The sequence below is a fragment of the Phenylobacterium sp. genome (genome assembly GCF_019636135.1).
GTDB lineage: Bacteria > Pseudomonadota > Alphaproteobacteria > Caulobacterales > Caulobacteraceae > Phenylobacterium.
Genome location: NZ_JAHBYD010000011.1, coordinates 56,756 through 110,767, shown reverse-complemented (window position 1 = coordinate 110,767; position 54,012 = coordinate 56,756). Strand labels below are relative to the sequence as shown.

Below are 54,012 nucleotides of genomic sequence, written 5' to 3'. Positions count from 1 at the left end.
GAGCAGTCGCACGACAAGGTTCCGGATCCGAAGGCGTCGAAGGCCTACATGGTCAACGTCGCCAGCGCCCGGAACGGTGTGGGCTACGGCAAGTGGACCCACATCGACGGCTTCTACGAGGCCGTGCTGACCTACATCCGCGAGTCCGAAGGACTCGTGCCACAAGGCCAGGCATGACGGCTGAAGAGCTCCGTCGCGCGGCGATCCTTCTCTTCGGCGAGCGGGGCTGGATGTCCCGTCTCGCCGAAGGGTTGGACGTCGACCGCTCGACCGTCTCCAGATGGTTCGCGGGCCTGCCGATACCCGGCCCCGTCGCGGCGGCGATCCAAAGCTGGCTGCTCCTCTACAAGATCACCGGCCAGAGGCCCGATCACCTGAACGTCCAGGCCGTCCGCCGGCCCGAGCCCTGAAGCTCCGGCGTGGCCGCCCGGCCACAGGCCTTAACGAAGTCGAGGCGCCGCCAAGCTCGGCCTTGCGCCCGAACGCCGGTCCATGAGAGACGGCCGGCCTCTTCCACAGGGGCATCCGAATGCCGACGCAAAATCACACGCAGACGAAGGACCGCCAGCCGGCGTCCTCGCGCGTGCGCGTCGCCACGGAACCGGGCGCGCGCATCCCACGCCGCTAGCCTGCCGCGCTCCCGAGGGACTGCGGCGCATCCCTCTGGAGCTGACCATGCTCAAGCTGATCCCGGGCCTCGCCCTGGTCCCGGCGCGGACCGAGCCGAGCGCCCTCCTGAAGTTCGTGGCCGGCGAATTCGCCCACGCCGTGGCCAAGGTCTGGCCCGAACCGCACACCGCGTTTCTGACCGCGCCGACGGCGCGGCGCCATCTCGCGTGCCTGGCGCTTGCCACCGGGCGCGACCTCGCGATGGTCGCCGACGCGGTGCTGGCCGGTCGGCTGCGCAACGGCGTCCGGCTCGTGCTGGGCGGCAATCCGCCGGGCCTCGAGCGGGCGTTGGCGCGCCTGGGCGAAACGGCGTGCCCGGCGGTGGTCTACCGCCGACTGCTGGTCCTGCTGGGTGAGCCTGCCGCGGCGAAGACGCTGCGCCACGCCGAGACCATCGACGTGGCGGCCATCGCGCGGCTGGCGCTCCTGCCGCCGCAGATGGGCGCGGCGCTGGGGCTCGCGCAACGGCTGACCGACGACGGTGCGGCCGCCGTAGCCGAGGCGCAGGGCGCCATCGCCTGTCGCTCGGGCGCGGCGGTGGCCGACGCGGCGGCGCTCCGCTGGGCTCAGCTGGAGACCGAGGCGGCGCTGTTCGAAGCGGTGGTCGAGGACCTCTACCCCGAACCGCCGGCGCCGCCGTTCGCGGCGACCGAGCGTCTCAAGCCGCTGGCCACCAAGGCGGCGATGCGCGAGGCGGCCAGCCGCTACGGGAACTGCCTGGCCGGCCGTGTCTCGCACGCGGTAGCCGGCGGGGCGGCCTACTACGAGTGGATGGGCGCTGACGGCGCCGTCGTGGAGATCAGCCGCGACGCCATCTTCGGCTGGCGGCTGGAGGAGGCGAAGGGGCCGAAGAACGCGGCGCTCGACAAGGAGACCCGCGCCGAGCTGGTCGCAGACCTGACCGCCGTCGGCGTCTATGTCGGTCGCAGCGGCTGGCAACTGGAGCGCGCCCTGTCTTCGGACGTGGGACGATCCTGGCGGCTCCCTACCGTCGCCGAAGACCTCGCCGACGTGTTTGGCGACTGATCGGGCGCCGCCCCGCTGAAGCGAACGCCGTCGCACTTCGGTGCGGCGGCGTCTTGCTGCTGACAGGATGCTGTCACCAGCCCCCGCTAGAGTGTCCTCATCACCCCAGGAGGAACCCATGAGCGAAGTCCAGGACCGCCCCACCGTCGCCGATGTCGCCGCCGACCTGGTGGCCATGTGGAAGGCCGGCGAGTTCGACGCGTCCGGCGAGAAATACTGGGCCGCCGACGTGGTCAGCTACGAGAACGCCCCGCCCGGCGCCGACATGGCCGAGATCCGCGGCGTCGAGGGCGTCCGCGCCAAGGGCGAGTGGTGGAACGCCAACCACGAGGTCCACGGCGTCGAGGTCGAGGGGCCCTTCATCAACGGCGACCAGTTCGCCGTGCGCTTCAAGATGGACATCACGCCCAAGGGCGGCGAGCGGACGACGTTGGACGAGATCGCCGTCTACGCGATCCGCGACGGCAAGATCGCCGAGGAGCGGTTCTTCTACTGAGCCCGAGCTTGCAAGCGGGACCCTTGCCAAGCGGGGCCCCTTGCCAAGCGGGGAGTGGCCGCCAACATGGCGGCCATGTCCTCGCTGCGCATGCCGCAATCGCTCGTCGCCCGGCTCAAGGTCGAGACCGGCGAGGCGGTGCTGCGCTACGAGCTGCTGGAGGAGCAGGCTCATTCGCTGGGCCGCGCGGGCCGCAAGGTCGAGGCGGCGCTCGCCGCGCTGCGCGAGCATCCGGGCGGCGAGGGGCGGCAAGCCGTGCTGAAGGCCGCGGCCGATGCGGTCTGGGGCTTCCTGGTCCAGCGCGAGATCATGGGCCTGCGCGACCGCAGCGCGGTCGTCGCGCAGTACGGCATCCCCCGCGAGGTGCTGGCCCGCCTCGGCGCACGCTGAGGCTCGGCGCCCCTGCGGAAGGCCTGCTAGAACCGGCCCCACGAGGGGAGACAACGACCATGGCCATCACGCTCTACGACGCCTCCGTGCGTACGTTCCTGCAGATCCTGCCGGCGGTGGCCGGCTACCTGGAAAAGGCCCGCGCGCATGCGGTGGAGGCCGGCAGGAATCCGGAAGACCTGGTCGAGGCCCGCCTCTGCGACGACCAGTGGCCGCTGCGCAGCCAGGTGATCGCCACCGTCCATCACGCCCGGGGCGCGATCGCGGGCGTGAAGGCCGGCGTGTTCCGCCCGCCGCTGTGGGACGCCAAGCTCGACTACGCCGGCCTGCAGAAGGAGGTGGCCGACGCCATCGCCGAGCTTTCGGCGCTGACGCCCGACGAGGTGAACGCGCTGGAGGACAAGGACCTGGTCTTCGAGCTGGGCCCGCGCCAGATGCCGTTCCGCGGCGGCGACTTCCTGCTGTCGTTCTCGCTGCCCAACTTCTACTTCCACGCCACGACCGGGTACGACGTGCTCCGCGCGCAGGGCGCGCCGCTCGGCAAGCGCGACTTCATGGGCGCGCCGCGCATCAAGGCCTGAAGGCGCGGTTCAAATAAGCGGGAGCATTCGCCGCTTCGGCGCCACGGTGGTATGGTCGGCTCAGGTGATCATCGAGAGCCAAGGAGGCGGCATGTCCGCACTCAGACTGCCTCAGCACCTCGCCGAACCTGCCCATGTCGACAGCGGCGAGGCCCACCTGAAGTTCGACCTGCTGGAAGAGATCGACTGCGCCGTCGGCCACACCGAGCGTGACGTCGAGCAGAGCCTGCGGGCGCTGCGCGACTTCGACGTCCGCGGCGGCGCGCGCGCCGAGCGCCAGCCGCTCCTGGACGCCGCGGCGGAGGCCGTCTGGAGTCTCGTGGTGCAGCATGAGGCGTGCGACCTGACCGACCACCACACGCTGGTCGAGCGGTACCGCATCCCGGGCGAGGTGATGGCCCGCATCGGGTCGTCGCGCTAGGGCCAATCCACATTCAGCGCGTGCTCCAGCGGCCCTTCGCCCCGTGCGGAGGAAGGGCTTGCCCCGCTGGCGCGTCAGCGCCGCGAATTCGACACCAAGCCCACCAAGGTCACGAAGAGGTTGGCGTCGCCCTTGGCGCCCTTGGTGGCCTTGGTGGTTCGAAACGACAGCGCCTGCGGCGCGCAGAGAGCCGCCGGCTCAGGTGACGGCCGCGACCGTCGCGCCGAGCACGCGCACGAGATCGGCCGGCGCGAGCCGCGCCTGCAGGCCCCGCTGGCCGGCGTTCACGAACGCCTCGCGGAGCGCCGCGGCGTCGGCGTCGATCACCGTCGGGACCTGGCGCTTCTGGCCGAAGGGGCTGACGCCGCCGACGCGGTAGCCGGTCATGCGCTCGGCGTCGGCCGGCTTCATCATCTCGGCCGACTTGGCGTCCAGCGCGGCCGCCAGCTTCTTCATCGTCACCTCCCGGTCGGACGCCAGCACCACGCAGGCGGGCCTGCCGTCGGCGCGGACCATCAGGGTCTTCAGCACCTCGCCCGCCGGGACGCCCAGCGCCTCGGCCGCCTGCAGCCCCACGCGCTCGGCGCCCGGGTCATAGTCGTAGCTCGCCAAGGCGTAGGCGACGCCAGCGCGGTCGAGGGCGAGTGTGGCGGGCGTCGTTCGGCTCATCGGGAAATCGCGAAGCGTCGGTTGGACCCGAACGGCCTCTGTCGAGTATCGTACAGAGGCAGGGCTCGCGGGTCCCTATCCTACGGCCCGGGACGCCGCGATAAGATTCGAGATGATCAGCGACACGCACCGTCGCCTACGCGACGCGACCCATGCCCACCATGTCCGGCTGGAGACCCGGATCGACATCCTGAACCGGATCGCGACGGCTGAGGGCCGGCGCGAGTTGGTGGGCCGGTTCCACGCGCTGCACGCCGCGGCCGAACACGCCCTGGCGCCGTTCCTCGCGGGAATCGACGGCTTGGACTTCGACGCGCGCCGCCGCTCGGCGCGGCTGGCGGGCGACCTCGCCGACCTGGGAACCGCGCCGGGCGCGCCGTCGGCGCCGATCGTCGTGCGCGGCGTCGCCGAGGCGCTGGGCCTGATGTACGTGCTGGAGGGCTCGACCCTCGGCGGGCGGGTGATCCGGAAGCACGTGGAGAGCCGCGGCGGCGACATGCGGGGCCTGAGCTTCCTCGATCCGTACGGCGCGGACGCGGGCGAGCGCTGGCGCGCCTTCCTGGGCGTCCTCGACGCCGAGGCCGACGTCGAGGGCCTGGTGGCGGGCGCGGTCGCGGGCTTCGACCACAGCGAGCGGCATCTGTGCGGGGGCTCGGCCGCATGACCGACCTGACCGCCGTCGACCTCGACGCCTGCGCGCGCGAGCCGATCCGGATCCCGGGCTCGATCCAGCCCCACGGCGCGATGCTGGTCGCCGACCGCACGACGCAGGAGATCCGCCACGCCGCCGGCGACGTGGCGCGGCTGCTGCGGCGCGGCGCCTGGATCGGCCGCACGCTGGGCGAGGTGCTGGGCGACCCGCTGGCCGAGCGCGTGGCGCAGGCCACCAGCTCGGGCGTCGGCGGCGGCTATGCCGGCCGGCTGTCGGCGGGGCGCGAGGCGTTCGACGTCTCGGCCGGTGTCGACGGCGAGTGGCTGATCGTCGAGATCGAGCCGGCGCTGGCGACGCCGCTGCCGGCCGTGCTGCTCCTGGCCCAACTGGAGGCCGCGGCGGCGGCGTTCGAACGGGCGCCGAACGTGAAGGCGCTGCTGGACCGCGCGGCCGTCGAGTTCCGCCGGCTGACCGGCTTCGACCGGGTGATGATCTACCGCTTCCTCGACGACGACGCCGGGGCCGTGCTGGCCGAGGACCTCGCCGACGGCATGCCCGGCTTCATGAACCACCACTTCCCCGGCTCGGACATCCCCGCCCAGGCCCGCGCGCTCTACGTCCGCAACCTGGTGCGCGTGATCCCGGACGTGAGGTACACGCCCGCGCCCCTCCTGCCCGCGTGGACCGGCGCGCAGCCGCTGGACATGAGCGACTGCGCGCTGCGCTCGGTCTCGCCGGTCCACATGCAGTACCTGCGCAACATGGGCGTCGGCGCCTCGGCCTCGATGTCGGTGGTGAAGGACGGCGTGCTCTGGGGCCTGATCGCCTGCCATCACCGCACGCCGCGGCTGATGCCCTACGACATCCGCGCGGCGGCGCGCACGCTGGCCGGCGGCCTCGCGCGGCAGATCCGCGCCAAGGAGGACGCCGAGGCCTATCGCGAGCGGCTGCGCCTACGGGGCCTGGAGGACGAGCTCACCTCGCGGTTCGCGCGGGCCGGGGGCGTCGACGCCAATGTGGCCGCCGGGGTCGGCGAACTGCGCCGCATGCTGGACGCCGACGGCGTGGCGGCGATCCGCGGCGGCCAGTTGCACCAGGACGGCGCCTGCCCGCCGGCGGGCGAGATCCGGAAGCTGGCCGAATGGGTGCAGCGCCGCTCCGCCGACCCGGTCGCCACCGACCGCCTCTCCGAGCACTACGCCGCCGCCAAGCGGTTCACGGCCGAGGCCAGCGGGCTGCTGGGCCTGGTGGTCGCCGCCGACGAGCCGTTCCTGATCCTCTGGTTCCGCGCCGAGGAGCCCCAGGTGGTCAACTGGGCCGGCAATCCGCACAAGGCGGTGTCTCTTGCGCCGGGCGAGATGCTGACGCCGCGCGCCTCGTTCGAAGCCTGGCGCGAGGCGGTGCGCGGCCGCTCGCGCCGCTGGACGCTGGCCGAGATCGACGCGGCGGCCCGCCTGCGCGAGACGCTGCTGGAAGCCCGCGCCCACCGCCGGCAGATCGAGATGAACGCGCGGCTGACCGACGCCGTGGCCGAGAAGGACGGCCTGCTTCAGCAGAAGGAGATCCTGCTGAAGGAGGTGAACCACCGCATCCAGAACAGCCTGCAACTGGTCTCCAGCTTCCTGGGCCTGCAGTCGCGCGCCATGGGCGATCCGAAGCTGCACGAGGCGTTCGAGGAGGCGCGGCGGCGGCTCCAGGCCGTGGCGCTCGTGCATCGCCGCCTCTACCGGGCCGACCAGATCGAGGTGGTCGACATGGGCCGCTACCTCGAAGACCTGATCGGCGACATGAACTCGTCGATGGGCGCGGAGTGGGCCGGCAAGGTCAGCGTCGACGCCGCGCCCGTGCTGACGCCGACCGACCGCGCCGTCAGCCTGGGCCTCGTGGTCACCGAACTGGTCATCAACGCCAACAAGTACGCCTACGGCGGCGCGCCGGGGCCGATCGAGGTCGGCCTCGACGAGCACAACGACAGGCTCCGCGTGGTCGTCGCCGACCACGGCCGCGGCAAGCACGCGCCCGGCGAGGGCTTCGGCAGCCGGATGATGTCGGCCATGGTCCGCCAGCTCGGCGGCGAGCTCGCCTTCGCCGACAACCACCCGGGCCTGCGCGCCATCCTGACCTGCCCCGTGTCGATCCCGATGCGGCCGACGGAGTAGGCGAGCTCGGCCATTGCGCCTGCAACGCATTCGCATCTAGGCTGGCCGCGTCAGGAAGGGGACGCGTCATGGCCGCCCGCTTGCGCTTCTCGCACGTGCTGATCCGGGTCGACGACCTGAAGGCGGCGGTCGCCGACTACGCCGCGCTGGGGTTCACCTGCGTCTGGGGCAGCGCACCGGAGCGGGCGCACAACGCGCTGATCTACTTCGAGGACGGGCCGTTCCTGGAGCTGTTCAAGCCGCCGCCGGCCTCGGCCGCGGCCGAGCTCGCGCTCGCCGCCGTCATGGGCCGGCCGGCCGCGCGGCGCGTGCGGCGCTGGGGCGAAGCGCCCTGCGGCCTCGTCGAGTACGCCCTGGAGACCGACGACGCCGACCTGAAGGCCGTCCGCGCCGCCTCGAAGGCCGCCGGCGCCCCGCTGGGCCGCATCGTCGGCACGACCCGGACCCGGCCCGACGGGGTGAAGCTGGCCTGGCAGATGCTGACGCCCGCCGCCCTCGACCTGCCGTTCGCCATGGGCGCCTACACGCCGCCCGACACCCAGCCCGACGCCGTGCGCCGCCACGCCAACGGCGCGCGGCGTGTCGGCCGCATGGACCTCGCGCACCCCGATCCGGCCGATCTCGGACGGCGGCTGACCCTGCTGCTGGGCGAGGATCCCGCCGCGCAGGGCATCGCGATCGCGAAGGGCGCGGCCTACGCGATCGCGTCGCTGACGCTGGAAGGGCTCGCGGCCGACATCCCGCCCGCGGGCGCGCACGGGGCGGTGTTCCTGGCGGCTCAGTCCGGTGCTTCGCCGGAATAGGCCGGGCGGCCGTCTTCGATCGGGCACCATGCGGCTTTCGACGCCGCATGGATGTGGAATCCGACGGTGAGGCCTTCGCCGTCGCCGTCCAGCGTGCCGACCCGCAGCCGAACGGTCTGCGGCGCGGCGTCGCGCTGGCTGAAGATCGGGCTGCCGCAGGCGCCGCAGAATACGCGCCGCTTGCCGGGCGAGGCGCGGTGCTCCCGCAGGAGGTCCTCGCCCTGCAGCAGCCGGAAAGCCGCGCTGGCCACCGGCATGTTGGCCCCGAACGCCGAGCCCTGGGCCTTGCGGCACTCGCCGCAGTGGCAGAGCTGCACCGGCGCGAGCGGCCCCTCGACCTCGTAGCGCACGCCGCCGCAGAGACAGCCGCCGCTCCTGGGCATCAGACCAGCCGCTTGCCCGCGTCGTCGATGATGGCGCCCAGGTCGCGGGCCTCCTCGGCCATGATCATCTCGTTGTGCGCCTTGCCCGACGGGATCATGGGGAAGCAGTTCTCCTCCTTGGTCACGCGGCAGTCGAACAGCACCGGCTTCTTCACCGCGATCATCTCGCGGATCATGTCGTCCAGCTCGTCCGGATGCTCGGCGCGGAAGCCCACGCCGCCGTAGGCCTCGGCCATCTTCACGAAGTCGGGCATGGCCGCCGAGTACGAGTGCGAGTAGCGCTCGCCGTGCAGCAACTGCTGCCACTGGCGCACCATCCCCATCCACTCGTTGTTGAGGATGAAGATCTTGATGGGCAGGCCGTACTGCACGGCCGTCGACATCTCCTGCATGGTCATCTGCACCGAGGCGTCGCCGGCGATGTCGATGACCAGGCTGTCCGGGTGCGCCATCTGCACGCCCACGGCCGCGGGCAGGCCGTAGCCCATGGTGCCCAGGCCGCCCGAGGTCATCCAGCGGTTCGGCTGGTCGAAGTGGTAGAACTGGGCCGCCCACATCTGGTGCTGTCCGACCTCGGTGGTGATGTAGGTGTCGTGGTCCCGGGTGAGCGCGTAGAGGCGCTCGATCGCGTACTGCGGCTTGATCAGCTTCGAGTCGGGCCGATAGCGGAACGACTGGCGCGCCCGCCACGCCTCGATCTCGGTCCACCAGGCCTTCAGCGCCGGCTTGCTGGTTTCGAGGTTGCGGCTCTTCCAGGCGGCGATCATGTCCTCGAGCACGCTGGCCGCATCGCCCACGATGCCGACGTCGGCGCGGACGTTCTTGCCGATGGAGCTCGCGTCCACGTCGATGTGGATCTTCTTGGAGGTCGGCGCGAAGGCGTCCAGGCGGCCAGTGACGCGGTCGTCGAAGCGCGCGCCGATGGCCACCATCACGTCGCAGTCGTGCATGGCGTTGTTGGCCTCGAAGCTGCCGTGCATGCCCACCATGCCCAGCCACTGCGGGTTGGAGGCCGGGAAGGCGCCCAGGCCCATCAGCGTCGAGGTGACGGGCGCGCCCGTCAGTTCCGCCAGCTCGCGCAGCAGCAGCGAGGCTTTCGGGCCGGAATTGATGACGCCGCCGCCGGTATAGAGGATCGGCTTCTTCGCCCGGGCGATCAGGGCCACCGCCTCGGCGATCTTGCCGGCGTCGCCCTTCACGCGCGGGGCGTAGTTGTGGCTGTGCTTGACCTCGGTCGGGCCCTGGTAGGTCCCCTTGCCGAACTGCACGTCCTTCGGGATGTCGATGACCACGGGGCCGGGGCGGCCGGAGGTGGCGATGTGGAACGCCTCGTGGATGATCCGCGGCAGGTCGGCCACATCCTTCACCAGGTAGTTGTGCTTGGTGCAGGGCCGGGTGATCCCGATGGTGTCGCACTCCTGGAAGGCGTCGGTGCCGATCAGGTGGGTGGCGACCTGGCCGGTGATGACGACCATCGGGATCGAGTCCATCAGCGCGTCGACGATGCCCGTTACCGCATTCGTGGCGCCGGGGCCGGACGTCACCAGGACCACGCCCGGCTTGCCGGTCGAGCGGGCATAGCCCTCGGCGGCGTGGGTCGCGCCCTGCTCGTGGCGGACCAGCACGTGCTGCAGCCGCGGCTCGGCGAAGAGGGCGTCGTAGATCGGCAGCACCGCGCCGCCCGGATAGCCGAAGAGCACCTCGACGCCCTGATCGATGAGGGCGCGGACCACGATCTCGGCGCCCGAGAGGGTGGTGGCTTCAGCTTCGATCGTCGTCTGGTGGGCGGTCATGTGAGGGCCTGGGTCTTGGGTTCAGGGCAATAAAAAAGGCCCGCGAGGGGGCCTGGGCAAGCGACCGGTCGGTCCTGACGGCTACGTCAGTCCGCTACGGTCGCCCTACGAGTACGAGAATGGTGCGCACGAGATTTCCCGCGGTTGATCGGATCGGGCATGTCGCATGCCGCGCCCGGGGCGTCAAGGCGGGTTCAGCGCAAGAAACTGCCTCCATTGGTCGCGGGGATCGGACGCGGTGATGCGCGGCCAGTCGCCCATCTGCCCGCGCATCCAGGTCGCCTGGCGCTTGGCGTAGCGGCGAGTCTCCTGCTGGGCGGCGGCGACCGCGGCCTCCAGGGACGTCTCGCCGGCGAGGTGCGCGGCCAGTTCGCGGACGCCCACGGCCTTCATGGCGGGCAGGTTCGGGTCGAGGCTCCGGGCCATCAGCGCGCGCACCTCGTCCAGCGCGCCGGCGGCGATCATGGCGTGCAGGCGCGCGTCGCAGCGGGCGTAGAGGTCGGCGCGCGGCGGCTCCAGGGCAAGCGCGGTGAAGCTGCCGGGCGCGAGCGCGGGCCTGCCGGTGGCCTGCCAGTCGGTGAGCGGCGTGCCGGTGGCGGCGTAGACCTCCCAGGCGCGGATGAGCCGCTGCCGGTCGCCGGGCGCGATGCGCGCCGCCGCGGCGGGATCGGCCTTGGCGAGCCGCGCGCGGAAGGCGTCTTCACCCATCGCCTCGAACTCGGCCCCCGTTGCGCGGCGCAGGTCCGCCGCGATGGACGGCATCTCGGCCAGCCCCTGGGTCAGCGCCCGGAAGTAGAGGCCCGTGCCGCCCACCACGATCGCGTCGCGGCCGCGCGCGGCGATCCCGTCCAGCGCCTCGGTCGCCGCCCGCAGCCAGCGGCCCACCGACCAGCCGTCGGCGGGATCGACCGCGCCGAACAGGTGGTGCGGCGCCCGCGCGGCCTCTTCCGGCGACGGCCCGGCCGTCAGCACGCGCAGGCCGGCGTAGAGCTGCATGGAGTCGGCGCCCACGATCTCGCCGCCCGTCGCTTCGGCCAGCGTGAGCGCCAGGGCCGACTTGCCGCTTGCGGTGGGCCCAGCGATCAGCCAGATGCGGCCGGTCATGGAACTCGTCCTCACCCTCGTCAGCCCCGACGACGCCACCGCGCGCACCGCCGCCGAACGCGCGCGGCAAGCGCTCGCAGCCGCGGGCGCGGCCGTCAAGGCCGCGAAGCCGCTGGGCGAGGGCGCCTACGACCTGCCGCTGATCGGCGACCGCGAGGCGGCGCTCGCCGTGGTGGCTACCGAGCTCGACGGCCTGCCGGTCGACGCCTGCGTCCAGGCCGCCGCCGACCGGAAGAAGCGGCTGCTCATCGCCGACATGGACTCCACCATCATCAACGTCGAGTGCATCGACGAGCTGGCCGACTTCGCGGGGGTGAAGGATCGGGTCTCCGAAATCACGGAGCGCGCCATGCGCGGCGAGCTAGATTTTGAGGCCGCGCTTCGCGAACGCGTCGCCATGCTGAAGGGCTTGCCGGTGGCCGACCTCCAGCGAGCCTACGACGAGCGGGTGCGACTCAATCCTGGGGCCCGAACGCTTGTGCAGACCATGAGGAGCCATGCTCGCTGCCTTCTGGTCTCCGGCGGCTTTACCTTTTTCACGCAGCGAGCGGCCGCCGCGGCGGGCTTTCACGAGAACAGAGGAAACACTCTGGGTATCGTGGGCGACCGTCTCGATGGCACCGTGTGGGACACGATCATTGGCCGAGAGGCAAAGCTCGCTAGCCTGAACGCGGCGATGCGGGTCGGGGGCCTGCTTCCCCAAGACACTATGGCCGTCGGCGACGGCGCCAACGACCTCGCTATGATCCAGGCTGCGGGCCTCGGCGTCGCCTATCGCGCCAAGCCCATCGTGGCGGCCCAGGCGCACGCGAAGGTCGACCACGCCGACCTGACCGCGCTTCTCTACTTCCAGGGCTACACGGCCGAAGAGTTCGTGCGGGACTGACGAACTGTCCTCCTGTCATCCCGGTTTTGGCCGAAGGCCAAAGACCGGGACCCAACCGTCAGGTGATCGGATGTCTGGAGAGCGGCCCCACCGATCGGGGCCACGCCCATCCTCAGAGCACCGGAAGGTTGGGTCCCGGTCTTCGCCTGGCGGCGAAACCGGGATGACACTCGGGGGTAGGGCGGCGCCCGCGCGCGGGCAGGCCCGTACCCACGGCCCTCCGATTCAGCTACAGCGCGCCATGGCTCTCCCGCGCCCTGTCAAAGCCGTCGTGTTCGACATGGACGGCCTGCTCGTCGACACCGAGGTCGTGGTGTTCCGCGCCATGCAGCGGGCGGCGGAGCGTATCGGCGCGGAGATGCCGTTCGAGACCTTCAAGCGGATGGTGGGGCTGCAGCATGCCGCCAGCGACCTGATCCTGGTCGACCATTTCGGCGCGGGCTTCGATCTCGATGCCTGGTCCGCCGTCGTGAGCACGCACTTCCGGGAGGAGCTGGCGGCCGGGATCGCGCTCAAGGCCGGCGCGGTCGAGATCCTCGACGCCCTGGACGCCGTCGGCCTGCCGCGCGCCATCGCCACCTCGTCGAGCCTGGAGAGCGTGCAGGCGAGCCTCGGGCCGCACAGCCTGATCGACCGCTTCCACGCCCTGATCACCCGCGACGTCCAGACCAACGGAAAGCCGCATCCCGAGCCGTTCCTGAAGGCCGCCGCGGCGCTGGGCGTCGACCCCGCCGACTGCCTCGCCCTGGAGGACAGCCACAACGGCGTCCGCGCGGCGTCGGCCGCCGGCATGATGACGGTCATGGTGCCCGACATGCTGGACCCGACCGAAGAGATGGAAACCCTCTGCGTCCGCATCGCCCGCGACCTGCACGAGGTGCGCGGCTGGCTGGCGCTCTAGACCGCCTCGTTCAGGCGGGCCTTGGCGGCGGCGACGGCCTCGCGGCGGCACTTCCAGGCGCGGCCCTCGGCGCCCGGCAGCAGCGGCGTGCGGATCTGGGCGCACATCCCGCGGCTGGCGGCGTCGAGGCGCTTCAGCATCGCCTTGCCGCCCGCGTCGCTGCCGAGATCGAGGCCGGCGAGGGGCACGGGCGTCATGAGATAGCTGCGCGGCTGAGCGGCCGCGGGCGCGGCGACCAGAGCCGACCCGACCAGGGCCGACGCGGCGAGCATCCAGGGCAGGCGGCGCATCGGAAGTCCTCCCAGCCGACTACGCGCGTAAGACATCCCTGATTGTTGCGACTCCGCCATGGCCGTCAAGGGGCCATGGCGACGCTTCGGGGCCCGGGTCAGCGGCGCGCGGCCGCCCCGCCCGTCGGCCCGCGTTCGAAGTAGCGGAAGAAGGCGCTGTCGGGCGACAGGACCAGCGTCGTGTCGCCATTGGCCAGGCTCGCCTCGTAGGCCTGCATCGAGCGGAAGAAGGCCGCGAAGCTCGGGTCCTTGCCGAAGCTCTGCGCGAAGATGCGCGTCCGCTGGCTGTCGCCCTCGCCGGTGATCTGGCCGGACTGCTCGCGGGCGGTGGCCAGTGTGATCGCCACCTCCTTGTCGGCCTGGGCGATGATCTCGCGCTTGGCCTGTTCGCCCTCGGCGCGGAGCTGTGCGGCCACCTGCTGGCGCGAGGTGACCATGCGGCGGAAGATGCGGTCGCGGTTCTGGGTGGGCAGGTCGACGCGGCGGATCCGCAGGTCCACGACCTCGATCCCCATTTCCGAGAGCTTGGCGCGGTGGGCGACGTCGGCCTTGGCGATCTGCATCAACTGGGCGCGGCGGCCCGAGATGATGTCGGTGGTCGTGGCCGAGCCCAGGACCTGGCGCAGGGACGAGTTCACCAGGCGCTCGATCCGGTCGTTGGCCGTGCGCTCGTCGCGCAGGGTCTTGTAGAAGGCCAGCGGCTCGGCGATGCGGTAGCGGATGAAGGCGTCCACCACGAGCCGGTCCTGGCCGGCCGTGACGATCTCCTCCTGGTCCGACTCCAGCGCGATGTTGCGCCGGTCGAGCTTGATGACCTGCTGGATGAACGGGACCTTCACGTTCAGGCCCGCGCCGCCCTGGCGGGGCGCATGGACGACGCGCACGGGGTTGCCGTAGGCGACCACGATGGCCTGTTCGCGCTGGTCGACGATGAACAGCGTCTGCCAGAGCAGCACCAGGAAGACCCCGACGCCGAGCAGGATCATGAGGCTGCGCGTGCTCATTGGCCGCCCTTCTGCGCGGGCGCCGGCGCTGGCGCCGGTTCGGGCGCCTGTTGTGGCGCGACGGTCGGCGTCTTCGGGCGGAACACGTCGGGCGGCAGGATGATCGGGGCGCTGGCGCCCTTCGAGTCCACCACCACCTTGTTCGAGTTCTGGAGGATGCGCTGCATCGTCTCGATGTAGAGGCGATCGCGGGTCACGCCCGGCGCGCGGCGGTACTCGGTGTAGATCTGGTTGAAGCGCGCGGCCTCGCCGGCGGCCTCGCGCACCGCCTGCTCGCGGTAGGCCTGCGCGCGGTTGGTGATGCTGGCCGCGTCGCCCTTGGCCTCGTTGACCACCCGGTTGCGGTAGGTGTTGGCCTCGTTGACCGAGGAGTCCTTGTCCTGCTCGGCGCTCTGCACGTCGCGGAAGGCGTCGTTCACCTCGGCGGGCGGGCCCGCGCGGCTGATCTGCACTTCGACGACGGTGATGCCCGCGCCCCAGGCGTCCAGCGTCTTCTGCATCACGTCGCGGGTCTGCTGCTGCATCTGGCCGCGGCCGGTGGAGATGATCGGCTGCAGCGGCGTCTTCCCGACCACCTCGCGCATGGCGCTCTCGGCCACCGCGGTGACCGACTCGTTCGGGTCGCGGATCACGAAGAGGAAGGCGCGCGGGTCGGCGATGCGCCAGGTGACGGAGAAGTTCACGTCGACGACCTGCTCGTCGCCGGTGAGCATCAGGCCCGCGGCGCGGTCGTCGCCGTTGGCGCCGCCGACATCGGTGCGGTTGAGCGCCTGCACCGGCACCTTCTCGACCGCCTGGATCGGCGCGGGCAGGTGGTAGTTCAGCCCGGGGTCCGTCTGGCCGGAGTAGGCGCCGAACGTCGTGACCACCCCGACCTCGTTCGGGGCGACCTGATAGATGCCCGAGAGCGCCCACAGGCCGACCACCACGCCGACGATGGCGGGGACGACGCCGGGGCGCGGCCCGCCGGGGCCGCCCATCATGTCGCGCAGACGCCGGCCCAGGCGGTCGAAACTGGCGTTGAAGTCGGGGCCGCCCGGACGGCGCGGGCCGCCGCCGCCCTGCGGGCGCTTGGGCCCGTCGCGGCGGTCGTCGTTGTTGGGGCTACCCCAAGGGCCCGGGTTCGCGTTGTCGTTCCAGGGCATCAGCCGGTTCGCGTCGTGCTCAAGCGGGACCTTACTCTCACTGTTCCTTATAGCCCCTGACGGGCTTGTAAACCGGCGCTGTCAGCCGGATATGTGGCCCCCACCCACGCAGAAGCAAGACCATCTGGCAATGAGTGAAGCTGCGGGCCCCGACCGGACGGCGATCCTGAAGGCCCTCGACGAGGTGATCGATCCGAAGTCGGGCCAGGGGCTGATGGCGGCCGGCCTCGTGCGCGGCCTCGTGCTGCGCGAGGGCCGCGCCGCCTTCATGCTGGAGGTCGCGCCCGCCGACATCGACCTCTACCGCCGCGTCCGCGACCAGGCCGAAGCGGCCATGGCCGAGGTGGACGGCGTCGAGGTCAGCCAGGTCGTGCTGACGACGGAGGTGCAGGCCCCGACGCCGCCCTCCATGCCGCAGTTGCGCGTCAGCCCCCGTCGCGGCGGGCCGCCGCCGGCGGGCGATTCCGGGCGCGGCCGCGCGCGCGTCGCCGAGGACCCGCAGGCCCAGCTCCACCCGATGGTCGACGCCGTGAAGCCGCCGCACGTGAAGCGCGTGATCGCCGTGGCGTCCGGCAAGGGCGGGGTCGGCAAGTCCACCGTCTCGGTGAACCTCGCCGCGGCGCTCACGAAACTGGGCAAGCGCGTGGGCCTGCTGGATGCCGACATCTACGGCCCGTCGGCGCCCACCATGCTGGGCGTCGACGGCGACCCGACCTTCGATGCAGAGAAGCGGCTGAACCCGATGGAGGCGCATGGCGTCAAGGTCATGTCGATCGGCTTCATCGTCGAGCCCGGCACGGCCAACATCTGGCGCGGCCCGATGGCCTCGTCGGCGTTGCGCACGCTGCTCAACTCCAACTGGGGCAGCGAGGCCGAGCCGCTGGACGTGCTGGTCCTCGACCTGCCCCCGGGCACCGGCGACATCCAGCTCACCCTGGTCCAGAAGCTGAAGATGGACGGGGTGATCATCGTCTCGACGCCGCAGGAGATCGCGCTGATCGATGCGCGCCGGGCCGCCGCCATGTTCGAGCGGACCGGGGCGCCGATCCTGGGCGTGGTGGAGAACATGGCCTACTTCGCCGACAGCTCGGGCGCGAAGGTGCCGATCTTCGGGACCGGCGGGGCGCGGCGCGAGGCCGAGCGGCTGGGCGTGCCGCTGCTGGCCGAGATCCCCATCGAGGTGCCGCTGCGCGAAGCCTGCGACGCCGGCGTCCCGCTGCTCGCCCAGACCACCGAAAGCGCCGCGGCGAAGGCCTTCCTCGAACTCGCCGCGAAGGTCGCCTAGGAGGGCCGGCTCGCGGTGACCAGTTCGGTGTCGCCGGTGAGGCTTTCCAGGGCGCTCGCGCCGCCTTCGGTCAGCGCGTCGCGCTCGTCCAGCCGGCGGCGGATCTCGGCGTGCCGCTCGGGCGTCAGCTTGTAGCCGATGAAGCAGGCGCCCGCGATCATCACGAAGACGATCGGGCCCACGATGTAGACCAGTTCCAGGCTCTGGATCGCCTGGGGGGTGTTCACCGCGCCGGCCTTGGCTTGGTAGCCGATATAGGCCAGCAGTACGAAGGTCAGCGCCGACAGGCCCGACGCGATCTTCGTCGTGCCGATGGTCAGCGCATACATCAGGCCCATCCACTCGCGCCCGGTGTCGAGGCGGATCTCGTCGGCGATGTCGCCGGTCAGGGCGCGGATCATCACCCCGAAGCCTGCGGCCATCGCGCCCACCACGAACATGCCGGGCGCGAAGATCAGGAAGTTCCCCTTCGGCAGGAACGGTATGAGGACCAGCCCCAGCGAGTAGATGGTGGTCGTCACCATCAGGGCGCGGTGCTTGCCGATCTTGTTGGCCAGCCAGGCCGCGAAGGGCGCGCCCACGAAGCCGGCGGCGATGTAGATCATCAGGAGCAGGTTGGCCGCGGTCGTGTCGAAGCCCCGGCTGTCCTTGAAGTAGAAGAGGTAGAGCGCCGCCATCCAGCCGGGGCCCAGCGTCACGCAGAGGTCGGCGGCCAGCAGGCGCAGCACGTTGCCGCGCTTCAGCAAGGTCAGGTAGTCGACGGGCCGGAAGGCCTTGCCGGTCTCGGGCGTGATCTTCTCGCGGGTGGTCAGCAGCACCAGCAGCGTCGTCACCGGGATCGCCGCGATGATGAACCAGACCATGGCGCGCACGCCCTCGCCGTCGGTGTGGCCCATTTCGTTCATCACGATCGGGATGCCGAGCACGATGACCGCGCCCACCACGCCCAGTCCGATGATCGCACCGAACACCCTCGAGCGCTGCTCGTAGCTCGGCCCCAGCACCCCGCCCCAGGCGAGGTGCGACAGGTACATCATCGAATAGCCGATATAGAGGAACAGCAGGATGCCCGAGAGGCCGAGCTGGCTGGTGGTGTTGTTGGCCTGCAGCAGCAGCCACAGGCCGGCCATCAGCACCGGCGCGCCCAGCACCAGCCAGAGCCGGTAGCGGCCGAACCGCGTGCGGGTGCGGTCCATGGCCGTGCCCAGCATCACGTCGATCGGGATGTCGATGAGGCGGACCATGGCGAAGGCGGCGCCGACGGCGGCCAGTTCGAGCCCGACGTGGCTCGCGAAATAACGGGGCAGGTGGACGCTGATCGCCAGGACTAGCGCCTGGATCGGGATGCTCGCGCTGGCGAAGGCCAGGATCAGGGGCAGCGACAGGTTCTGCTGCGGCCCGCTGGAAGTGCCTTGTGACGCCAAGCTCGTTCCTCCGTCTCGCGTCGCTCCGAACGCTTTCCAGACGTTAGCCGCGAGGGCCGGGCCGCGGGCAAGCGTTATTGGATTACAAAAGCGAAAAGGGGCCATGCGTCGCCGCATGGCCCCCTTGCTGGAGAGGGACAGGTCGCTGTTGGCTCAGCCGCCCTGCAGCTTGCGGAAGAACTTGGCGCTCTGCTCGCCGCCGTTGACGTAGGCCTGCTGGCCGGCCGGGTCGGCGATCTTCGCCCAACTGTCGCGGACCTGCTCCACGGTCGCGTTCGGGCCGATGGCTACGCCCTCGGTCTCGACGATGCGGGAGACGGCGAAGGCGCCGGCGCCGGCGGTCAGGATCGTGCCGGTGGGCGCCTCCTCCGAACAGAGGAACACGACGCCCGGCGTCACCAGCTCGGGCTTCAGCATGCCCAGCACTTCGGGCGGCATGCCCAGGTTCTCGGTCATGCGCGTGGCCGCCACCGGGCTGATCGCGTTGACGTGGATGTTGTTCTTCTGGCCCTCGAGCTTCAGCGTGTTCATGAAGCCGATGATGCCGAGCTTGGCCGCGCCGTAGTTCGACTGGCCGAAGTTGCCGTAGAGGCCCGACGACGAGGTCGTCACCACGATGCGCCCGTAGTTCTGGGTGCGCATGATCTCCCAGACCGCCTTGGCCGGCTTCACCGTGCCCATCAGATGCACGTTCAGCACGATCTCGAAGTCGGGGATCTCCATCTTGGCGAAGGTCTTGTCGCGCAGGATGCCGGCGTTGGCGACCAGGATGTCGATCCGGCCCCAGGCGTCCATGGCGTCCTTGACCATCCGGGCGACGCCGGCGTCGTCGGTCACCGACGAGCCGTTGGCGATGGCCTCGCCGCCGGCGGCCTTGATCTCGTCGACGACCTTGTTGGCGGCGTCCGAGCCGCCGCCGGCGCCGTCCATCGAGCCGCCCAGGTCGTTAACCACCACCTTGGCGCCGCGCCGGGCGAGCTCCAGCGCGTGCTGCCGGCCGAGCCCGCCGCCCGCGCCCGTCACGATCGCCACTTTGCCGTCGAAGCGGATGTCCGCCATCAGGATCCCCTTTGGAACAGGTGTTCGGAATTGCGGCGCGCGTTGTGCGGGCCGGGGGCGACGGCGTCAAGCGGACCGGAGGGGAGCGCCGGGCTAGGGTCTGGACTCAAGTCCCTCTGAGCGAATTCAATATTTCCGCTCATCCCGGCGACTGCCGGGACCCAGATCCACGCTCGCGGAGGCGGATTGGAAGAGCTCGGAGCCCTGGAACCCTGCTCTTGCGCCATTCCATCTGGATCCCGGCGTTCGCCGGGATGAGCGGTATCGGGGGCGGACCCTAGGCGAGCGCCCTTCTCGAGCGCCGCAGGCCTGCGCCGGCCAGACCGAACCCGCAGATCATCAGGGCCCATGTCGCCGGCTCGGGAACGCCGCCGGGCCCGCCATCGGTTCCACCGCCGGTCCCGTCGCCGGTTCCGTCACCGATCGGGCCGGCCTGGAGCAGGCCCACGGACGCGCTGTCCGAATACGCCCGGTACCGGCTGCTGACGAACGCGCCCCGAGCCTCGAACGACGCGCCCTTCACGCCGATGGCCGGCAGGTTGACGACGGCGGGCAGGGCGCCGGCGACGACGTCGCCGTTGTTGTCGCCCAGGTTGAAGATCGCATAGATCGGCTGCGTCGTGCCGCCGCCGGCGGTGAACTTCTCGAAGACGAAGTTCAGGTAGGTGTAGGCGCCCGCCTGCTGGAAGATCGCATAGCGCGTGAAGTCGCTGAAGTCGGTGTTCGACCCGATCGACCCCGACACCAGATCGAAGGCGAAGCGGCCGTCCACGGCCACCGTGTCGCTGTCGTACTGGATGATGAAGTCGTAGGTGCTGCCCGGCGTCAGCCCCTGCCGGCGGTGGATGCCGCCCATGTAGGCGAGCTGCCCGGCGCTGTACGCCACGTCGGCGTCATTGCTCTGGAAGTAGCTGTTGAACTGGTCGATCTCGCCGGTGAACTGCAGGCGCACGAGCGCCGCATCGGCAGGGGTCGAGAGCGCGAGGCCGGCAAGGCCCGCGAGCAGGACGCGTTTGAACATCTGAAAGCACCACCCTGACTGCACAGGACTGCGAGCATGCAGCGGCGATCCGCGGGTGCCGCCCCCCGATCGGGGGTGTATGTCGCGAAAAGTCCTCCCCGGGGACGGCTTGCGGGGAGAGTCCGAAGGACCAGCCCCGGGGAGGCTAGGGCCCGCTCAGCTCTGCGGCGGAGTCGTGGCTTGCGGGGCTTGGGCCTGCTGCTGGCGGACGAACTTCACCAGCACGCGCTGGCCGATCAGGAAGGGCGCGCCGGTGGAGTCGACCACCACCTCGACGACGCGGTCGTCGGTCTTCTCGTTGGGATCGTCCGACTGCAGCTTGCGGGCGCCGAAGACGGCGGCGCGGCGCAGCACCTTGCCGGGAAAGGTCTTGGTGGGATCGGCTTCCGGCGACATCTGCACCGACTGGCCGATCGCGACGTAGGGCAGGGCGCCCTCCGCGATCTCGGCGCGCACGATGCGGCCGGCGCGAGGCTCCAGGTCGAACATGTTGGAGACGTTCAGCGTCGAGGCGCCGGCGCCGGGGTTGGCGTAGCGGCGCACGATGCGGCCGTCGGCCGGGGCGCGGATGATCGAGAGCTCCTGGTCGTAGCGCGCCTCGTTGTGGCGGGCCTCGGCGGTGGCCACCACCGCCTGCTGGGCCATGATCTTCGCCTCGGCCTCGCGGACGCCGTCACGCGCCTGGTCCAGCTTCTGGGCGGCCACGAAGTTGGACGGGGCGAGCCCTTCCATGCGGCGCAGCTCGCGCTGGGCGGCCGAGCGCTGGACGTCCAGCAGGGCGAGCGCCGCGCGGGCCTGGCGGACCTCGGCGGCGGCGCGCTCGGAGGCCAGGCGCGGCTCGTCATCCTCCAGGCGGGCCAAGACCTGGCCGGCGCGGACGTCGTCGCCCTCCTGCGCCAGCACCTCGCGGATCACGCCGGCGCGGCGCGCGGCCACCTGGATGATGCCGCCTTCCACGTCGGCCTTGCCGTTGGCGATGGCGGCGTAGGGGCTGGGCTTCACGTCGGCGGCCGCCTTGGCCTCCTCGGCCTTCCTGGCCTTGGTCTGGCCCTGCAGGAAAAGGCCGCCGCCGCCGGCGAGGGCGGCCAGGACCAGCGCGATCCAGACGAAACGGTTGCGGAAGAGGGCGGGCATGGTCTTCAGGCCTCGACGAGGGCGGGTTTGCGGATGCGCGGCGCGTGGCCGCCGAAGGACTCAGGGGGCGGGCCGGCGTGCTCGACGCGCTCGTCCGACAGGACGTGGCCGTCCTCCAGGTGGATGACGCGGTCGGCGAACGCCTCCAGGCGCACGTCGTGGGTCACGCAGATCACGGCCGCGCCGTGCTGCTTGGCGGCCCGCTGGAGCAGCTTGATCACGATCAGGCCGTTCTCGCCGTCGAGCGCGCTGGTGGGCTCGTCGGCGAACAGCAGGCGCGGGTTCTTGGCGAGCGCGCGGGCAATGGCGACGCGTTGCTTCTCGCCGCCGGAAAGCTCGGTCGGCCGCTGGCCCATCCGGGTCTCCAGGCCCACCTCCATCAGCGCGTTGGCGGCGCGCTCGCGGGCCTCGCGCCTGGGCACGCCCTGGTGCTTCAGGATGATCTCGACCTGCTGCAGGGCGGTCAGCGCCGAGAACAGGTTGAAGCCCTGGAAGATGAAGCCGCAGTGGTCGAGCCGGAACCGGTCGGCCTTGCCCGAGCGCAGGCCCCAGATGTCCTGGCCCAGCGACGTGACCTTGCCCTCGTCGGGCTTCAGGAGCCCCGAGAGCGCCGCCACCAGGGTCGACTTGCCCGAGCCCGACGGGCCCATGACCATCGTGACCTCGCCGTGGTCGGCGTCGAAGTCGACCCGCTTCAGCACCTCGATGTGGGTGCGGCCGGTCTTGAAGCGCTTGTAGACGCCGGTGGCGGCGATCGCCTGTTGCGAAGCACTCATCTCAGCAGGTCCGCGGGTTGGCTCTTCTTCAGCACGCCCAGGGCCAGGAGGCCCGAGGCGGCCGAGATGACGAGCAGGAGGATGGAGACGCCGACGATCCACGACATCGGGAAGCCCATCGGCACCCCGTTGTTGGTGGCCAGCAGGTAGACGCCGAAGGTGAAGAGCGCCGTGGCGCCCAGGCCCACCAGGCCCACCCACCACGAGAGCTCCATGACGATGATCCTGAGCGAGCCCATGCCGACGCCCAGCGCGCGCAGCGAGGCGAACTCCTTGATCGAGCTCAGGATCGCGCCGCGCAGGGTCTGGCTGGTGATGCCCACGCCGATCAGGAAGGCGAGGAAGACCGAGAAGCCCACGAACATGCCGATGATCTGCTCCTGCATGATCGCGCCCTCGTTGGCGTCGGCGAGCTCCTGACGGGTCCAGGCGCGGTAGGCGCCCTTGGCGGTCCTGTTGAGCTGGTCGCGGACGGCCACGGCGCGGGCCGGGTCCTGGATGCGCACCATCAGCGGGCCGGTCTTGCCGTTCTTGGTCAGCATGCCGAGCAGCCGCAGCGTGTCGCGGCTGACCGTGACCGAGGCGTTGTTGATGTCGGGATAGCCGTGGAGGATGGCGCGGACGCGCACCGTCTTGCCGTTCAGCGTCGCGGAGTCGCCCAGCTTCACGCCGAGCCGCGCGAGCTGGCTCTCGTCGATGGCCACCGCATAGGGCTCGAGCAGCGCCACCCGCGTCGCCTCGGGATAGTCCACCGGCAGCGCGACGGCGCCGGGCCGCGTGTCGACCATGTTGACGTTGACGTAGGTGGTGACGGCCTTCTTGCCGTCCTTCGGCTGGTTCACCCAGCGGCCGCCGTCGTTGTCCCAGGCGGCGACCTCGACGACCTCGGGGTTCAGGTAGATCTGCGGCTGGAGGCGCGCGGGCAGGGCGCCGCCGCCGCCGTTGATCAGGCTCTCCATCTTCGCCGGCAGGATCATGATGTCGGCGCGGCTGCGGTCGATGGTGGCGGTGACGCCCTTCACGATGCCGGTGAACATCCCGACCTGGGCCAGGATCAGCAGGCCCGAGAAGGCGAGCGCGACGATGGCGGCGGTGTAGCGCCGCCATTCGTACAGCAGTGTTGCCAGCGCCAGAGACATCGTGACGAGCCGCCCTCACCTTCGAGCGCGGGGGTGTCGTGGCGTGGGGACCCGGGAGCCAGTTAAATCGCCGTAAGGCGTGGTCCGGATCGCCGCCTGCAAGACGCGCTCGACCCTAAGAGGCGCGAGACGATTTCGGCGGATGCGGCGCCGCCGATTAAACCTTCGTAACGTGCGGCCGGCCGCCCGGCGCCCCCGCGCTTGCGCTCGATCCGCTTTCGGCGTGCATTGCTTGGCTCAGGCCGCTGACTCGGCGGCGCATCGGGGGATGCATGTTCGGTTTCGGTCTGGAGAACGCCCAGAGCCTGGTCGGCGTCGCCGCCATCCTGGCGATCTGCTGGGCGGCCTCGGAGAACCGGGGCCGCTTTCCCTGGAAGCTCGCCATCGGCGTGATGGTCGCGCAGGGCCTGCTCGTCCTGGCGCTGTTCGGCCTGCCGGCGCTGCGGGCCGGCCTGGAAGGCGTCGGCGTCGCGGTCGATGGTCTGGCCACCTCGACCCAGGCCGGCGTCGCCTTCGTCTTCGGCTTCCTGGCCGGGACGCCGAACCAGCCCTATGCGCTGACCGACCCCGGCTCGCTGTTCGTCTTCGCCTTCCGGGTGCTGCCGGTGATCCTGGTGGTCTGCGCGCTGGCGGCGCTGCTCTGGCACTGGAAGATCCTCGTCTGGATCACCCAGGGCTTCGGGGTGGTCTTCGAGCGGACCATGGGCCTGCGCGGGCCGCCGGCGCTGGCCACCGCCGCCACCGTCTTCATGGGCCAGGTGGAAGGCCCGATCTTCATCCGCAGCTACCTGCCCAGCCTCTCGCGCTCCGAGCTGTTCATGCTGATCACCGTCGGCATGGCCTGCGTCTCGGGCTCGACCATGGTGGCCTACGCGACGATCCTGAAGGACGTGCTGCCGGGCGCCGCCGCCCATGTGCTGACCGCCTCGATCGTCTCGGCCCCGGCCGGCGTGCTGCTCGCCCGCATCATCGTGCCGCGCGACGCGGCCATCGAGGCGGCGCAGACCTACGATCCGCTGGCCGCCAAGAAGTACGACAGCTCCATCGACGCCCTGATCAAGGGCACCACCGACGGCCTGCAGATCGTCATGAACGTGGGCGCGACCCTGATCGTGTTCGTGGCGCTCGTGGCCATGCTCAACAAGATCCTGGGCTCGGTCGGCGACCTCGTGGGCTACAGGCTCTCGGTCGAGGCCGGCCTCGGCGTCATCTTCGCGCCGCTCGCCTGGGCCATCGGCGTGCCGTGGCACGACGCGCCGGTCGCTGGCTCGCTGCTGGGCGTGAAGCTGGTGCTGACCGAGTTCACCGCCTTCATCACCATGGGCGGCATTCCCATCGACGCGATGGACCCGCGCTCCCGCATCCTGATGACCTATGCCCTGTGCGGCTTCGCCAACGTGGCCTCCGTGGGCATCAACCTCGCCGGCTTCTCGGTCCTGGCGCCCGAGCGGCGCAACGAGATCGTCGGCATGGTCTGGAAGGCGATGATGGCCGGCTTCCTCGCCACCTGCCTCACGGCCTCCATCGTGGGCCTGCTGCCCGCCGGCCAGCTCGCCCCCTAGCAAGGGAGATGTCCATGACCCCCGACCGCCGCCTGGTTCTCGCCTCGGGGCTGGCGCTCGTCGCCGCCCCGGCGCTCGCCATCGACCCGGGCTCGTCCTCCGGGGCTTACAGGGACGACGACGCCGACGTCGCCTTCAGGCACGCCACGGCCCTTGAGCGCGACAACGCCGAGGGCCTGCTGGACAGCGCGCGCGAGGTCCGCGTGGCGCTCACCGACCGCGAAGTCCCGCCCTCGGCGCTCTACGGCCAGTCCTTCCCGCCGATCTGGCACATGGCGAGGCGGGGCGAGGTGAAGGGCGTTCTCATCGAGTTCGATCCCGACGACCGCACCGCCGTCGTGGTGACGGTGCTGGCTGCGCCGGAGCCCGGCTATTCGCTGGCCACCCTGACGATCAGCAATTCGGAAGGCCTCTGGAAGACGCTCGACGTCTCCGCCACGCGCATCAGCGGCGAACTGAACCCCGAGGCCAGCGAACGGCTCGCGGCCCGCTTCAGCGCGCCCCTCTTCCGCGACCCGGTGGTCGCCGACATCAAGGGTTCGGCCGCGGCGACCGCCGAGCCCACCGGCGTCGTGCTGGCCCGCGCCGAGGCGATGATCCGCGGCGACATGGCCGCGGCCATGGCGCTGTCGACGGAGGCGGGCGCGGCGCGGCTCAAGGACCTGCCCCCCGAGGCCGCGCCCATGATCAGGCGCGAGCTGCCCAAGATGGTCGCCCGGCTGAAGGCGGCCCGGCGCGTGGTCGTCCGCGAGCAGACCGCGGTGATCTTCCTCGGGCCGAAGGAGTACGCCAGCACCGTCCGCGTCGACGGCGTCTGGAAGGTGGCCGACTGACGCTCCGGCGATCTGCTCTAGGTGAAGATCCAGTCGCCCGCGACGAGGGCGTACTTGTTCGACAGGATGATCGTCTCGGTGGCCCCGCTCACGCCGTCGGTGATGAGCCAACTGGTCGTGGAGCCGACCCTGGCGATGGTCGAGCCCGCGCCCCAGCCGTGCAGCTCCAGCTTCTCGCCCGCGGTGAAGTCGGTGATCGTGTCGCCGGCCGCCTGACCCTTCTGGAACACGAACCGGTCGAGGTCCGCGCCGCCGGTCAGCTTGTCCACGCCCGCCCCGCCGTTCAGCGTGTCCGCGCCGGCTCCGCCGCTCAGCGTGTCGTTGCCGTCCATGCCGAAGAGCCGGTTCGCCGCGCCGTTGCCCTTGATCGTGTTGCCGAGCGCATTGCCGGTTCCGTCCACCGCCGCCGTCCCGGTGAGCGTCAGCTTCTCGATGTTGGCGCCCAGGGTGAAGGTGACGCTGCTCGACACCAGGTCGTTGCCGGCGTTCGGGGCCTCGATCACCACGTCGCCCACGTCGTCGACGTAGTAGGTGTCGTCGCCCAGGCCGCCTTCCATGCGGTCGGCGCCGGCCCCGCCCGTCAGCTTGTCGGCGCCCGCCCCGCCGTACAGCGTGTCGTTCCCCGCGCCGCCGTTGATCGTGTCGGCCCCGTCGCCGCCGTCCAGCACGTTGTTGGCCGCGTTGCCGGTGAGCGTGTTGTCGAGGGCGTTGCCGGTCCCGTTGATGTTGGCCGTGCCGGTCAGGGTCAGGCGTTCGATGTTGTCGCCCAGGGTGAAGCTCGCCGCTGTGCTGCTGACGAGGTCGTTCCCCTGGTCGGCCGCCTCGACCACCACGTCGCCCGGATCGTCGACGTAGTAGGTGTCGTCGCCCGGGCCGCCTTCCATGCGGTCGGCGCCGGTCCCGCCCGTCAGCTTGTCATTGCCCTCGCCGCCCAGCAGCGTATCGGCGCCGTCGCCGCCGTTGATCGTGTCGTCGCCCAGGCCGCCGTCCAGGACGTTGTCGGCGGCGTTGCCGGTCAGGATGTTGGCGAGGCCGTTGCCGGTCCCGTTGATCGCCGCGGTCCCGGAGAGCGTCAGGCGCTCCAGATTGGCGCCCAGGGCGTAGCTGATCGCGCTGGTGACGAGGTCGTTGCCCTCGTTCAGGCCCTCGACCACGACGTCGTCGACGTCGTCGACGTCATAGCTGTCGTCGCCGGGGCCGCCTTCCATGCGATCCGCGCCGATTCCGCCGATCAGCTTGTCGTTGCCCTGGCCGCCGATCAGCGTGTCGGCGCCGCCGCCCCCGTTCAGGGTGTCGTTCCCGGCCATGCCGTTCAGCACGTTGGCGGCCGTGTTGCCGGTGATGGTGTTGTCGAGCTCGTTGCCCGTGCCGTTGACCGCCGCCGCCCCGGTCAGGGTCAGCTTCTCGAGGTTGGCGCCCAGGGTGTAGCTGCCGGCGCTGTTGACCAGGTCGACGCCTTCGTTCGCGCCCTCCACGATCGTGTCGAACGCGTCGGCCGTATAGGTGTCGTTGCCCGGGCCGCCGATGAGGCGGTCGGCGCCGGGGCCGCCGTCCAGCTTGTCGTTGCCCGCGCCGCCCGAGATGGTGTCGTTGAACACGCTCGCCTTCGACAGGCCCGCGGGCGCCGCGGTCAGCGAGAAGGTGTCGTTCGCGGTGGTGCCGACCACCGAGACACCGCCCGGCGAGATGCTGTAGATCAGGGCCGAGACGTCGAGCCGGCCGCCCGTCACCGTCTTGCCCGCCAGCGACGAGGTCGCCGTCGTCGCGGCCAGGAGATCGGCGCGGATCTGCGCCGCGCTCGCGCCGGGATTGAGCGCCGCATACATGGCCACCGCGCCGGTGACGAAGGGCGTCGCCATCGAGGTGCCGCTCTTCGAGCCGTAGCCCCCGCCGGGAACCGTCGAGTTGATGTTGCTGCCGGGCGCGCCGAGGTCGACCGTGGTCGCGCCGTAGTTCGAGAAGCTGGACAGCGCGCCCGTCGAGGTCAGCGACGCGACCGCGATCACGGCGTCATAGCCGGCCACGGCCACGGTGTCGTAGTTGGAGGGGTAGTTCGGGACGGCGTTGTTGTTGTCGCCCACCTGGTCGTCGCCGCCGTTGCCGGCCGCCGCGATGAACAGCAGGTCCGCCTGCGCGCTCCGACCGATGGCCGCGGCGAGCAGCGGCGAGGCCCCGCCGCCGCCCCAGCTATTGTTGGTGGCGACGATGGCGTTGCCGCCGGGCGCGGCGCTGAGCGCGGTGATGTAGTCCAGCGCCCGGATCGCATCCGACGTGTAGCCGCCGTCGGGGCCCAGGAACTTGGTCACGATCACCTGCGTCGACCAGGTGACCCCCGCGCCGCCCACGCCGTTGCCGCCCTGCGCCGCGATGATCCCGCCCACGTGGGTGCCGTGGCCCACGTCGTCCATCGGGTCGTTGTCGTTGTTGAGGAAGTCCCAGCCGATCAGGTCGTCGGTGTAGCCGTTGCCGTCCTCGTCGATCCCGTTCTCCCACCGGGGGTCGTTCAGGAGGTCGCCGGCGTCGATCCGGCCGTTGCCGTTGACGTCTGTGACGAAGCTGGCGTTGGCCGCGGCGTTCAGGTCGCGGAAGCCGATATGGCCGTCGCCGTCGACGTCGACCAGGGAAGCCCGGAACGCCAGCGGGATCTCGCCCGGGTTCAGCCAGACGTTCAGGTAGAGGTCGGGATGGGTGTAGTCGAGGCCGGTGTCGACGAGGCCGACGGCCACCTTGCTGGAGCCGGTGTAGCCCGCCGTCCAGGCTTCGCCGGCCTGGCTGCCGTAGACGTTCGCCTTGGCGGTGGTGTCGCCGTACATGCCCCATTGCTGGCCGCCGGTGAACAACGGGTCGTTCGAGATGTCCTGGCCGGCGATCTCCGGGGTCGGCGGGTCCAGGATCGTGCGGTCTTCGCCGCCCGACGGGCCGGTCAGGACGCCTTTGTCGAGGCCGCCGCCGACCGGCGCCAGGTCGCCGCCCACGCCGGGGTCCGGGTCGCCGGCGCCATCGCCGGGATCGCCGTCGCCGGGATCGTCACCGCCGTCATCATCGCCGTCGTCGAAGGTCGTGAGCACATAGTCCGGCTGCGCGGTCTTCACGCCGGGCAACTGCGAGATCTGCCGGATCGCGTCTTCGAGCCCCGTGCTCGCGCCGATCGTGAGCCGCAGGAACGCCGACGAGGCCGCGCCATTGCCGGGGCCGGCCACGACCGCAAGCCCGCCCAGCGCCACCTTCAGGGCCGCGATGTCCGCGCCGGAATCCAGCGTGATCAGCACCGTCCCGGGGCGAACGGCGAAGTTCTGGTAGGTGCTGTTGGTCGCGGGCACGGGCATGTCCTCGGACAGAAGCTATGGCGGACCTCGCGAAACCGCGCCCGGAACCCCCACGGCGCCTGGCGGGCGCCGCGCCCCCAAGCGGCCGCGCCCGTCCTGCCCCGCCGACCCCCAGGTGGCGCCGCAGGCACTATGATCGCCGCGTGGAGCTCCCGCGACCGGATTCTCCCGTCGAGCGATGCGCGCATTCCCGCGCTCGCCCGCTTCAGCGCGGGAGGATGGGCGTGACCACGAAGTCGTCGCGCACGGCGCGCGCCGGCTTGCCGGCCATGCCGTGGATCGCCGCCTGCAATTCCAGCAGGGCCGAGAACGGCAGTTCGAGAGGGTGTTCGTCCGGGTGGGGCGGCCTGTCCGGGAACTCCTCGCCGGGCTTGCGGCTCATCTCGATGTGGGCGCCCAGCGCCCAGGCGACCTTGTGCGTGGCTCCGAAGGCCGCGACCCGATCCAGGCTGTCCTGCAGCTCACCGAAGCGGTTCGAGGGCACATAGATCCGACCCGGGTACAGGGTGTCGCCGCTCAGCAGCAGCCGGGTCTTCGGGTCGTAGATCATGATGTGCGCCGGATGGTGGCCCGGCGTCGGGATCACCGACAGCTTCCGTCCGCCCAGGTCGAACGTGGCGATCTGCTTCGGCCAGTCGGCGATGCCGAAGAAGGCGGCCACGTCCTCCGGCTTCAGGCCGACCACGGTGGTGTCGGGGCGGTCCGCGAACTCGGCGTCGCCCTGGTGGTGGTCGCCGTGGCCGTGACTGTGGGCCACCACCAGCGGGATCGACGCGCGGCCGTGCGCCTTCAGCCATCCGGCGATCACCGCCTCCACCGCCGGGCGGATCTTCACATTGCCCGCGCCCGTGTCGAGCAGCAGCGCCCGGTCGCGTCCGAAGAGCAGGTACAGGAACGGGCCTTCGAAATTGGTCCGCAGCGACTGGCGGATCACATAGGTGTCGCGGTCGTATCGCTGGGTCTGGGTGGCGGGCTCGGCGGCGTCGGTTCCGTCGATCCACGGCTTGAACGGGCCGGCGCAGGCGGGCCCGGCGGCCGTGGCCAGTGTCAGGACGAGGGCGAGGGCCCGTCCGGCCCCTGCGGCATGACGAAACCGGCCAGCCTGGCGCTCCATGAACGACATGGCCGCCCTAGCCGCGGACCGTCGTCTTCTTCAGCACCGACGAGAACGCCGCCACCGGGCCGCCCGGCGCGCTGATGATCCCGCGGACGAAGACCATGCTGCGGCCCGCCTTCACCACGTCGCCGCGGCATTCGACCAGATCGCCGATCCGCGCCGTGCCCACCAGCTCGCAGTTGAAGGTGGCGGTCACCGTCCGGCTGCCGTCGATCACGTCGCGGGCGATCACGAACAGGCTGAAGTCGGCGAAGGTCATCACGCAGCCGCCGTGCATGAAGAGGCCGCCGTTCATGTGCCTGCGCTCGGCCCGGAAGGCGCAGACCTTCTGCCCGTCGGCGTCGATGCGATAGTAGAACGGGCCGGCCAGGTCCTCGAACGGATCGCCGCCCGGATAGCACTGCCAGCCGGCCCACTCGCCCTCGGTCACCGTGATGAGCTTCGAGACGTAGGTGTTTTCCAGGACCTCGCCGCCGTCCATTTCCCCTCCGGTCGCCTGCCGAACCGTTTGCCCGGCGCAGGTTCGAACACTAGTTTGACCTGACCGCTTACAGCCCATCGGGCGCCCCTCACGCAAGGCCGGACATCGTGCTCAGTCTCATCCTCGCGCTCATTCTCGCCCAGGCCGAGCCCGCCGCCGCGCCGGTCGAGAAGGCCCCGCCGCCGCCGTCCGTCGAGGGCGGCCCCGCCAAGGCGCCGCCGCTGAGTTCCGCCGAGGCCGTCGACGCCGACGGCGTACCCGCCTGGGCCAAGCGCAAGCACAAGCAGCCGGTGCAGTCCTGCGAGACCCGGCCCAACATCGGCGTCGAGACCTGGCGCCAGCGCTTCGAATCGGCGGGCCAGCCCGTGCTGAAGCCCAAGCCCGAAACCTTCACCTGCCACTGACCGACAAGGATTCCACCGCATGGCGCTCGACGCCGAGACCCGCGACCAGTTGATCGACACCGTCCGCCGCTTCGTGACCGAGCGCCTGCGGCCCCTCGAGGCCAAGGTGGCCGAAGACGACGCCATGCCCGACGAGGTCATCGAGGAGATGAAGGGCCTGGGCCTGTTCGGCCTCTCGATCCCCGAGGAATACGGCGGCCTCGACCTCTCCATGGAGGACGAGTGCCTGGTGGGTGTCGAACTCGGGCGCACCAGCCCGGCGTTCCGGTCGACCTTCGGCACCAACGTCGGCATCGGCAGCCAGGCGCTCTGCATGTTCGGCACCGAGGCCCAGAAGGAGAAGTACCTCCCGGGCATCGCCTCGGGCGACATCATCACCTCCTTCGCCCTCACCGAGCCGGAGGCCGGCTCGGACTCGGCCAACGTCCAGACCCGCGCGGCGAAGGACGGCGATCACTACGTCCTGAACGGCGCCAAGCGCTTCATCACCAACGCCAACAAGGCCCACCTCTTCACGGTGATGGCCCGCACCGACCCGTCGAAGCCCGGCGGCGGCGGGGTCTCGGCCTTCCTGGTCGAGCGCGACAGCCCCGGCCTCACGGTCGGCAAGTCCGAGAAGAAGATGGGCCAGCAGGGGGCCCACGTCTCGGAGGTGTTCTTCGACAATGTGCGCGTGCCGGCCGAGAACCTGATCGGCCGCGAGGGCGAGGGCTTCAAGGTGGCCATGCAGGTGCTGGACCGCGGCCGCCTGCACATCTCGTCGGTCTGCATCGGCGTGGCCGAGCGCCTGATCGCCGACTGCGTGGCCTATGCGTCCGAGCGCAAGCAGTTCGGCCAGCCGCTGTCGTCGTTCCAGCTCCTGCAGGGGATGATCGCCGACTCCAAGACCGAGGCGCTGGCCGCCAAGGCGCTCACGATGGAAACCGCGCGCCGCCGCGACGCCGGCGAGAACGTCACCATGGAGGCGGCGGCCGCCAAGTACTTCGCCTCCGAGATGGTGGGCCGGGTGGCCGACCGCGCGGTGCAGATCTTCGGCGGCGCCGGCTACATCGCCGACTACGGCATCGAACGCTTCTACCGCGACGTGCGCATCTTCCGCATCTACGAGGGCACCAGCCAGATCCAGCAGGTGATCATCGCCCGCGAGACACTCAAGCGGGGTGGGTGACAATCGATGATAGCAATGCTAGCATTGCTATCATGGCCACCCTGACCGTTCGCGATCTACCGGACGACGTCCATGACGCGCTGCGCCGCCGCGCTGCCGAGCATCGCCGCTCGGTCGAGGCGGAGGTTCGTGAACTGCTCGCGCGGGCGGTGGACCGGCCGACGGACGAGCAACGCCGCGCAGCCATCGCGCGGCTGCACCGGATGAGCGAGGCCGTGGGCGCCCTGTCCAAGACTCCGGACGGCTGGTCGTCCACGGACGCCTTCCTCGCCGAGAGGCGGCTGGAGGCGGCGTGGGAAGATGGCCGCGTCACGGACGCCGAGCGCCTGGACTGGATGGCGCGTCTCGAGCGATTCGAAGCGACGCCCGACACCCTCGAGGCGTTCGTCCTGTCGCGCACGCCGCCGCGATGAAGGTCGTTCTCGACGCCTCGGCGATCCTTGCGCTCGTGAAGCGGGAGGTGGGCTGGTCGATGGTCGAAGACCACATCGCGGAGGCCGTGGTGTCGCCGGTCACCCTGGCGGAGTGCCTGGGCAAGGCGGCCTTGCAGGGCATGAACCCTGGCGACGTCCACGGCGATCTCCTCCGGACCGGGCTCAGCATGACGCACCTGATCGCCGAGGACGTCACGATTGTCGCGTCTCTCTGGCAGCTTGCGCGAAAGAATGTCTCGCTCGCCGATCGCTTTTGCCTGGCGCTGGGGTTGCGGCTGCGGGTTCCGGTCCTCACCGCCGACCGCCCGTGGCGTGATCTCGGCCTGCCGGTCGAATTGAGGTTCATCCGATGAGCGCCGAAGTCGAGGCCGCCATCTTCGACCTGCTCGGCAAGGTCGCGCCCGGCAAGTCGGTGTCGCCCGAGGACGTGGCCCGCGCGGTCGACGCGGCGGGCTGGCGGCGCGAGCTCGGCAAGGTGCGGCCGGCCGCCGTGGGCCTCGCGCGCGCCGGCCGGCTCGTGATCCTGCGCCACAACAAGCCCGCCGACCCCGACGACTTCAAGGGCGTCTGGCGGATGCGGCTTCCCGCCGCTGACGAAACCGGCTGACACGCGCCCGCCTTTTCGGAAGGGTAACGGCCGGTCCCTAACATCGTCGGCAAGATGCAGCGTTTCGTCCTCGTCGCCCTCCTGTTCCTGCTCTCCGCCTGCGCGCCGATGCTGCGCCAGGCGGCGCTCACGCCGCCCGCCGGGTTCAAGGGCGCGGAGTTGGCCGCCGACCACGTGATCTCGTTCGACGGCGCGCGGCTGGGCCTCTCCGCCTGGCCGTCAAGGACCGGCGAGCCCTGGGCGGTCGTCGTGGCCGCGCACGGCATGAACGACTACGCCAACGCCTTCCACTTCCTGGGCGATGCGCTGGCGGCCGAGGGCGTCACCACCATCGCCTACGACCAGCGCGGCTTCGGCCGCTCGCCGGGCCGTGGCGTCTGGGCCGGCCAGGACCTGATGGTCGACGACCTGCGCACGGTCGTGGCCCTGGCGCGCGCAAAATATCCTGGCGCGAAGATCGTCGTGGTCGGCGAGAGCATGGGCGGCTCGGTCGCCGCGCTGGCCTTCGCCTCCGGCAACCCGCCGGCCGCCGACCGGCTGGTCCTCTCGGCGCCCGGTGTCTGGGGCTTCAAGTCGCAGCCGCTGCCGAACAAGACGCTACTGTGGCTGGCCGCGAACTTCACCGGCTCGAAGGTCTACACGCCGCCGAAATGGCTGACCGACAGGATCTACCCCACCGACAACCGCGAAGAGCTCATCGCCATGGGCCGCGACAAGCTGATGATCTGGGGCGCCCGCTCGGACACGCTCTACGGCCTCGTCAAGCTGATGGACCGCGCCGCCGCCGCCGTCGGCGACGACCATGTGCCGACGATCTACCTCTACGGCGCCAACGACGACATCATCCCCAAGACCGCCGCCTTCAGGGCCGTGAAGGGGCTGAAGCCCGCCGACCGCAGCGCCTACTACGCCGCCGGCCATCACCTGCTGACCCGCGACAGGCAGCGCGCGGTGGTGATCGGCGACATCCTGGCCTTCATCCGCGACCCCGAGGGGCCGCTCCCGTCGAACGCGCCGCCGATCCCCGGCGCGCCGACCTCCCATCCGGAGGCGTCACGGCGCGCCGCGGGGTTGTGAGATGCCCCGGCTGGGCGTACATGGCGCGAAAATCCTCCCCCAGGACGTAAGGTTCACGGCATGACCTTGTTCGATTCTCCGGCTTTCGAGGGTCACGAGGGCGTCCACGCCTTCTCGGACGAAAAATCCGGCCTGAAGTGCATCATCGCCGTCCACTCGACGGCCCGCGGCCCGGCCGCCGGCGGCTGCCGCATGTGGCCCTACGCCAGCGCCGCCGAGGCCCTGGACGACGCCCTGAAGCTCAGCCGGGCGATGTCGTACAAGAACGCCATGGCCGACCTGGAGCTGGGCGGCGGCAAGAGCGTGATCATCGGCGACAGCCGCACCCAGAAGACGCCCGCGCTGTTCGAAGCCTTCGGCCGCGCGGTCGAGGACGTGGGCGGCAAGTACTGGACCGCCGAGGACGTCGGCGTCTCGGTCCACGACCTGCAGCACGCCCGCAGGCATACCCGCTACGTCGCCGGCCTCGAGGGCCATGACGCGGCCTCGGGCGATCCCAGCCCGGTCACCGCCGAGGGTGTCTTCCGCGGCGTGCGCCTGTGCGTGCAGCGGGCGCTCAAGCGCGACCTCGACGGCGTGCGCGTGGCGATCCAGGGCGTGGGCAACGTAGGCGGCTACCTGGCGAAGAAGCTGCACGCCGCCGGCGCCAGGCTGGTGCTGACCGACGTGAACGGCGAGGCGCTGCGCCGCGTCGCCGCCGAGACCGACGCCCAGATGGTGGCCCCCTCGGCGATCTTCGACGCCGACGTCGACGTCTTCGCCCCCTGCGCCCTGGGCGGGGCGGTCAGCCTCGACACCCTGCCGCGCCTCCGCGCCCGCATCGTCGCCGGCGGCGCCAACAACCAGCTCGCCGATGCGCAGGCGGGCCTGGAGCTGCACCGCCGCGGCATCCTCTATGCGCCGGACTACGTCATCAACGGCGGCGGCATCATCAACGTGGCGGGCGAGATCCGCGCCCTGGACCGCGGCGAAGCCTTCGACCCGGCCTGGGTCGACGCCAAGCTGGACCGCCTCGCGCTCACCCTGGAAGAGGTGCTGGAGCAGGCCCGGACCGAGCGCCGCCCGACCCACGAGGTGGCGAACGAGATCGCCCGCGCCCGCATCCTCGGCGCCCCGCGCAAGCAGGCCGCCGCCTGAACATCCCTCCCCTTCAGGGGAGGGACAGCTCGCCGCGAGGCGAGCAGGGTGGGGAAACCTAGATCATCCCCGCCCTCTCAGTTCACGCCCCACACTTCCCCACCCTGGCCGCTGGCGCGGCCTGTCCCTCCCCATGAAGGGGAGGGAAGGTCAGCTCTGATACGCCCGCTCGCCGTGGGTCGACAGGTCGAGGCCGTCCTCGATGGCTTCGGGCGAGGCGCGCAGCCCCACGGTGAACTTGCACACCAGCAGGATCGCCGCCGAGGCCACGGCCGACCAGGCGCAGACGGCTGCGACGCCGATCACCTGCACGCCGGCCTGCGCGCCCATGCCCATGCCCTCGGCGTAGCCCGCGCCGCCGAACATCGGCGACGCCAGCACGGCCACCAGCAGCGTCCCCAGGATGCCGCCCACCCCATGCACGGCGAAGACGTCGAGGCTGTCGTCCAGCTTGGCGCGGCCCTTCACCAGCTCGACCGCGTGGAAGCAGATCAGGCTGGCGAGCGCGCCCAGCACCACGCCGCCCACGGGGCCTACGAACCCCGACGCCGGGGTCACGGTGGCGAGGCCCGCCACCACGCCGGTCACCACCCCGATCATGCTGGAGCGCTTGAACCTGATCTGCTCGATCAGCGCCCAGGTGAGCCCCGCGGTCGCCGCCGAGAGGTGGGTCGCCACCAGCGCCGAGCCGGCCGCCGCGTCGGCCGCCAGCGCCGAGCCGGCGTTGAAGCCGTACCAGCCGACCCACAGCATGCCGGCGCCCATCATCGTCATGCCGGGGTTGTGCGGCGGATGCAGGTCGCGCGGGAAGCCGTCGCGCGGGCCCAGCATCGCCACGGCGACCAGCGACGAGACGCCGGCCGTGGCATGCACCACCAGGCCGCCAGCGTAGTCCATCACGTGCATCCCGGCCAGCCAGCCGCCGCCCCACACCCAGTGGCACACCGGCGCGTAGACCAGCAGCAGCCAGAGGCCGGAGAAGAGCAGGACCGCGCCGAACCTGATCCGCTCGACATAGGCGCCGACGATCAGGCCGGGCGTGATGATGGCGAACGCCATCTGGAAGGCGAAGAACACCGTCTCGGGCAGGGTCCCGCTCACCGTCTCGCGCCCGCCCGGCAGGCCGAACCTGGCCAGGTCTCCGATGAGGGGGTTGGTCCCGGAGAACGACAGGCTGTAGCCGCCCAGCAGCCACACCACCGACGCGAGGCAGGCGATGGCCACGCAATGCATCATCACGCTCAGCGCGTTCTTGGCGCGCACCAGGCCCGCATAGAACAGCGCCAGGCCCGGCAAGGTCATGAACAGCACCAGCGCCGTCGCGGCCAGGATCCAGGCGGTGTTGCCCGGATCGGTCGGGGGCGGCGCGGCCGCCGCGGCGTCCTGTGCGAAGGCCGCGCCCCCGCCTGCCGCGAAAATGAGCGTCGAAAGTCCGGCCAGCCCTGGTGCTCGGCGCATCGCGTCGTCCCCTTCGCCCGCGCCGCCGACGGTTGGGCCGCCGATCTGCCCATGCGCCGGGCATCGACTGCATAGGGTCTGGGCAGTCGGGCGGTCGACCGCCCAACGGACGGGCGTCGGCTTGACGCTGCGCTCATCCGCCGGAACGCTGGTTTTCTCGGCAGCAAACGCTGAAAATCTGTGCAATCGCGCGGCGCCGGCCTGCCGCGCCGGCCATGCCATCTGGCATCGATTACGGATACTAGCGTTCCCGCAGCCGCCGCAGCCCGCTCCATGCGATCCGCCCGCCGATCAGGGCGGCCGTGGCGCCCACGCCGAGCGCCAGCGCAAGCCACAGGACCCCGGCCCCGGCGTCGAAGGCGCGGGGCCGCAGCAGGCCCTGCACGCCCGAGACCGCGACACGGACCGTGACGGCCGAGGCCGCGAGCGCGATCAGGGCGCCGACACCCGCCGTCGCCGTCGAGGCGACGACGTCCAGGCGGTCCCGCTCGACGCCGCGGGCGGCCTTGAGGCCGGCATGCCCGATCCGGAACAGGCGGGTCCCCCACCAGGCGGCGACGCCCGCGGCCGCCAGCGTCGGAAGGAGCGGGAGCCAGCCGTGGGCTGGGGCGCCGGGGGCCGGGAACAGCACCATCTGCAACGTCGCGGCGCCGACGGCGAGCGCGAGCAGGCCGCAGGCCCCGGCGATCAGCGCGCCGCCCCACAGCGCGGCATGGGTCCGGAACTCGACGGGTCGACCGCTCATCCCGCGATGAGGGCAGGGGAATCGGCCGGGCTCAAGCCCGGCGCTGCCCGCCGGCGGCTCCCGGGAACGAGGGCGTCAGGCGAGGCGGCGGGTCCGCGGATCGCGCACGGCGAGGACGAGGATGATGAAGGCCGACGCCAGGAAGCCCAGCGAAGCCATGAACACGATGTCGTAGCCGTAGGCTTCGGCGACGAGGCCGCCGATCAGCGGGCCGGCGGTGGCGGTGATGCTCTCCGCGGTCGCCGAGACGGCGATGCGCATCGGCAGGTCGTCGCGGCTGCCGAACTCCAGGATCATGGTCTGGGCGGCCATCATGTAGCCGCTGAGCGAGGCGCCCAGCACGGCGAACGACGCGAAGATCGAGGGCACGGTGTGCAGGTTGAGCAGCATCAGCGTCGCCGCCACCCAGCCGACCAGGGCCATCACCAGCACCAGCCGGAACCCCGACTTGTCGCCGAGGTAGCCCCAGACGAGGTTCGAGGCCGTGTCCGCGCCCAGGAACGCGAACGAGAGCAGGCCCAGCGTCGCCCCGTCGGCGCCGATCACCTTGCCGACGTAGAGGATGTAGAACGGCGTCGCGATCCGCGCCGAGGTGGCCAGCATCTGCACCACCAGGAACCAGCCATAGGCGTGGTCCTGGGCGATCAGCGCCGGGAACTCGCGCAGCCGGTCGCGGAAGCGGGACCGGGGCCTGACCGTCGGCGGTTCGGGCTCGCGCAGCAGGATCTGCAACGCCGAGAGCCCCAGGCTGGTCAGCACGAAGGCGAAGACGAAGGTGGTCGAATAGCCGTTCCCGAACAGGTTCGGCTCGATGAAGTAGACCCCCGCCGCCCAGGCCAGCACGGCGGCGATCGCGCCGCCGGTGGCGTTGCGCCACGCCTGCAGCCGGCCGCGCCGGCTGATCGGGATCACCTTCGACATCAGGAGGCTGAACACCACCCGCTGGGCGCCCATGAAGACGCCGAACATCAGGATGAAGAACAGCAGCGCCCAGACCAGCGCCTGGCCCTTCAGGAACCAGCCCGACAGCGCCATGCAGAGGATCGCCACGCGGCCCAGGCTGCCCATCCACATCGCCGCCGGCATCACCTTGGTGCGGTGCTCGACCTTGGTCGCGCCGAAGATCGGCGAGATCACCCCGCCCAGTTGCTGCAGCGCCAGGCCCAGGCCCACGATGGCGTTCGAGCCCGAGACGGCGTGCAGGTAGGCGGGCAGGAACGTCGGGGCGTTCACGAGGCGGAAGCCGGTCATCCCCAGCATGCCGTGCAGGTAGTTGCCGAGGTAGTTGCGCTTCAGGTTGTCCCAGACGAACTTCTCGTAGGCCGCCTCGCGCACGGCCAGGTCGTCGCCTTCCTGGGCGGCCACCAGGGTGGCGTCTTCGGTTTCCTCGACCTTGGCGTCCAAGCTTCTCCGGCCGCTGGCGCCGGGTCTGCCGCCCCCGCGTCCCCGGCCCCCTTCGTCAGGTGGCGGATTTCAGAAGGTCGGGTGCGTATGCGAACCGGCCGTAGGCAATGCTAGAGCGCCGCCGGGGATCGTGGGAAGCCCTTTCGCGAGCAGCCGGAAACGCGCCTCCGGAGCAGGCCTCACCCGCGCCGCGCCGGCGCCGCCTCCAGCCGCCCGTAGCGCCGCCATAGCAGGGTGAAGGCCATCACCGCGCCCGCCAGGCCGATCAGGATCGGCGCGGCGTAGGTCGCCCCGCCCGCCACGATCGCCGCGCCCGCCAGGCACGAGGCGCCGCAGCCGATGTCCCAGCCGCCCTCGGTCGCCACGCTGAAGCGCAACGGGCAGGGGGACGCCTTGGCGAGGTTGTAGATCGGAGCCATCAGCGCCGGGATCCACACCGCCACCACCAGCGCGCCCAGGGCGTTGGCCGCGACCGCCAGCCAGGGCGACCCCAGGCTCACGCCCCGCAGCAGCAGCACGCCCGCCGCGATCGCGAAGGCGATCACGATGGCCGAGCGGCCCCGGCCGGCGTCGATGTGCCTGCCGATCCAGAGGCTGAAGACGCTGCCCGCCAGCGCCGCCAGCGCCATGGCCCCGCCGTAGGCCGTGAAGCTCTGGCCCAGCGCGATGAACAGCGCCACCTGCCAGACGTAGTGGTAGCCGCCGGCGAAGATCCCGTCGCAGGCCATCAGCGCCGCGCCGAACCGGGCGGCGCGGAAGCCGCCCGGCGCCTCGTGCGCCACCGCCACCCTGGGCGCGCCCAGCAGCGGCGCGGCGGCCAGCACCTGGACCACGCCCGCCGCCGGGAAGGCCAGCCACGGCCCGCCCGCCGCCAGGGCCCAGGCGCCCAGCAGCGGCGCCACGACGCCGATCAGCGCCATCAGCGCGGTGCGCACCGCCACCTGGCCGCCCCGGTGCTCCGCGTCGCCGACCGCGGCGAAGTAGGCATGGTAGCAGGTCCAGTAGAGGACGCTGCCGACCGGGCTCACCAGCACCACGGCCAGGAAGGCCCCGTCCACGCCCTGCACGAAGGGCAGGATCGGGAAGACCGCCGCCTCCAGCACCGTGCCCAGCACCAGGGTGGCGCGCAGCCCGAAGCGCCGCGCGAACGGCAGCACGAACGGCCGCAGGATGAAGCGCCCGGCGGTCATGGCCGCCATCGAGCAGAGCACCAGCGGCGCCGGCACGCCGGCCCGCAGCAGGAAGACGAGGATGAAGATGCCGCCGGCCTCCTGGGCCAGCGTCTGGATGCCCGAATGCAGGTTGAGGCGGTTCACCGCCTCGTTGGAGAAGAAGCTCATGGAAGGAACGCCCGAGGCAGAGGTGCGCACAAAGGCTCATGCCCGCGCGGGGCGGGGAGCCTTGGATTCGGCGGGGGCTGCTAACCCCTGGTGCGTTCGCAACCGGGACACATGGTCGGTGACCTTACGCACGGTCGCGCCGGGTCACAAGCGCGTCGCCTCCCCCGCGGGGCGGCGGGAGGCAAGTCGTGTCCGTGCGAGGATCAGACCCGCCTGTATTCCATCTTCGAGCCGTCCTCGAGCTTGCCCTTGAGCGCCAGCCAGTTGCCCTGGGCGTCATAGAAGTCGTCGATCTCGGCTTCGCCGCGGATCTGCCACTGGCCGGGCTTCACCTGGGTGCAGGTCACCTTCAGCATCTTGCCTTCCTGCTGGTTGAACAGCGGCTTTCCGAAGTTGCCCTGGTTCCAGTGGCTGAGCGGGAGCGCGTTGGCGGGGCCGCGCACCGCGCCGGCCGGGCCGTTGATCTGCACGTAGCCGCCCATCTGGCGCGCCGAGACCTTGGTGATCTTGCCGTTGCCGTCGGTGGTGGTCTCGACGCTGGCCCACTTGCCGTCGACCCACTTCTCCACGGCCGTGTGCTTGTACTTGTAGACCGGCACCGGCCCGACCTTCACCGTCATCGCCACATTGGTGGTGGCCGTGCGGGCGTCGTCGTCGCCGCTGAAGCTCACCACGTGCTCGCCCACCTTGGTCCCGTTGCGGAACACCTGGAACGCCAGGCGCGGCGGCAGGGCGGCCCAGGCGGCCGGCGGCAGGACGAGGCCACCCACGCCTCCGAGGACGAGTGTGCGGCGCGCGATCAGCAGGCGTTCGGACATGTTCGGCAGGACCCTGGTTTCCACCCTCGGCGGCAATCTAGCGGGATGTACGTGCCGTTCTAGTGTCCAGGACGCGGCGGATAGCTGCGGGGCGCGGGGACGGGCAGCGGCTTCTTCGGCCCCTTCTGTCCATGCTGCGGGCTGGTGGCCTGCCGGGGGAAGCTGATCCCGAGGGAGTCCTGCTGCTGGAAGCCGGTGGTCATGGGCGAGCCCTCCGTCGGGTCGAATCAATGACTCAGGCGGCCGCCTGGAGCGAATCGTCGGGGCGCACATCCACGTGAACGGTCAGGCGCGTGTCGCCCGGGTCCCCGTGGATCGCGCCGCAGATCGGCGTGGCCTCCGCCGGCGTCCGCGCCACCGCCACCGGGATGAGGTCTGGGCTCTCGGCGATGGCGTTGGTGGGATCCAGCTCGGTCCAGCCCAGGTCGGGCAGGAACACCTCGCACCAGGCGTGGGTCGCGCCGGCGCCGCGCATCGCGCTCTCGCCCGGCGAATAGAGGTAGCCGGTCACGAAGCGCGCCGCATAGCCCAGCCGGCGCAGCGCCTCGACCATCAGCCAGGCGAAGTCGCGGCAGGTGCCGGCCCCCAGCCTGACCGTGTGCGACGGCTCCTGCGCCGCGCCGATGTCGCGGGCCTGGTATTCGAAGCCGTCGTGGATGGTCCGGTTCATCCGCAGGAGGAAGTCCAGCGCCGGCTCGTGCGGGCTCCCCATCTGCCCGCGCAGCCACTTCAGCAGGTCGCCGTCCGCGTCCTCGGTCGCCGGGTCGATGAACGGGGCCAGCACCGCCCGGTCCGGCGGCGTGTAGACGATCGGCGTGGCGGTCTGCGGGTCGTCGACCTCCAGGTCCGCGAGATGCGCCGGGAAGCGCTCGATGGTGAGCTCCGAGATGATCGAGAGGCCCGTCGATTCCCCGCCCGGGGTGAAGCAGCAGACCGAGTTCCCGAGGGCGTCGTAGACCCAGCGCGTGTCGCCGGGCGGCGAGACGGTCAGCACCGCGTCCGTCACCCGGATCGCGTGGCTGTCCCGCGGCCGCAGCAGCATGCGGTGCGCCGCGAACGACACGGGCCGCTCGTAGCTGTAGTGCGTCTCGTGTCGGATCCGGAGCCTGGCCATCCGCACGGAATGGTCCTGAAGCGGTGCGGTTCCCCGTCAGCCGACGACGACCGCCGTCATCGCCAGGACCAGGCCGAGCGTCGCGAAGTTCCAGCTCAGCGTGCGGACCCAGGGCAGTCCCGCGGCGTACAGGGGCAGGAAGGCGACGCGGCCCGCCAGGTACATTCCCGCGCCCCATACGCCCAACGTCGAGCCGGTCCGCCCCAGGTGCTCGAGGAGCAGCACCGCCGCCGCGAAGATCGGGAAGGTCTCGAGGAAGTTGCGTTGCGCCCGGTCGAGGCGGCCGGCGACGCCTCGCGGCCGCAGGTCGTCGTCGCGCGCGCCCACCGTGTAGGCGTTGCCGACCTGCGCCTTGAACGTGAACGAGGCCGCCGTCATGTGGACCAGCCCCAGGACCATGCCGCCGAACAGCATCCACGACTCGAACGACATCACGCCGTCTCCTTCTCCGCCTGCGCGCCCCTGCGCCGCGCGGCGCCCAGCACGATCGCGCCGGCGATGGCCGACAGCACGCTGCCCCCCAGCACGCCCAGCTTCGCCTCGGTCTGCAGGTCGACGGCGTCGCCGGGGAACGCCAGGGCCCCGATGAAGAGGCTCATGGTGAAGCCGACGCCGCAGAGCAGGCCGACCCCGTAGAGTTGCAGCCATGTCGCGCCGTCCGGCCGCCGGCCCAGGCCGAGCCGCGAGACCAGCCAGACGGCCCCCAGCACCCCCGCCTGCTTGCCGAGGAACAGGCCCAGCGCGATCGCCACGACCAGCGGGGCCAACGCCTGCGCCGGCGACAGGCCGGTGAGCGCCACGCCCGCCTTGGCGAAGGCGAAGAGGGGTAGCACCAGGAAGGCGTTCCAGGGGTGCAGGTCGTGCATCGCCTCCTGCAAGGGGCTCTGGTGGTTGTCGGCCCGCGCGCGCAAGGGCACGATCGCGGCGAACGCCACCGCCGCGAGCGACGTGCTGAGGCCCGCCAGCACCGTCAGCCACCAGACCATGGCGAAGGCGACGATCCAGAATGGCGAAGGCACGCGCACCCATCGCGCGACCAGGCCCATCGCCGCCAGGATGCCGGCCGCCGCCGCGGCCATCGCCCAGTCCGTCCCCCCGCTGTACAGCGCCCCGATCAGCACGATGGCGCCCAGGTCGTCGACGATGGCGAGGGTCAGCAGGAAGATGCGCAGCGACGGCGGCAGGCCCCGCCCGACCAAGGCCAGCAGGCCCAGGGCGAAGGCGATGTCGGTCGCCACCGGGATCGGCCAGCCGGCGTGCGGCGCGCCTGTCGTCGCCGCCAGGATCAGGTAGACCACCACCGGCCCCAGCATCCCGCCCAGGGCGGCGACGACCGGAGTGGCGAGCTTGCGCGGATCGCTGAGCTCGCCGCGCAGGATCTCGTGCTTGATCTCCAGGCCCACGACCAGGAAGAAGAGCGCCATCAGCCCTTCCTTGATCCACTCCGAGACGGTCATCTCCAGGGCGAAGGGACCGATCGTGAGCGGCTGGACGCTCTTCAGCATTCCGAAGTAGGCGGCGGACCACGGCGAGTTGGCCGCGACCAGCGCGGCGACGGCGGCCAGCGCCAGCACGCTCGCCGAGGCGGCCTCGGTGCGGAGGAATTCGAAGGTCAGTTTGCGCGCCACGGCGGCCTCCCGGAGGGTCAGCGGTCGTGGCGTCAGGTTATCGACGGACGCCTGACTGGATTCGCCGGGAAGGGCGCCAGCCCGGTCGCTGGAGCGCGACCCGATGTCTGCCCGGAAGCATAGCCGGCCGACCGCCGCGGGCAAGCGGAACCGGTCGGCTTGCCCGTCGAACGCGCCCGTGCCATCGGGCGCCCATGGCGAGCGACGTGATCATCGTGGGCGGCGGGCACAACGGCCTGACCTGCGCCGCCTACCTGGCCGCGGGCGGACTGAAGGTGACGGTGCTGGAGCGCCGGGGCGTGCTGGGCGGGGCGGCGGTGACGGAGGAATTCCATCCCGGCTTCCGCAACTCGACAGCCAGCTACACCGTGTCGCTCCTGAACCCGAAGGTGATCCGCGACCTCGACCTGCACGGCCACGGCCTGAGGGTGGTCGAGCGGAAGATGGCCAACTTCCTGCCGCTCGACGGCGACCGCTTCTTCGTGGGCGACGGGATCACCCAGGCCGAGACCGCGCGGTTCTCGCCGAAGGACGCCGAGCGCCTGCCGGCCTACTGGGACCGCCTCGACGCCATCGCCGACGTCCTGCGTGAAGTGGTGATCCAGACGCCGCCCAACCTGGTCGAGGGCTCGTTCGCCGAGGCGCTGCCCGAGCTGCTGAAGAGCGCCGTCCTCGGCCGCAGGCTCTCCAAGCTGACGCTCACCGCCAAGCGCGACCTGCTGGCGCTGTTCTCGCAATCGGCGGGCGACTGGCTGGACGGCTGGTTCGAGAGCGACCCCATCAAGGCCGCCTACGGCTTCGACGGCGTCGTCGGCGCCTACGCCAGCCCCTACACGCCGGGCACGGCCTACGTCCTGCTGCACCACGTCTTCGGCGAGGTGAACGGCCGGAAGGGCGCGTGGGGCCACGCCCTCGGCGGCATGGGCGCGATCACCCAGGCGATGGCCGCCTGCTGCCGCGCCCGCGGCGTCGAGCTGCGCACGAACGTCGCCGTGGCCGAGATCCTCACCGGGAAGGGCCGCGCCACCGGCGTCGTCACCGCCACGGGCGAGGTGCTGAAGGCCCGCGCGGTAGTCTCCAACCTCCACCCGCAGCTCACCTTCGGGAAGCTGGTCGATCCGGCCGCCCAGCCCGCCGACTTCCGCGAGCGCATCGGCCGCTACCGCTCCGGCTCGGGCACGTTCCGCATGAACGTGGCGCTGTCCGAACTGCCGCGCTTCACCGTCGCGCCCGAGCCGGGCGACCACATGACCGGCGGCATCATCGTCGCGCCGACCCTGGCCTACATGGACCGCGCCTTCGTCGACGCCCGCGAGCACGGCTGGTCGAAGGCGCCCATCGTCGAGATGCTGGTCCCGTCCACCCTGGACGACAGCCTCGCGCCGCCCGGCCGGCACGTGGCCAGCCTGTTCTGCCAGCACGTCGCGCCCGAGCTGCCCGGCGGCCGCGCCTGGGACGACCATCGCGACGAGGTCGCCGACCTGATGATCGCCACGGTCGAGAAGCACGCGCCGGGCTTCGCCAGGTCCGTGCTGGGCCGCCAGGTGCTCAGCCCCCTCGACCTCGAACGCACCTTCGGCCTCGTGGCCGGCGACATCATGCACGGCCGCCTGAGCCTCGATCAGCTCTTCTCGGCCCGCCCGGTCCTGGGCGCGGGCGACTACCGCAGCCCGATCCGAGGCCTCTACCAGTGCGGCTCGGGCACGCACCCCGGCGGCGGCGTGACGGGCGCGCCAGGCCACAACGCCGCGACCGAGATCCTCAGGGACGCCAGGCGGCGGCGGTTCTGACCGCCGGAAGGCTGGCGTCGCGGCGGGTCATCCCGCTCAGAGGGTCAGCGCCTGGTCGGTGGCCCGCACCAGGGCGTCGACGATGCCCGGCTCGGTCGAGGCGTGGCCGGCGTCCCAGACCACCTCGAACCGCGCCGCCGGCCAGGCCTGCTTCAGCTTCCAGGCGCTCTCCATCGGCGTCACCACGTCGAAGCGGCCCTGGACGATCCAGCCGGGGATGCGGGCGATGCGGTGGAGGTTCTCCAGGATCCAGTTCGGGCTGTCGAAGAAGCCGCCGTTGGCGAAGAAGTGGCACTCGATCCGGGCGAAGGCGATCGCGAAGTCGATCTCGTTGAACTTCGACGGCCGCGCCTCCGGCCCGCGGATCGAGATGGTGTCGCCCTCCCACTGGCTCCAGGCCGCCGCGGCCTCGGCCTGCACGCGCCGGTCGGGGTGGGTCAGGCGCTTGTGGTAGGCGCCGATCATGTCGCCGCGCTCGGCCGGCGGGATCGGGGCGCAGAAGCGGGCCCAGGCGTCGGGGAACAGGAACGACGCGCCGTCCTGGTAGAACCACCGCAGCTCGCGCTCGGTCAGCAGGAAGATGCCGCGCAGGACGAGGCCCGTGACCCGCTCGGGGCGCCTGATCGCGTAGGCCAGGGCGAGCGTGGAGCCCCACGAGCCGCCGAACACGGCCCACTTCTCGACGCCCAGATGCTCGCGCAGGCGCTCGATGTCGTCGATCAGGCTCCAGGTGGTGTTGTCGTCCAGGCTGGCGTTCGGCCGGCTCTTGCCGCAGCCGCGCTGGTCGAACAGCGCCATGCGCCACTTCGCCGGGTCGAAGAACCGCCGCATGGTGGGGTTGATCGCCCCGCCCGGGCCGCCGTGCAGGATCACGCACGGCTTGCCGTTGGGATTGCCGCACTCCTCGTAGAACACCTCGTGCGGGCCGCCGGTCGAGAGCCAGCCGTTCGCGAACGGTTCGTTGTCGGGAAACAGGCCGCGCCGGTGCTGCGCGCCGGCCACGGCGGGCGGCGGGGTGTTACGTTCCATACGCCCTTCTACTTCGGGAACCGCCTGTCCAGCCAGTCCAGGATCAGGCGGTTCACCTCCCCCGGCTTCTCCTGTTGTGTCCAGTGGCCCGAGCCCTTGACCATGGTCGTCTCCAGGTCGCCGACGAAGGCGGGCATGTGCTCCGCCGCGGCGGGCGGCAGCACGGCGTCCAGTTCGGCCGTGATCATCAGGCAGGGGAGGCCGTCGATCCGGGTGGGCAGCGCCTCGGCGCGTTCCCAGTTGCGGGTGAAGTTGCGGTACCAGCTCACGGGGCCGAAGAAGCCGCCGTCGCGGAAGGCGTCGGCGAAGACCGCCAGTTCGCCGTCGCTCAGCAGCCGCTCGCGCGGATCGACCGACGGGTCCCACGCCTTCAGCAGGTCGCGGAAGGCGAAGGTCGAGCCCGAGGCCGACGGCGGCGGCGCCACCGGCCCGGCGGCCGGGCGGCGCATGAAGAAGTCCATGGTCCGCCTGGTGTCGGCGCCCAGCACCGCCTCGGGCTCGTCCGGGGTCTGGAACCAGACGATGTACATGTCGGGACCGAAGCGCGCCCGCATCGCGGCGATGGGGTCCGACGGTCCGCGCGGCAGGAAGGGCGTGTTGAGGCCGATGACGCCCGCCACCCGCTCCGGATGGACCAGCGGCATCTGCCACACGACGAAGCCGCCCCAGTCGTGGCCGCAGAAGATCGCCTTCTCCACGCCCAGGTGGTCGAGCAGGCCCGCCATGTCGCCGGTCAGGTGGTCGATGTCGTAGTCGGGGACGGCTCCCGGCTTGCCCGAGAGACCGTAGCCGCGCTGGTCGGGCGCGATCACCCAGCGGCCGGCGTCGCCCAGCGCCTTGATCTGGTGGCGCCACGAGAACGCCAGCTCCGGGAAGCCGTGGCTGAGCACGATCGGGACGCCCTCGCGCGGGCCGGCCTCGTAGTAGCCGATCTCCACGCCGTTCACGCGCGCCCGCTTCGGCGGCGGCATCATGGTCTCGAGCGCGCCCATTCGAGGTCCCTCCGAGCGATTCCGGGTTTCCCACATCCCGACTTAGCCAGTAAGCGCATGGGCGCCGTGACGTCCGCCAACGAGTCTTCCGCCACCCCGCCGCCGCCCACGCCCTGGGGCCTCGTCGTGCTCCTGGGCTCGCTGACGGCCATGGGGCCGCTCGCCATCGACATGTACCTGCCGAGCCTGCCGGCCATCGCCGCGGGGCTGAGGGCCGATCCTGCCGAAGCGCAGGCGACGGTGGCGGCGTTCCTGGCCGGGATGGCGGTGGGCCAGCCGTTCTACGGCCCGTGGTCCGACCGGATCGGGCGGCGCGTCCCGATCGTGCTGGGCGTGGTGATCTTCATTGTGGCGTCTGCGGCCTGCGCCATGGCGACCTCGGCGACGATGCTGCTCGCCGCGCGCTTCGTGCAGGCGCTGGGCGCCTGCGCCGGCGGCGTGGTCGCCCGCGCCGTGATCCGCGACCGGTTCGACCACACCGAGACCGCCCGCATGCTCAGCCTGATGATGCTGATCATGGGCCTGGCGCCGATCCTGGCGCCGATCCTCGGCAGCATGCTGCTCACCGTCGGCGGCTGGCAGTCCAACTTCTGGTTCATGACCGCGGTCGGCGTGGCGCTGCTGCTCGCCGCGGCGCTGCGGATGACCGAGTCCCGCTCCGAGGCGACCGCGATCCAGGCGTCGAAGGAGAACCCGTTCCAGGCCTACGCCGCGCTGCTGCGCCAGCCGCGCCTGATCGGCTATGCGCTGGCCGGCGCCCTGAACGGGGCCACGCTCTTCACCTACATCTCCTCGTCGCCGGGTCTGATCATGGGGGCCTACGGCTACTCGCCGGGCGTCTATCCCTGGATCTTCGGGATCAACGCCCTGGGCGTGATCGGGACGGGCCAGATCAACCGGATCGTGCTCCGGCGCATGACCCCCGACGCGGTCCTGCGGCGCGCGAGCACGGTCGCCGTGGTCTTCGCCGTGCTGATGACGATCGCCGCGGTCAGCGGGATCGGCGGCCAGTGGACCGTCCTGCCGCTGCTGTTCCTGCTGCTGTCGAGCTACGGCTTCATGCAGGGCAACACCATGGCCGGCGCGCTCAACGTCGACCCCCTGAGGGCCGGCGCCATCTCGGCCCTGATGGGCACCCTGTCGTTCGCCACGGGCGCAGCGGCCTCCAGCCTGACGGCGCTGTTCCACGACGACGGGCCGCGGACCATGGCGCTGGTGATGCTGGCGGCCCTGCTGGGGTCCGCGGCGAGCCTGCGCCTGCTGGCGCTGCGTCAGTGAGGATCGACGCCGCGGGCCGCCCAGGCCAGTGTCGCCCAGCCCGCCAGGAACAGGAGGCCCCCGACCGGCGTGATCGCGCCGACCCAGTCGGGCGCCCCCAGGGCCAGCGCGTAGAGCGAGCCCGAGAACAGCGCCACGCCCGAGAGGAAGAACCCCGGCGCGAACCGCGCGCGGCGCGCCCCCACCTGCATGAAGGTGGCGCTCGCGAACGTCGCCATGGTGTGCATGAAGCCGTAGGTCGCGCCCGTCCGCAGCAGCTCGGCCGCGCGCGGGTCGTCGCGCACGCCGTGCGCCGCGAACGCCCCCACCGCCACGGCCACGAAGCCGCCCACGGCGCCCAGCGTCATCCAGTTCCGCCGTGTCCAGAAACCCATCAGCCCCACACCTGCGGGCGACGATCCGCCCAGGGGGCCTCCTTCTCAAGTTGCGCGGCGAGTCGGAAGAGGGTGGCCTCGTCCGCGTAGCGGGCCGTGAACATCATGCCGATGGGCAGGCCGTTCGCGTCCGTCTCCAGCGGCAGGCTCATCGACGGCTGGCCCGAGTAGTTGAACGGCGGCGTGAACGGGAAGACGCGGCCCTGGCGGCGGTTCACCTCCCGGGGCTCCAGGTTCACCGGGTCGATATGGCCGATCTCCGGCAGCGGCGTGCCCAGCACCGGCGTCAGGTAGACGTCGACGTCCTCGAAGAAGCCCAGCACCTCGCGCACCAGCATCCGGGTGTCCTGCAGCGAGCGCATGACGTCGGCGCCGGTCTGGCGGCGGCCGGCCTTCAGCGAGGCCCAGGTCAGCGGCTCCAGCTCGCCCGGCTCCGGCTCGCGGCCCACCTCCTCGATCAGCCGCTGCATGCCGGCCGCGAAGTTGGCCGCCGCCGCCGCGCCGCGCGAGGCGTAGAGGGCGCGGTAGTCGACGCCCAGGCCCTTCTCGAACACCTCGTGGCCGAGCCCCTTCAGCAGCGCCGCCGTCCGCTCCAGCGCGGCCTGGATCTCGGCGTCGATCGGCCGGCCCGACGGCGTCTCCGACGACCAGGCGATCCGCAGCCTGCCGGGGCTCCGCGTGATCTCCTCGACGTACGGCCGCTCCTTCGGCGGGGCCGGGTAGGGCGAGCCGGGCTCGGGCACGCCGGTCACGTCCAGCATGGCGGCGCTGTCGCGCACCGTGCGGCTCACCACGTGGTCCACCACGTTGCCCATGGCGTAGTCGTAGCCGTCGGGCAGGTTCGGGTTGCGGTCGCGCGTCACCTTCAGGCCCACCAGCCCGCAGCACGCCGCCGGGATGCGGATCGAGCCCAGCCCGTCGCTCGCATGCGCCAGCGGCACGATCCCCGCCGCCACCGCGCTCGCCGACCCGCCCGACGAGCCGCCGGCGATGCGGTTCGGGTCCCAGGGGTTGCGGCACGGCCCCAGCCGCGCGCTCTCGGTCGTGCCGGTGATGCCGTATTCGGGCGTGTTGGTCTTGCCGAGCGGGATGACGCCCGAGCTGCGATAGCGGCGCATCAGGCCGGTGTCCTCGGCGTCGACCAGGTTGCCGAACCGGCTTCCGTGGCTGCGCGGCCAGCCGGCCACCGAGATGCCCAGGTCCTTGATCAGGAACGGCACGCCGGTGAACGGTCCGTCGGGCAGGGCGCCCTTCGCCTGCCTGCGCGCGTCCTCGTAGCCCTCGTAGACGATGGCGTTGAGCGTCGGGTTGTGCCGCTCGGCCCGCGCGATGGCGGCCTCCACCAGCTCGGCCGGCGAGACCTGCTTGCCCTTCACCAGCTCGGCCAGGCCCAGGCCGTCGTAGTTCGGATAGTCGTCCATCTAGCGGGCTCCGGCGGAAAGGAAGGCCATCTTCTCGACAGGGGTGAGATCGCGCACCTGTTGCTTCAGCGCCCCGAACGCGCCCTCGGCGGCGTCCAGCGCGACGTCGATATCGGCCTCGGTCATCGCCGCGCACAGGAACATGTTGTGCCACGGGTGGACGTAGACGCCGCGGCTCAGCATCTCCGACGACCAGCAGAAGCCCTTGCGCAGGTCCGGGTCGTCGTCGAACAGGAACAGCGGCATCACGCCCGGCCCGGTCTGCCGCAAGCCGAAGCCCGCCGCGGCCGCCCGCTCGGCCAGCCCGCCGCGCAGCCGCTCGCCCAGCGCCGTGATCCGCTCCAGGTAGTCCGTCTCGCGGATCAGCCTGAGCGTCTCCAGGGCCGCCGCCATCGTCGCCGCCTGGTACCAGAACGAGCCGGTGACGTAGATCGAGGCCGCCGCCTTGCGCGCCTTGTCGTTCCCCAGCAGCACCGACAGGGGGTGCCCGTTGGCCACGCACTTGCCCCATGACGTGAGGTCGGGCCGCACGCCCAGCCTCTCCCACGAGCAGTCGCGCGACAGCCGGAAGCCCGCCCGCACCTCATCGACCACCAGGAGCGCCCCGGTGGCGTCGCACAGCTCCCGTGCGCGCCGCGCATAGGCCGGGTCCGGGTCGGCCTGGTCGATGAAGGCGTCGTGCTTGAAGGGCGCGGCGAACACGGCGGCCAGGTCGTCGCCCGCCTCGGCCACGGCCGCCTCCAGGCTGGCCACGTCGTTGTAGTCGTAGAGGATCTGGTGCGCCCGGTCGCTCTCGATCACCCCCGAAGGCCTGGGCACGCACCAGGGCGCCGCCCCGTGGTAGGCGCCCTTCGCCCGCACCACGGTCTTCTTCTTCGTGTGCGCCCGCGCGGTGGTCAGCGCCATGGTCGTGGCGTCCGTCCCGTTCTTGCAGAAGATCGCCCAGTCGGCGTGGCTGACCATGCCCACCAGCGCCTCGGCCAGCTCCACCATCAGCCCCGTCGGCCCCGTCAGCGTGTCGCCGAGGCCCAGTTGGCGCACGAACGCCGCGTCGATCTCGGGGTTCGCATAGCCGAACAGGTTCGGCCCGTAGGCGCACATGAAGTCGAGGTAGCGGTTCGCGTCCGCGTCCCAGATGTGGGCGCCTTCGCCCCGCTGGAAGAACTGCGGATAGTCGTCGGGCAGCAGCCCCACCGCCTGGTGCCCGAACATCCCGCCCGGGATCACCGCGGCCGCCCGCTCACGCAGCTCCCGGTCCCGGCTGTTGGCGCGGCTCATGACGGCCTCCTTATCGTTGTTCAGGCACCTTAGAGCCATGCCGCTCCGCCCGTCATCCCCCATCCCAACGCTCGTCATCCCCCGGCTTGTCCGGGGGACCCACTGGGCTGTGCGTCGACCGGAGGACCCGCGGCGGCGAAGCTGCGCCTCGCCCCCAACCTCACAGCCCAATGGGTGGCCCGGACAGGCCGGGCCATGACGTTTCGGGGGAAGGTGATCGGCTAGCCTGGGGCCGCACCCACGGCAGAGCCGCACCCCACGGCGCCTCATCCCCCATCCCAACGCCCGTCATCCCCCGGCTCGTCCGGGGGACCCATTGGGCTGTGCGTCGACCGGAGGACCCGCGGCGTCCACGCCGCAAACAACCCCAACCTCACAGCCCAATGGGTGGCCCGGACAAGCCGGGCCATGACGTTCGGGGGGAAGGGCAGGGTGAGAAGCGGGGCGCGACTCCGTATAACCCGGCCCCATGTCGCTCCCGGTCCGCCTCGGGCTCTTCTATTCGGCGATCTTCGTCGGCACGGGCGCGGCCTCGCCGTACATGCCGGTATGGTTCGCCGAGCGGGGGCTGTCGGGGGCGCAGATCGGGCTGATCCTGTCGCTGCCGATGCTGGCGCGGGCGTTGACCGCGCCGCTGCTGGCCGTCTGGGCCGACAGCTTCCGGCTGCGGCGCACGGCGCTGATCTTCATGAGCCTGGGCGTGGCGGTCGCCTACGCCCTGATGGCGCTGCCGCTCGGCTTCCTGGGCTGGACGCTGGTCTGGTTCGCCGCCTCGTCGGCCTTCTCGACGATGTCGCCGCTGACCGATGTGATCGTGCTCGCCCGCGCCCGGCGCGACGGCTTCAACTACGGCTGGCCGCGCGGCATCGGCTCGGTCGCCTTCATCGTCGCCAACGTCGTCATGGGCGCGGTGCTGACCTGGGGATCGCCCGAGCTGGTGCTGGTCTGGATCACGGCGGCGGTCTCGCTGACGGCGCTGGGCGCGCGCTACCTGCTCCCGCCCGACCCGGTGCATGAGGAGGGCGTGCTTCCCGCGCCCGCCGCCGACCGGTTCGCGGGCCTGGGCGCCCTGCTGCGCGACCCCGCCTTCATGACCGCCGCGCTGGCCTGCGGCCTCATCCAGTCGTCGCACGCCTTCTACTACAGCTTCTCCACCCTCACCTGGAAGCAGCAGGGCGTCCCCGAGGGCCTGACCGGCGTGCTCTGGGGCGTCGGCGTCGCCGCCGAGGTGGCGTTCCTGTGGTGGATGGAGCCCTGGCGGCGGCGCATCGGGCCCCGCAACCTGCTGATGCTGGGCGGCGGCGCGGCCCTGATCCGCTGGACCGCCTACGCCTTCGCCCCGCCGCTCTGGCTGGTGTTCCCGCTGCAGGCCCTGCACGTCTTCAGCTACGCCGCCACCTTCATCGCCTCGCTGCAACTGGTCGAGCGCCTCTCGACCCCCCGCAACGCCTCCGCCGCCCAGGCCGTCAACTCCGCCCTTTCCGGCGGTGTCCTGGCCGGCCTCGCCACCATGGCGTCGGGCCCGCTCTTCGACCGCTACGGCGCCCACGGCTACGTCCTGATGACCGCCATGTGCCTCGCCGGCCTGGTCGGCGCGCTCAGGCTCTACGGCGTGCGCCGCCTGGACCCGGCGTAGGGCTTCTCAGCGGCGGAAAACGTCCATAGGTTTCCGGCTTCCCGGCAAGGGGCGTGTGGTGAGCGAACCGGAACCCGTCAGCGACGAGACTGGCCGCGCCGCCCTCGCGCCGCCGCCCTCGGCCCTCGGCCGCATCGCGACCGCGGTCCGTCGCCCTGCCGTCCTCGCCGCGGTCGCGGGCCTCGCCCTGCTGGTCGCGGCCGCCGCCTGGTGGCAGTTGCGCCCGTCGACGGCGGGCCCGCACAGCATGACGGTGCGCCTCGCCGGCTTCCAGCTCCTGTCGCCCGACCTGTCGCCGACCCTTCGCGCCACGGTGGATTCCGAGATCGCCGCGGCCTTCAACGCCGACGG

At 71.4% G+C, this 54,012-nt stretch carries 55 protein-coding genes (2 of these 55 only partly in view); 26 read left to right on the top strand and 29 right to left on the bottom strand.

Annotated features, from left to right (window positions below):
• The 7 genes from KF737_RS09930 to KF737_RS09900 form a co-directional block, all read left to right on the top strand.
• Positions 1–177, top strand: the 3' portion of a protein-coding gene (locus KF737_RS09930) for a hypothetical protein (RefSeq protein WP_296453886.1). The gene continues 138 nt to the left of window position 1, outside the view; 177 of the gene's 315 nt are visible here — the last part of the coding sequence; the start codon falls outside the window, past its left edge; its stop codon occupies positions 175–177.
• Positions 174–410, top strand: a complete 237-nt coding sequence (locus KF737_RS09925) for a hypothetical protein (RefSeq protein WP_296453883.1) — start codon at positions 174–176, stop codon at positions 408–410. Before KF737_RS09930 ends, KF737_RS09925 begins: the two co-directional genes overlap by 4 nt.
• A gap of 265 nt (positions 411–675) precedes the next feature.
• Entirely contained in the window at positions 676–1,695 is a 1,020-nt protein-coding gene (locus tag KF737_RS09920; RefSeq protein WP_296453881.1) for a hypothetical protein, read from the top strand.
• Positions 1,696–1,813: 118 nt separating this feature from the next.
• The gene (locus KF737_RS09915; protein WP_296453878.1) at positions 1,814–2,191 is read left to right on the top strand and encodes a SnoaL-like domain-containing protein; all 378 of its coding nucleotides are present in this window, start codon (positions 1,814–1,816) and stop codon (positions 2,189–2,191) included.
• A gap of 66 nt (positions 2,192–2,257) precedes the next feature.
• On the top strand, positions 2,258–2,581 hold the full coding sequence (locus KF737_RS09910; protein ID WP_296453875.1) for a DUF6665 family protein: 324 nt from the start codon (positions 2,258–2,260) through the stop codon (positions 2,579–2,581).
• A gap of 59 nt (positions 2,582–2,640) precedes the next feature.
• Positions 2,641–3,162: a DUF1993 family protein gene (locus KF737_RS09905; protein ID WP_296453872.1), complete on the top strand. Its 522-nt coding sequence runs from the start codon at positions 2,641–2,643 to the stop codon at positions 3,160–3,162.
• Positions 3,163–3,253: 91 nt separating this feature from the next.
• Positions 3,254–3,583 carry a DUF6665 family protein gene (locus KF737_RS09900; protein WP_296453869.1) on the top strand — a complete coding sequence of 110 codons (330 nt, stop codon included), beginning with the start codon at positions 3,254–3,256 and terminating at the stop codon, positions 3,581–3,583.
• A gap of 198 nt (positions 3,584–3,781) precedes the next feature.
• Here KF737_RS09900 and ybaK read toward each other — a convergent pair whose 3' ends face one another.
• Entirely contained in the window at positions 3,782–4,252 is a 471-nt protein-coding gene (gene ybaK / locus KF737_RS09895) for a Cys-tRNA(Pro) deacylase (RefSeq protein ID WP_296453868.1), read from the bottom strand.
• A 112-nt stretch (positions 4,253–4,364) separates the two neighbouring features.
• Here ybaK and KF737_RS09890 point away from each other — a divergent pair, with 112 nt between their 5' ends.
• The 3 genes from KF737_RS09890 to KF737_RS09880 all read left to right on the top strand — a co-directional run bounded on the left by KF737_RS09890 (position 4,365) and on the right by KF737_RS09880 (position 7,866).
• Positions 4,365–4,916 carry a biliverdin-producing heme oxygenase gene (locus KF737_RS09890; protein WP_296453865.1) on the top strand — a complete coding sequence of 184 codons (552 nt, stop codon included), beginning with the start codon at positions 4,365–4,367 and terminating at the stop codon, positions 4,914–4,916.
• Positions 4,913–7,063, top strand: coding sequence for a histidine kinase dimerization/phosphoacceptor domain -containing protein (locus KF737_RS09885; protein WP_296453862.1), 2,151 nt, complete (start codon positions 4,913–4,915; stop codon positions 7,061–7,063). The genes KF737_RS09890 and KF737_RS09885 overlap by 4 nt, the downstream gene beginning before the upstream one ends.
• 68 nt (positions 7,064–7,131) lie before the next feature.
• Positions 7,132–7,866 carry a VOC family protein gene (locus KF737_RS09880; protein WP_296453859.1) on the top strand — a complete coding sequence of 245 codons (735 nt, stop codon included), beginning with the start codon at positions 7,132–7,134 and terminating at the stop codon, positions 7,864–7,866.
• Here the strand turns inward: KF737_RS09880 and KF737_RS09875 are convergent.
• The 3 genes from KF737_RS09875 to miaA all read right to left on the bottom strand — a co-directional run bounded on the left by KF737_RS09875 (position 7,842) and on the right by miaA (position 11,146).
• Positions 7,842–8,249, bottom strand: a complete 408-nt coding sequence (locus KF737_RS09875) for a GFA family protein (protein WP_296453856.1) — start codon at positions 8,247–8,249, stop codon at positions 7,842–7,844. The two genes, KF737_RS09880 and KF737_RS09875, sit on opposite strands and share 25 nt — an antisense overlap.
• Positions 8,249–10,042 carry an acetolactate synthase 3 large subunit gene (locus KF737_RS09870; RefSeq protein WP_296453853.1) on the bottom strand — a complete coding sequence of 598 codons (1,794 nt, stop codon included), beginning with the start codon at positions 10,040–10,042 and terminating at the stop codon, positions 8,249–8,251. The genes KF737_RS09875 and KF737_RS09870 overlap by 1 nt, the downstream gene beginning before the upstream one ends.
• Positions 10,043–10,225: 183 nt before the next feature.
• Positions 10,226–11,146 carry a tRNA (adenosine(37)-N6)-dimethylallyltransferase MiaA gene (gene miaA / locus KF737_RS09865; RefSeq protein WP_296453851.1) on the bottom strand — a complete coding sequence of 307 codons (921 nt, stop codon included), beginning with the start codon at positions 11,144–11,146 and terminating at the stop codon, positions 10,226–10,228.
• Here miaA and serB point away from each other — a divergent pair.
• A complete protein-coding gene (gene serB, locus KF737_RS09860) occupies positions 11,145–12,032 on the top strand; it encodes a phosphoserine phosphatase SerB (RefSeq protein ID WP_296453848.1) in 888 nt (295 codons plus the stop codon). The genes miaA and serB overlap by 2 nt on opposite strands.
• Before the next feature lie 241 nt (positions 12,033–12,273).
• Positions 12,274–12,933, top strand: coding sequence for an HAD family phosphatase (locus tag KF737_RS09855; RefSeq protein WP_296453845.1), 660 nt, complete (start codon positions 12,274–12,276; stop codon positions 12,931–12,933).
• Here KF737_RS09855 and KF737_RS09850 read toward each other — a convergent pair.
• The 3 genes from KF737_RS09850 to hflK all read right to left on the bottom strand — a co-directional run bounded on the left by KF737_RS09850 (position 12,930) and on the right by hflK (position 15,372).
• Positions 12,930–13,223, bottom strand: coding sequence for a UrcA family protein (locus tag KF737_RS09850; protein WP_296453842.1), 294 nt, complete (start codon positions 13,221–13,223; stop codon positions 12,930–12,932). The two genes, KF737_RS09855 and KF737_RS09850, sit on opposite strands and share 4 nt — an antisense overlap.
• 98 nt (positions 13,224–13,321) lie before the next feature.
• Entirely contained in the window at positions 13,322–14,227 is a 906-nt protein-coding gene (gene hflC / locus KF737_RS09845) for a protease modulator HflC (protein ID WP_296453839.1), read from the bottom strand.
• Positions 14,224–15,372, bottom strand: a complete 1,149-nt coding sequence (hflK, locus tag KF737_RS09840; RefSeq protein ID WP_296453836.1) for an FtsH protease activity modulator HflK — start codon at positions 15,370–15,372, stop codon at positions 14,224–14,226. The genes hflC and hflK overlap by 4 nt, the downstream gene beginning before the upstream one ends.
• 130 nt (positions 15,373–15,502) lie before the next feature.
• Here hflK and KF737_RS09835 point away from each other — a divergent pair, with 130 nt between their 5' ends.
• Positions 15,503–16,657, top strand: a complete 1,155-nt coding sequence (locus tag KF737_RS09835) for an Mrp/NBP35 family ATP-binding protein (protein ID WP_296453834.1) — start codon at positions 15,503–15,505, stop codon at positions 16,655–16,657.
• Here the strand turns inward: KF737_RS09835 and KF737_RS09830 are convergent.
• The 6 genes from KF737_RS09830 to KF737_RS09805 all read right to left on the bottom strand — a co-directional run bounded on the left by KF737_RS09830 (position 16,654) and on the right by KF737_RS09805 (position 23,210).
• Positions 16,654–18,081, bottom strand: a complete 1,428-nt coding sequence (locus KF737_RS09830; protein WP_296453830.1) for an MFS transporter — start codon at positions 18,079–18,081, stop codon at positions 16,654–16,656. The two genes, KF737_RS09835 and KF737_RS09830, sit on opposite strands and share 4 nt — an antisense overlap.
• A 153-nt stretch (positions 18,082–18,234) precedes the next feature.
• Positions 18,235–19,140, bottom strand: a complete 906-nt coding sequence (locus KF737_RS09825) for an SDR family NAD(P)-dependent oxidoreductase (protein WP_296453828.1) — start codon at positions 19,138–19,140, stop codon at positions 18,235–18,237.
• Positions 19,141–19,417: 277 nt separating this feature from the next.
• Entirely contained in the window at positions 19,418–20,161 is a 744-nt protein-coding gene (locus KF737_RS09820) for a PEPxxWA-CTERM sorting domain-containing protein (RefSeq protein ID WP_296453825.1), read from the bottom strand.
• Positions 20,162–20,317: 156 nt separating this feature from the next.
• The gene (locus tag KF737_RS09815; RefSeq protein WP_296453822.1) at positions 20,318–21,295 is read right to left on the bottom strand and encodes an HlyD family efflux transporter periplasmic adaptor subunit; all 978 of its coding nucleotides are present in this window, start codon (positions 21,293–21,295) and stop codon (positions 20,318–20,320) included.
• A gap of 5 nt (positions 21,296–21,300) precedes the next feature.
• Complete coding sequence (locus tag KF737_RS09810) at positions 21,301–22,071, bottom strand: ABC transporter ATP-binding protein (RefSeq protein ID WP_296453819.1); 771 nt, start codon at positions 22,069–22,071, stop codon at positions 21,301–21,303.
• A complete protein-coding gene (locus KF737_RS09805) occupies positions 22,068–23,210 on the bottom strand; it encodes an ABC transporter permease (RefSeq protein ID WP_296453816.1) in 1,143 nt (380 codons plus the stop codon). Before KF737_RS09805 ends, KF737_RS09810 begins: the two co-directional genes overlap by 4 nt.
• A gap of 272 nt (positions 23,211–23,482) precedes the next feature.
• On the opposite strand from KF737_RS09805, the gene KF737_RS09800 reads away from it, so the two are divergent.
• Both KF737_RS09800 and KF737_RS09795 read left to right on the top strand, forming a co-directional pair.
• On the top strand, positions 23,483–24,772 hold the full coding sequence (locus KF737_RS09800) for a nucleoside transporter C-terminal domain-containing protein (protein WP_296453812.1): 1,290 nt from the start codon (positions 23,483–23,485) through the stop codon (positions 24,770–24,772).
• 14 nt (positions 24,773–24,786) lie between these two features.
• Positions 24,787–25,605 carry a hypothetical protein gene (locus tag KF737_RS09795; protein WP_296453808.1) on the top strand — a complete coding sequence of 273 codons (819 nt, stop codon included), beginning with the start codon at positions 24,787–24,789 and terminating at the stop codon, positions 25,603–25,605.
• Positions 25,606–25,622: 17 nt separating this feature from the next.
• On the opposite strand, the gene KF737_RS09790 is transcribed toward KF737_RS09795, so the two are convergent.
• From KF737_RS09790 to KF737_RS09780, 3 genes are all read right to left on the bottom strand, one after another.
• Positions 25,623–28,931: a S8 family serine peptidase gene (locus KF737_RS09790; RefSeq protein WP_296453806.1), complete on the bottom strand. Its 3,309-nt coding sequence runs from the start codon at positions 28,929–28,931 to the stop codon at positions 25,623–25,625.
• A gap of 205 nt (positions 28,932–29,136) precedes the next feature.
• Positions 29,137–30,045 (bottom strand): MBL fold metallo-hydrolase, encoded by a 909-nt coding sequence (locus KF737_RS09785; protein ID WP_296453803.1) that lies wholly within the window; start codon positions 30,043–30,045, stop codon positions 29,137–29,139.
• 16 nt (positions 30,046–30,061) lie between these two features.
• Complete coding sequence (locus KF737_RS09780) at positions 30,062–30,529, bottom strand: PaaI family thioesterase (protein WP_296453800.1); 468 nt, start codon at positions 30,527–30,529, stop codon at positions 30,062–30,064.
• Between the two features lie 107 nt (positions 30,530–30,636).
• On the opposite strand from KF737_RS09780, the gene KF737_RS09775 reads away from it, so the two are divergent.
• From KF737_RS09775 to KF737_RS09745, 7 genes are read left to right on the top strand one after another with little or no spacing between them, the layout of a single operon-like run.
• The gene (locus KF737_RS09775; protein WP_296453797.1) at positions 30,637–30,933 is read left to right on the top strand and encodes a hypothetical protein; all 297 of its coding nucleotides are present in this window, start codon (positions 30,637–30,639) and stop codon (positions 30,931–30,933) included.
• Positions 30,934–30,952: 19 nt separating this feature from the next.
• Positions 30,953–32,101: an acyl-CoA dehydrogenase family protein gene (locus tag KF737_RS09770; RefSeq protein ID WP_296453794.1), complete on the top strand. Its 1,149-nt coding sequence runs from the start codon at positions 30,953–30,955 to the stop codon at positions 32,099–32,101.
• 32 nt (positions 32,102–32,133) lie between these two features.
• Complete coding sequence (locus KF737_RS09765) at positions 32,134–32,514, top strand: hypothetical protein (protein ID WP_296453789.1); 381 nt, start codon at positions 32,134–32,136, stop codon at positions 32,512–32,514.
• A complete protein-coding gene (locus tag KF737_RS09760) occupies positions 32,511–32,888 on the top strand; it encodes a PIN domain-containing protein (protein WP_296453787.1) in 378 nt (125 codons plus the stop codon). Before KF737_RS09765 ends, KF737_RS09760 begins: the two co-directional genes overlap by 4 nt.
• On the top strand, positions 32,885–33,142 hold the full coding sequence (locus KF737_RS09755) for a DUF3253 domain-containing protein (protein ID WP_296453784.1): 258 nt from the start codon (positions 32,885–32,887) through the stop codon (positions 33,140–33,142). Before KF737_RS09760 ends, KF737_RS09755 begins: the two co-directional genes overlap by 4 nt.
• 54 nt (positions 33,143–33,196) lie before the next feature.
• Complete coding sequence (locus KF737_RS09750) at positions 33,197–34,219, top strand: alpha/beta fold hydrolase (RefSeq protein WP_296453781.1); 1,023 nt, start codon at positions 33,197–33,199, stop codon at positions 34,217–34,219.
• 60 nt (positions 34,220–34,279) lie between these two features.
• Entirely contained in the window at positions 34,280–35,356 is a 1,077-nt protein-coding gene (locus KF737_RS09745; protein ID WP_296453778.1) for a Glu/Leu/Phe/Val dehydrogenase dimerization domain-containing protein, read from the top strand.
• 150 nt (positions 35,357–35,506) lie between these two features.
• Here the strand turns inward: KF737_RS09745 and KF737_RS09740 are convergent, their stop codons facing one another.
• The 8 genes from KF737_RS09740 to nhaA all read right to left on the bottom strand — a co-directional run bounded on the left by KF737_RS09740 (position 35,507) and on the right by nhaA (position 43,863).
• On the bottom strand, positions 35,507–36,814 hold the full coding sequence (locus tag KF737_RS09740) for an ammonium transporter (protein WP_296453776.1): 1,308 nt from the start codon (positions 36,812–36,814) through the stop codon (positions 35,507–35,509).
• A 241-nt stretch (positions 36,815–37,055) separates the two neighbouring features.
• The gene (locus tag KF737_RS09735; RefSeq protein ID WP_296453773.1) at positions 37,056–37,559 is read right to left on the bottom strand and encodes a hypothetical protein; all 504 of its coding nucleotides are present in this window, start codon (positions 37,557–37,559) and stop codon (positions 37,056–37,058) included.
• Between the two features lie 75 nt (positions 37,560–37,634).
• The gene (locus KF737_RS09730) at positions 37,635–38,963 is read right to left on the bottom strand and encodes an MFS transporter (protein WP_296453770.1); all 1,329 of its coding nucleotides are present in this window, start codon (positions 38,961–38,963) and stop codon (positions 37,635–37,637) included.
• Between the two features lie 179 nt (positions 38,964–39,142).
• Entirely contained in the window at positions 39,143–40,303 is a 1,161-nt protein-coding gene (locus KF737_RS09725) for a hypothetical protein (RefSeq protein WP_296453765.1), read from the bottom strand.
• A gap of 203 nt (positions 40,304–40,506) precedes the next feature.
• The gene (locus tag KF737_RS09720) at positions 40,507–41,145 is read right to left on the bottom strand and encodes a DUF6134 family protein (protein WP_296453763.1); all 639 of its coding nucleotides are present in this window, start codon (positions 41,143–41,145) and stop codon (positions 40,507–40,509) included.
• A 211-nt stretch (positions 41,146–41,356) separates the two neighbouring features.
• A complete protein-coding gene (locus tag KF737_RS09715) occupies positions 41,357–42,235 on the bottom strand; it encodes a transglutaminase family protein (RefSeq protein ID WP_296453759.1) in 879 nt (292 codons plus the stop codon).
• Positions 42,236–42,271: 36 nt separating this feature from the next.
• Positions 42,272–42,667: an MAPEG family protein gene (locus tag KF737_RS09710; RefSeq protein ID WP_296453756.1), complete on the bottom strand. Its 396-nt coding sequence runs from the start codon at positions 42,665–42,667 to the stop codon at positions 42,272–42,274.
• On the bottom strand, positions 42,667–43,863 hold the full coding sequence (gene nhaA, locus KF737_RS09705) for a Na+/H+ antiporter NhaA (protein WP_296453751.1): 1,197 nt from the start codon (positions 43,861–43,863) through the stop codon (positions 42,667–42,669). The genes KF737_RS09710 and nhaA overlap by 1 nt, the downstream gene beginning before the upstream one ends.
• A 194-nt stretch (positions 43,864–44,057) precedes the next feature.
• Between nhaA and KF737_RS09700 the strand changes: the two genes are divergently transcribed.
• A complete protein-coding gene (locus tag KF737_RS09700) occupies positions 44,058–45,653 on the top strand; it encodes an NAD(P)/FAD-dependent oxidoreductase (RefSeq protein ID WP_296453748.1) in 1,596 nt (531 codons plus the stop codon).
• Positions 45,654–45,689: 36 nt separating this feature from the next.
• On the opposite strand, the gene pip is transcribed toward KF737_RS09700, so the two are convergent.
• Together pip and KF737_RS09690 are read right to left on the bottom strand one after the other, a co-directional pair.
• On the bottom strand, positions 45,690–46,682 hold the full coding sequence (gene pip, locus KF737_RS09695) for a prolyl aminopeptidase (RefSeq protein WP_296453745.1): 993 nt from the start codon (positions 46,680–46,682) through the stop codon (positions 45,690–45,692).
• An 8-nt stretch (positions 46,683–46,690) separates the two neighbouring features.
• Positions 46,691–47,674, bottom strand: a complete 984-nt coding sequence (locus tag KF737_RS09690; protein ID WP_296453743.1) for an alpha/beta hydrolase — start codon at positions 47,672–47,674, stop codon at positions 46,691–46,693.
• 57 nt (positions 47,675–47,731) lie between these two features.
• On the opposite strand from KF737_RS09690, the gene KF737_RS09685 reads away from it, so the two are divergent.
• Positions 47,732–48,952 (top strand): multidrug effflux MFS transporter, encoded by a 1,221-nt coding sequence (locus KF737_RS09685; protein WP_296453741.1) that lies wholly within the window; start codon positions 47,732–47,734, stop codon positions 48,950–48,952.
• Here KF737_RS09685 and KF737_RS09680 read toward each other — a convergent pair.
• From KF737_RS09680 to KF737_RS09670, 3 genes are read right to left on the bottom strand one after another with little or no spacing between them, the layout of a single operon-like run.
• Positions 48,946–49,326, bottom strand: a complete 381-nt coding sequence (locus KF737_RS09680; protein WP_296453738.1) for a DUF423 domain-containing protein — start codon at positions 49,324–49,326, stop codon at positions 48,946–48,948. The two genes, KF737_RS09685 and KF737_RS09680, sit on opposite strands and share 7 nt — an antisense overlap.
• Positions 49,326–50,747 carry an amidase gene (locus KF737_RS09675; RefSeq protein WP_296453733.1) on the bottom strand — a complete coding sequence of 474 codons (1,422 nt, stop codon included), beginning with the start codon at positions 50,745–50,747 and terminating at the stop codon, positions 49,326–49,328. The genes KF737_RS09680 and KF737_RS09675 overlap by 1 nt, the downstream gene beginning before the upstream one ends.
• Positions 50,748–52,025, bottom strand: coding sequence for an aminotransferase class III-fold pyridoxal phosphate-dependent enzyme (locus KF737_RS09670; protein ID WP_296453730.1), 1,278 nt, complete (start codon positions 52,023–52,025; stop codon positions 50,748–50,750).
• A 469-nt stretch (positions 52,026–52,494) separates the two neighbouring features.
• Between KF737_RS09670 and KF737_RS09665 the strand changes: the two genes are divergently transcribed.
• Positions 52,495–53,661, top strand: coding sequence for an MFS transporter (locus tag KF737_RS09665; RefSeq protein ID WP_296453727.1), 1,167 nt, complete (start codon positions 52,495–52,497; stop codon positions 53,659–53,661).
• A gap of 58 nt (positions 53,662–53,719) precedes the next feature.
• Positions 53,720–54,012, top strand: the 5' portion of a protein-coding gene (locus KF737_RS09660) for a hypothetical protein (RefSeq protein WP_296453725.1). It continues 1,273 nt past the right edge of the window; the window shows 293 of its 1,566 coding nt (coding positions 1–293); its start codon is at positions 53,720–53,722; its stop codon lies beyond the right edge, outside the window.

Bases quoted from the DNA above. Each gene is read 5' to 3' on its own strand.
- KF737_RS09855 (WP_296453845.1), top strand. From the start codon at position 12,274: ATGGCTCTCCCGCGCCCTGTCAAAGCCGTCGTGTTCGACATGGACGGC.
- KF737_RS09825 (WP_296453828.1), bottom strand. From the start codon at position 19,140: ATGGCGGACATCCGCTTCGACGGCAAAGTGGCGATCGTGACGGGCGCG.
- miaA (WP_296453851.1), bottom strand. From the start codon at position 11,146: ATGACCGGCCGCATCTGGCTGATCGCTGGGCCCACCGCAAGCGGCAAG.
- KF737_RS09765 (WP_296453789.1), top strand. From the start codon at position 32,134: ATGGCCACCCTGACCGTTCGCGATCTACCGGACGACGTCCATGACGCG.
- KF737_RS09725 (WP_296453765.1), bottom strand. From the start codon at position 40,303: ATGAGCTTCTTCTCCAACGAGGCGGTGAACCGCCTCAACCTGCATTCG.
- KF737_RS09870 (WP_296453853.1), bottom strand. From the start codon at position 10,042: ATGACCGCCCACCAGACGACGATCGAAGCTGAAGCCACCACCCTCTCG.
- KF737_RS09820 (WP_296453825.1), bottom strand. From the start codon at position 20,161: ATGTTCAAACGCGTCCTGCTCGCGGGCCTTGCCGGCCTCGCGCTCTCG.
- serB (WP_296453848.1), top strand. From the start codon at position 11,145: ATGGAACTCGTCCTCACCCTCGTCAGCCCCGACGACGCCACCGCGCGC.
- KF737_RS09690 (WP_296453743.1), bottom strand. From the start codon at position 47,674: ATGGGCGCGCTCGAGACCATGATGCCGCCGCCGAAGCGGGCGCGCGTG.
- KF737_RS09925 (WP_296453883.1), top strand. From the start codon at position 174: ATGACGGCTGAAGAGCTCCGTCGCGCGGCGATCCTTCTCTTCGGCGAG.
- hflK (WP_296453836.1), bottom strand. From the start codon at position 15,372: ATGCCCTGGAACGACAACGCGAACCCGGGCCCTTGGGGTAGCCCCAAC.
- KF737_RS09905 (WP_296453872.1), top strand. From the start codon at position 2,641: ATGGCCATCACGCTCTACGACGCCTCCGTGCGTACGTTCCTGCAGATC.
- KF737_RS09900 (WP_296453869.1), top strand. From the start codon at position 3,254: ATGTCCGCACTCAGACTGCCTCAGCACCTCGCCGAACCTGCCCATGTC.
- KF737_RS09770 (WP_296453794.1), top strand. From the start codon at position 30,953: ATGGCGCTCGACGCCGAGACCCGCGACCAGTTGATCGACACCGTCCGC.
- pip (WP_296453745.1), bottom strand. From the start codon at position 46,682: ATGGAACGTAACACCCCGCCGCCCGCCGTGGCCGGCGCGCAGCACCGG.
- KF737_RS09915 (WP_296453878.1), top strand. From the start codon at position 1,814: ATGAGCGAAGTCCAGGACCGCCCCACCGTCGCCGATGTCGCCGCCGAC.
- KF737_RS09800 (WP_296453812.1), top strand. From the start codon at position 23,483: ATGTTCGGTTTCGGTCTGGAGAACGCCCAGAGCCTGGTCGGCGTCGCC.
- KF737_RS09735 (WP_296453773.1), bottom strand. From the start codon at position 37,559: ATGAGCGGTCGACCCGTCGAGTTCCGGACCCATGCCGCGCTGTGGGGC.
- KF737_RS09810 (WP_296453819.1), bottom strand. From the start codon at position 22,071: ATGAGTGCTTCGCAACAGGCGATCGCCGCCACCGGCGTCTACAAGCGC.
- KF737_RS09670 (WP_296453730.1), bottom strand. From the start codon at position 52,025: ATGAGCCGCGCCAACAGCCGGGACCGGGAGCTGCGTGAGCGGGCGGCC.
- KF737_RS09715 (WP_296453759.1), bottom strand. From the start codon at position 42,235: ATGGCCAGGCTCCGGATCCGACACGAGACGCACTACAGCTACGAGCGG.
- KF737_RS09835 (WP_296453834.1), top strand. From the start codon at position 15,503: ATGAGTGAAGCTGCGGGCCCCGACCGGACGGCGATCCTGAAGGCCCTC.
- KF737_RS09850 (WP_296453842.1), bottom strand. From the start codon at position 13,223: ATGCGCCGCCTGCCCTGGATGCTCGCCGCGTCGGCCCTGGTCGGGTCG.
- KF737_RS09885 (WP_296453862.1), top strand. From the start codon at position 4,913: ATGACCGACCTGACCGCCGTCGACCTCGACGCCTGCGCGCGCGAGCCG.
- KF737_RS09750 (WP_296453781.1), top strand. From the start codon at position 33,197: ATGCAGCGTTTCGTCCTCGTCGCCCTCCTGTTCCTGCTCTCCGCCTGC.
- KF737_RS09805 (WP_296453816.1), bottom strand. From the start codon at position 23,210: ATGTCTCTGGCGCTGGCAACACTGCTGTACGAATGGCGGCGCTACACC.
- KF737_RS09785 (WP_296453803.1), bottom strand. From the start codon at position 30,045: ATGGAGCGCCAGGCTGGCCGGTTTCGTCATGCCGCAGGGGCCGGACGG.
- KF737_RS09880 (WP_296453859.1), top strand. From the start codon at position 7,132: ATGGCCGCCCGCTTGCGCTTCTCGCACGTGCTGATCCGGGTCGACGAC.
- KF737_RS09890 (WP_296453865.1), top strand. From the start codon at position 4,365: ATGATCAGCGACACGCACCGTCGCCTACGCGACGCGACCCATGCCCAC.
- KF737_RS09755 (WP_296453784.1), top strand. From the start codon at position 32,885: ATGAGCGCCGAAGTCGAGGCCGCCATCTTCGACCTGCTCGGCAAGGTC.
- KF737_RS09685 (WP_296453741.1), top strand. From the start codon at position 47,732: ATGGGCGCCGTGACGTCCGCCAACGAGTCTTCCGCCACCCCGCCGCCG.
- KF737_RS09760 (WP_296453787.1), top strand. From the start codon at position 32,511: ATGAAGGTCGTTCTCGACGCCTCGGCGATCCTTGCGCTCGTGAAGCGG.
- KF737_RS09665 (WP_296453727.1), top strand. From the start codon at position 52,495: ATGTCGCTCCCGGTCCGCCTCGGGCTCTTCTATTCGGCGATCTTCGTC.
- KF737_RS09745 (WP_296453778.1), top strand. From the start codon at position 34,280: ATGACCTTGTTCGATTCTCCGGCTTTCGAGGGTCACGAGGGCGTCCAC.
- KF737_RS09910 (WP_296453875.1), top strand. From the start codon at position 2,258: ATGGCGGCCATGTCCTCGCTGCGCATGCCGCAATCGCTCGTCGCCCGG.
- KF737_RS09790 (WP_296453806.1), bottom strand. From the start codon at position 28,931: ATGCCCGTGCCCGCGACCAACAGCACCTACCAGAACTTCGCCGTTCGC.
- ybaK (WP_296453868.1), bottom strand. From the start codon at position 4,252: ATGAGCCGAACGACGCCCGCCACACTCGCCCTCGACCGCGCTGGCGTC.
- KF737_RS09920 (WP_296453881.1), top strand. From the start codon at position 676: ATGCTCAAGCTGATCCCGGGCCTCGCCCTGGTCCCGGCGCGGACCGAG.
- KF737_RS09795 (WP_296453808.1), top strand. From the start codon at position 24,787: ATGACCCCCGACCGCCGCCTGGTTCTCGCCTCGGGGCTGGCGCTCGTC.
- KF737_RS09680 (WP_296453738.1), bottom strand. From the start codon at position 49,326: ATGGGTTTCTGGACACGGCGGAACTGGATGACGCTGGGCGCCGTGGGC.
- KF737_RS09700 (WP_296453748.1), top strand. From the start codon at position 44,058: ATGGCGAGCGACGTGATCATCGTGGGCGGCGGGCACAACGGCCTGACC.
- KF737_RS09675 (WP_296453733.1), bottom strand. From the start codon at position 50,747: ATGGACGACTATCCGAACTACGACGGCCTGGGCCTGGCCGAGCTGGTG.
- KF737_RS09780 (WP_296453800.1), bottom strand. From the start codon at position 30,529: ATGGACGGCGGCGAGGTCCTGGAAAACACCTACGTCTCGAAGCTCATC.
- KF737_RS09710 (WP_296453756.1), bottom strand. From the start codon at position 42,667: ATGTCGTTCGAGTCGTGGATGCTGTTCGGCGGCATGGTCCTGGGGCTG.
- KF737_RS09875 (WP_296453856.1), bottom strand. From the start codon at position 8,249: ATGCCCAGGAGCGGCGGCTGTCTCTGCGGCGGCGTGCGCTACGAGGTC.
- KF737_RS09740 (WP_296453776.1), bottom strand. From the start codon at position 36,814: ATGCGCCGAGCACCAGGGCTGGCCGGACTTTCGACGCTCATTTTCGCG.
- KF737_RS09815 (WP_296453822.1), bottom strand. From the start codon at position 21,295: ATGCCCGCCCTCTTCCGCAACCGTTTCGTCTGGATCGCGCTGGTCCTG.
- hflC (WP_296453839.1), bottom strand. From the start codon at position 14,227: ATGAGCACGCGCAGCCTCATGATCCTGCTCGGCGTCGGGGTCTTCCTG.